The sequence below is a fragment of the Marinobacterium arenosum genome (assembly GCF_019795155.1).
Taxonomy (GTDB): domain Bacteria; phylum Pseudomonadota; class Gammaproteobacteria; order Pseudomonadales; family Balneatricaceae; genus Marinobacterium_C; species Marinobacterium_C arenosum.
This window is the reverse complement of sequence record NZ_JAILYN010000040.1, coordinates 1-43,276: the sequence shown is the minus strand read 5'-3', so window position 1 is coordinate 43,276 and position 43,276 is coordinate 1. Positions and strand designations below refer to the sequence as shown.

The 43,276-nt window shown below is 60.4% G+C and carries 39 protein-coding genes; 20 read left to right on the top strand and 19 right to left on the bottom strand.

Annotation, left to right across the window (positions count from 1 at the left end):
* Positions 1–246 precede the first annotated feature (246 nt).
* From K6T12_RS16330 to K6T12_RS16315, 4 genes are all read left to right on the top strand, one after another.
* On the top strand, positions 247–855 hold the full coding sequence (locus tag K6T12_RS16330; RefSeq protein ID WP_222223936.1) for a TetR/AcrR family transcriptional regulator: 609 nt from the start codon (positions 247–249) through the stop codon (positions 853–855).
* A 481-nt stretch (positions 856–1,336) separates the two neighbouring features.
* Positions 1,337–1,708 carry a cyclophilin-like fold protein gene (locus K6T12_RS16325; protein ID WP_222223935.1) on the top strand — a complete coding sequence of 124 codons (372 nt, stop codon included), beginning with the start codon at positions 1,337–1,339 and terminating at the stop codon, positions 1,706–1,708.
* 63 nt (positions 1,709–1,771) lie between these two features.
* Positions 1,772–2,074, top strand: coding sequence for a putative quinol monooxygenase (locus K6T12_RS16320; protein ID WP_222223934.1), 303 nt, complete (start codon positions 1,772–1,774; stop codon positions 2,072–2,074).
* 107 nt (positions 2,075–2,181) lie between these two features.
* The gene (locus K6T12_RS16315) at positions 2,182–2,604 is read left to right on the top strand and encodes a VOC family protein (RefSeq protein ID WP_222223933.1); all 423 of its coding nucleotides are present in this window, start codon (positions 2,182–2,184) and stop codon (positions 2,602–2,604) included.
* Positions 2,605–2,715: 111 nt separating this feature from the next.
* Here K6T12_RS16315 and K6T12_RS16310 read toward each other — a convergent pair whose 3' ends face one another.
* The 3 genes from K6T12_RS16310 to aceB all read right to left on the bottom strand — a co-directional run bounded on the left by K6T12_RS16310 (position 2,716) and on the right by aceB (position 7,094).
* Positions 2,716–4,647 carry a methyl-accepting chemotaxis protein gene (locus K6T12_RS16310; RefSeq protein ID WP_222223932.1) on the bottom strand — a complete coding sequence of 644 codons (1,932 nt, stop codon included), beginning with the start codon at positions 4,645–4,647 and terminating at the stop codon, positions 2,716–2,718.
* 184 nt (positions 4,648–4,831) lie between these two features.
* Positions 4,832–5,260: a GlcG/HbpS family heme-binding protein gene (locus K6T12_RS16305; RefSeq protein ID WP_222223931.1), complete on the bottom strand. Its 429-nt coding sequence runs from the start codon at positions 5,258–5,260 to the stop codon at positions 4,832–4,834.
* A 226-nt stretch (positions 5,261–5,486) separates the two neighbouring features.
* Entirely contained in the window at positions 5,487–7,094 is a 1,608-nt protein-coding gene (gene aceB, locus K6T12_RS16300; protein ID WP_222223930.1) for a malate synthase A, read from the bottom strand.
* Positions 7,095–7,421: 327 nt separating this feature from the next.
* Here aceB and gcl point away from each other — a divergent pair, with 327 nt between their 5' ends.
* The 7 genes from gcl (at position 7,422) to K6T12_RS16265 (ending at position 15,700) form a co-directional block, all read left to right on the top strand.
* Positions 7,422–9,197, top strand: a complete 1,776-nt coding sequence (gcl, locus tag K6T12_RS16295) for a glyoxylate carboligase (RefSeq protein WP_222223929.1) — start codon at positions 7,422–7,424, stop codon at positions 9,195–9,197.
* An 80-nt stretch (positions 9,198–9,277) separates the two neighbouring features.
* Positions 9,278–10,060: a hydroxypyruvate isomerase gene (hyi, locus tag K6T12_RS16290; RefSeq protein WP_222223928.1), complete on the top strand. Its 783-nt coding sequence runs from the start codon at positions 9,278–9,280 to the stop codon at positions 10,058–10,060.
* A gap of 9 nt (positions 10,061–10,069) precedes the next feature.
* Positions 10,070–10,999: a 2-hydroxy-3-oxopropionate reductase gene (locus K6T12_RS16285; RefSeq protein WP_390879091.1), complete on the top strand. Its 930-nt coding sequence runs from the start codon at positions 10,070–10,072 to the stop codon at positions 10,997–10,999.
* A gap of 213 nt (positions 11,000–11,212) precedes the next feature.
* On the top strand, positions 11,213–12,496 hold the full coding sequence (locus K6T12_RS16280) for a glycerate kinase type-2 family protein (protein ID WP_222223926.1): 1,284 nt from the start codon (positions 11,213–11,215) through the stop codon (positions 12,494–12,496).
* Positions 12,483–13,913 (top strand): pyruvate kinase, encoded by a 1,431-nt coding sequence (gene pyk / locus K6T12_RS16275; protein WP_222223925.1) that lies wholly within the window; start codon positions 12,483–12,485, stop codon positions 13,911–13,913. Before K6T12_RS16280 ends, pyk begins: the two co-directional genes overlap by 14 nt.
* A 46-nt stretch (positions 13,914–13,959) precedes the next feature.
* Positions 13,960–14,784 carry an HAD hydrolase-like protein gene (locus K6T12_RS16270; protein ID WP_222223924.1) on the top strand — a complete coding sequence of 275 codons (825 nt, stop codon included), beginning with the start codon at positions 13,960–13,962 and terminating at the stop codon, positions 14,782–14,784.
* Positions 14,774–15,700 carry an urea transporter gene (locus tag K6T12_RS16265; RefSeq protein WP_222223923.1) on the top strand — a complete coding sequence of 309 codons (927 nt, stop codon included), beginning with the start codon at positions 14,774–14,776 and terminating at the stop codon, positions 15,698–15,700. The genes K6T12_RS16270 and K6T12_RS16265 overlap by 11 nt, the downstream gene beginning before the upstream one ends.
* Positions 15,701–16,105: 405 nt before the next feature.
* Here K6T12_RS16265 and maiA read toward each other — a convergent pair whose 3' ends face one another.
* The 12 genes from maiA to K6T12_RS16205 form a co-directional block, all read right to left on the bottom strand.
* Positions 16,106–16,744 carry a maleylacetoacetate isomerase gene (maiA, locus tag K6T12_RS16260; protein ID WP_222223922.1) on the bottom strand — a complete coding sequence of 213 codons (639 nt, stop codon included), beginning with the start codon at positions 16,742–16,744 and terminating at the stop codon, positions 16,106–16,108.
* Positions 16,745–16,811: 67 nt separating this feature from the next.
* Complete coding sequence (fahA, locus tag K6T12_RS16255) at positions 16,812–18,128, bottom strand: fumarylacetoacetase (protein WP_222223921.1); 1,317 nt, start codon at positions 18,126–18,128, stop codon at positions 16,812–16,814.
* A gap of 353 nt (positions 18,129–18,481) precedes the next feature.
* Positions 18,482–18,685 (bottom strand): DUF2783 domain-containing protein, encoded by a 204-nt coding sequence (locus K6T12_RS16250; protein ID WP_222223920.1) that lies wholly within the window; start codon positions 18,683–18,685, stop codon positions 18,482–18,484.
* A 24-nt stretch (positions 18,686–18,709) separates the two neighbouring features.
* Positions 18,710–20,386: an FAD-dependent oxidoreductase gene (locus K6T12_RS16245; protein WP_222223919.1), complete on the bottom strand. Its 1,677-nt coding sequence runs from the start codon at positions 20,384–20,386 to the stop codon at positions 18,710–18,712.
* 269 nt (positions 20,387–20,655) lie between these two features.
* Positions 20,656–21,570: a LysR family transcriptional regulator gene (locus tag K6T12_RS16240; RefSeq protein ID WP_222223918.1), complete on the bottom strand. Its 915-nt coding sequence runs from the start codon at positions 21,568–21,570 to the stop codon at positions 20,656–20,658.
* 228 nt (positions 21,571–21,798) lie between these two features.
* The gene (locus tag K6T12_RS16235) at positions 21,799–22,761 is read right to left on the bottom strand and encodes an MBL fold metallo-hydrolase (protein WP_222223917.1); all 963 of its coding nucleotides are present in this window, start codon (positions 22,759–22,761) and stop codon (positions 21,799–21,801) included.
* Positions 22,762–23,028: 267 nt separating this feature from the next.
* Positions 23,029–23,514 (bottom strand): universal stress protein, encoded by a 486-nt coding sequence (locus K6T12_RS16230; RefSeq protein ID WP_222223916.1) that lies wholly within the window; start codon positions 23,512–23,514, stop codon positions 23,029–23,031.
* An 82-nt stretch (positions 23,515–23,596) separates the two neighbouring features.
* Positions 23,597–24,925, bottom strand: a complete 1,329-nt coding sequence (locus K6T12_RS16225; protein WP_222223915.1) for a TRAP transporter large permease — start codon at positions 24,923–24,925, stop codon at positions 23,597–23,599.
* Positions 24,926–24,955: 30 nt separating this feature from the next.
* Entirely contained in the window at positions 24,956–25,471 is a 516-nt protein-coding gene (locus K6T12_RS16220; RefSeq protein WP_222223914.1) for a TRAP transporter small permease, read from the bottom strand.
* A gap of 11 nt (positions 25,472–25,482) precedes the next feature.
* Positions 25,483–26,508 (bottom strand): TRAP transporter substrate-binding protein, encoded by a 1,026-nt coding sequence (locus K6T12_RS16215; RefSeq protein WP_222223913.1) that lies wholly within the window; start codon positions 26,506–26,508, stop codon positions 25,483–25,485.
* A 556-nt stretch (positions 26,509–27,064) separates the two neighbouring features.
* Positions 27,065–27,460 carry a hypothetical protein gene (locus tag K6T12_RS16210; RefSeq protein WP_222223912.1) on the bottom strand — a complete coding sequence of 132 codons (396 nt, stop codon included), beginning with the start codon at positions 27,458–27,460 and terminating at the stop codon, positions 27,065–27,067.
* 25 nt (positions 27,461–27,485) lie between these two features.
* Positions 27,486–28,268, bottom strand: coding sequence for a Phenylacetic acid catabolic protein (locus K6T12_RS16205; RefSeq protein WP_222223911.1), 783 nt, complete (start codon positions 28,266–28,268; stop codon positions 27,486–27,488).
* 295 nt (positions 28,269–28,563) lie between these two features.
* On the opposite strand from K6T12_RS16205, the gene paaX reads away from it, so the two are divergent.
* The 3 genes from paaX to K6T12_RS16190 all read left to right on the top strand — a co-directional run bounded on the left by paaX (position 28,564) and on the right by K6T12_RS16190 (position 31,585).
* The gene (gene paaX, locus K6T12_RS16200; RefSeq protein WP_222223910.1) at positions 28,564–29,484 is read left to right on the top strand and encodes a phenylacetic acid degradation operon negative regulatory protein PaaX; all 921 of its coding nucleotides are present in this window, start codon (positions 28,564–28,566) and stop codon (positions 29,482–29,484) included.
* A gap of 103 nt (positions 29,485–29,587) precedes the next feature.
* Positions 29,588–30,901, top strand: a complete 1,314-nt coding sequence (locus K6T12_RS16195) for an NAD(P)-binding protein (protein ID WP_222223909.1) — start codon at positions 29,588–29,590, stop codon at positions 30,899–30,901.
* A gap of 72 nt (positions 30,902–30,973) precedes the next feature.
* Positions 30,974–31,585, top strand: a complete 612-nt coding sequence (locus K6T12_RS16190; RefSeq protein WP_222223908.1) for a DUF2889 domain-containing protein — start codon at positions 30,974–30,976, stop codon at positions 31,583–31,585.
* A gap of 409 nt (positions 31,586–31,994) precedes the next feature.
* On the opposite strand, the gene paaY is transcribed toward K6T12_RS16190, so the two are convergent.
* The gene (paaY, locus tag K6T12_RS16185) at positions 31,995–32,615 is read right to left on the bottom strand and encodes a phenylacetic acid degradation protein PaaY (RefSeq protein ID WP_222223907.1); all 621 of its coding nucleotides are present in this window, start codon (positions 32,613–32,615) and stop codon (positions 31,995–31,997) included.
* A gap of 292 nt (positions 32,616–32,907) precedes the next feature.
* Complete coding sequence (locus K6T12_RS16180; RefSeq protein ID WP_222223906.1) at positions 32,908–33,357, bottom strand: flavodoxin domain-containing protein; 450 nt, start codon at positions 33,355–33,357, stop codon at positions 32,908–32,910.
* Between the two features lie 327 nt (positions 33,358–33,684).
* On the opposite strand from K6T12_RS16180, the gene K6T12_RS16175 reads away from it, so the two are divergent.
* The 3 genes from K6T12_RS16175 to K6T12_RS16165 all read left to right on the top strand — a co-directional run bounded on the left by K6T12_RS16175 (position 33,685) and on the right by K6T12_RS16165 (position 36,723).
* The gene (locus tag K6T12_RS16175; protein ID WP_222223905.1) at positions 33,685–34,455 is read left to right on the top strand and encodes a Phenylacetic acid catabolic protein; all 771 of its coding nucleotides are present in this window, start codon (positions 33,685–33,687) and stop codon (positions 34,453–34,455) included.
* A 413-nt stretch (positions 34,456–34,868) separates the two neighbouring features.
* Complete coding sequence (locus tag K6T12_RS16170; RefSeq protein ID WP_222223904.1) at positions 34,869–36,071, top strand: Bcr/CflA family multidrug efflux MFS transporter; 1,203 nt, start codon at positions 34,869–34,871, stop codon at positions 36,069–36,071.
* 106 nt (positions 36,072–36,177) lie between these two features.
* The gene (locus K6T12_RS16165) at positions 36,178–36,723 is read left to right on the top strand and encodes a hydrolase (protein ID WP_222223903.1); all 546 of its coding nucleotides are present in this window, start codon (positions 36,178–36,180) and stop codon (positions 36,721–36,723) included.
* A gap of 164 nt (positions 36,724–36,887) precedes the next feature.
* Here K6T12_RS16165 and K6T12_RS16160 read toward each other — a convergent pair whose 3' ends face one another.
* Positions 36,888–37,817: a LysR family transcriptional regulator gene (locus K6T12_RS16160; RefSeq protein ID WP_255611816.1), complete on the bottom strand. Its 930-nt coding sequence runs from the start codon at positions 37,815–37,817 to the stop codon at positions 36,888–36,890.
* Between the two features lie 146 nt (positions 37,818–37,963).
* Between K6T12_RS16160 and K6T12_RS16155 the strand changes: the two genes are divergently transcribed.
* The gene (locus K6T12_RS16155) at positions 37,964–38,665 is read left to right on the top strand and encodes a CoA transferase subunit A (protein WP_222223902.1); all 702 of its coding nucleotides are present in this window, start codon (positions 37,964–37,966) and stop codon (positions 38,663–38,665) included.
* Between the two features lie 100 nt (positions 38,666–38,765).
* Positions 38,766–39,440, top strand: coding sequence for a CoA transferase subunit B (locus K6T12_RS16150; RefSeq protein ID WP_222223901.1), 675 nt, complete (start codon positions 38,766–38,768; stop codon positions 39,438–39,440).
* Positions 39,441–39,787: 347 nt separating this feature from the next.
* Here K6T12_RS16150 and dsbD read toward each other — a convergent pair whose 3' ends face one another.
* A complete protein-coding gene (dsbD, locus tag K6T12_RS16145; protein WP_315853620.1) occupies positions 39,788–41,632 on the bottom strand; it encodes a protein-disulfide reductase DsbD in 1,845 nt (614 codons plus the stop codon).
* A 418-nt stretch (positions 41,633–42,050) separates the two neighbouring features.
* On the opposite strand from dsbD, the gene K6T12_RS16140 reads away from it, so the two are divergent.
* Entirely contained in the window at positions 42,051–43,118 is a 1,068-nt protein-coding gene (locus K6T12_RS16140; protein ID WP_222223900.1) for a 3-deoxy-7-phosphoheptulonate synthase, read from the top strand.
* The last annotated feature ends 158 nt before the right edge of the window (positions 43,119–43,276 follow it).

Here is a 43,276-nt window from a genome sequence, read left to right as displayed (position 1 = left end):
AGCCACTTTCGTGTTGCCGACAAGGCGAGAGCGGCGTTATCCCCGGGCATTAAAGAGCTGCCCATGCCGCTACCCCGTGAGAAAGAAAAATGCCAGTCAGTTGGCTTAACTGACTGGCATTAAGCATCCGCTGGCTTTTTTGTGTCCTGGCCAATAGGCTACGCCCTTGAGTACCTACAAAACGCAGTGATACTATTGCCGGCAATTTTTGACCCGCAGATCAGGTAATCAGGGAGTCCGGCAGGCATGGCCAGCATTCGCGAACGCAACCGTTCCATCATCCTTAAAGTGGCCAGCGAAGAGTTTGCCGAGAAAGGCTTTGCCGCAACCAAGATCATCGATATCGCCAACAAGGCCAAGCTGCCCAAGCCGAACGTCTACTACTACTTCAAGAGTAAAGAGAACCTCTATCGCTCGGTGCTGGAAAGCGTGGTCGAGCCGCTGCTCGAAGCGGCCGAACCCTTCGAGCACTATGACGACCCTGAAACCGCGCTGCGTCAGTATATTCGCGCCAAGATCACCATCTCCCAGAATCACCCCGATGCCTCCAAGGTATTCGCCAGCGAGATCATGCATGGCGCCCCCCATCTACCGCAGGACATCGTCGATCAGCTGAACAACCAGGCCCAGGAGTGCATTGCCCGCCTGGAACAGTGGATTGAGCGGGGCCTGATGGAACCGGTCAACCCACGCCACCTGCTGTTCACCATCTGGGCCTCCACCCAGACCTACGCCGACTTCGACTGGCAGATCACCTCGGTGACCGGCAAGGACAAGCTGGACCAGCAGGATTATGACGATGCCGCCGAACTGATCACCCGGCTGGTACTGGCCGGCTGCCTGCCCAGGCGCTGAAAGCGATAAGCAGTCAGCGGCAAGCAGCAAGCAGCAAGCAGCAAGCAGCTGATCGAATCTGAAAGACCGGTGCGATGTGTAGTGGTCTAATGTAAGGCTGATCCTGTCCGTCTAGGTCCGGCCGGCCAAGCGCCGGCGGGCGTTTTTAACCGCCTGCGGCGGTGGTGTCCCGGGTGACGCCCCATAAGAACGAGTCCTCCCCTTATCCCCCTCACTTATCCCTCACTTTCCCATCCCGAATAGGGTTCGAATTTTAATAACCAACAACCTGACTTTTAGGTCAAATAAATATTGACCCAAAAGTCAGCTCTTGCTGTAATGGAGGGGCTCTAACCGAAGTCTGCAGAACTAGATGATGGTCTTTGCAACTAGGTAAACCCTGCAATTCAGTTGGTATTTCGACCCCATCACCCGATGGGGTTTTTTTTAGCTCCTGCGGGGCTGAACAGAGATCCCGACCCCTTCAATCACGGAGAATTCCATGCAGAAAATCTCTATCGACGTCGACGGCATCACCCTCTCCGCCACCCTGGAAAACAACGGCACCGCCAACGCCATCGCCGAAGCCCTGCCGATCGAAGGACGGGCCAATGTCTGGGGCGAGGAGATCTATTTCGATATTCCGTTGCGGCTGGACAGTTCGGACGATGCGATCGAAGAGCTCGCCGTCGGCGAGCTGGCTTATTGGCCACCGGGTCGAGCCTTCTGCCTCTTTTTCGGCCCGACACCGGCCAGCACCTCGGAGGTGCCCCGCGCGGCCAGCCCGGTGAACCCGTTTGGCCGGATCGAGGGCGACGCCTCGGCACTTAAACGGGTACGCGATGGCGCCCGCATAACCATCCGAGCGCTCTAAACTCAGCCCCGACATACCAGGCTGAGTCCCCTAAGTCCCACACGCAAAAAAGATAACCAGGATATGTACTGCATTTTTATCAAAGTCGAACTCAAAGAGGGTGCCAAGGCGGAGTATCTGAAGATCATCAGCGAAAACGCTGCCGCGTCGGTACGTGACGAACCCGGCTGTCACCAGTTCGATGTACTGGAAGACCGCGAAGCGCCGAACCTGAACTACCTGTACGAACTCTATGAAAGCCCGGCGGCCCTGCAGACGCATAAGGAGACGGCCCACTACCTGAAAGACCGGCCTCGGATCAACGAGCTGATCGCCCGGCAGACGGTGCTGCGTGCCGATCTTGTCTCGGCCAACCCATCGCGTTAACGCCGCTTTCGCCGCGCTTTTCAGTTAATCCAAGCAGCCTCTGATCGCCCCCTGCAGCGCCGCTGCAAGGACTAAGACATTTATTAAAAAGATAAGGAGAGAGCCTGATGAACCGTCCCGAACGCACCTTGAACGGAATGCGCCATATCGCCTTCAAAGTACCGAACCTGGAAGCCTGCGAACGTTTCTACGTGGAACTGCTGGGCATGGCGGTACTGTTCCGCCCCCACGACGACCTGGTGTACCTGACACTGGGTAACGACAACCTGTCGCTGAGTCGGCAGACCGATATGACCGAGAGAGCCGACGGTGGCCTGCTGGACCACTTCGGCTTTGTGGTGGATTCCCGGGAGGAGCTGGACCAGTGGTACCGCTATCTGAAATCGAAAGATGTCCGGATGCTGCAACAACCGCATGACCATCGCGATGGCGCCCGCAGTTTCTACTGCCAGGATCCGGCCGGCAATGTCGTACAGCCGCTCTACCATCCGGCCCTGTCCGGCCAGCGCTTTACCCCTAGCACCGAGTGAGGCAATCAGCCCAACAACGCGCAACCGGCGACGGGCTCCGATGAGCCGGCCGCCGGTTAAAAGCACTTAATCGCCGAACTCTTAATATCCGAGTTCTTAGTAGCTGAGCTATTAATACCTGAACTGGGACATGGTGGCAGTCAACCGCTCCACCGAGTCCCGCAGGCTGCGACAGGCCGCCGAGGATTGACCGGCCGCCGCGACCGTGCGATCACCAGCGTCACTGATCTGATTGGCGCTGTCGGCCACCTCCTCCACCGCCAGCGACTGCTGACTGAGGTTCTCCGCCATCAGGTCGTTCTTCTCACTGATGGTATTGATCTCGACACGGATGGTTTCGAAGGCTTCGCCCGCGCCACCAGCCAGCTGCACCGAAGCCGTGGTATTCTTCAGCGCCTGTTCCATCGCCTCCATCGCATTGCTGGCGCCCTGCTGCAGCTGGTTGATGATCTGCTGAATCTGATTGGTCAGCTGATTGCTCTTCATCGCCAGACCTCGCACCTCGTCCGCTACCACGGCGAAACCGCGTCCCTGCTCACCCGCCCGGGCCGCTTCGATCGAGGCATTCAACGCCAGCAGGTTGGTGTTGTCGGACACCTCCCTGATCACCACCAGCAGGTTGCTGATCCCCTGAATATCCTGGTCGAGCTGCCTGATCACCGCATTGGCGTTGCCAATTGTCTGCGCCAGACAGTCGATCGACTGGCTGGCGTCGGTCAGCAGACCGACACCGGTCGTCGCCTGTTCCAGCACCGCAGTACTGGTCTGCGACGCCTCCTCCGCACCGCGCGCGATCTCCTGAATCGAGGCACGCATCTGCTCTATCGAGGACGCCATCTGCAGCACCCGCTGCTGCTGGGTGTTCACATCCTGAATAGTGGATTCAGCACCTTCGGTCACCTCCCGCAGGGTCACCTCCACCTGCCGGGTCACGCTATCGACCTCGCGGATCGAGCCCTGGATCTTGCCGACGAAACCGTTGAACCCCTCCGCCAGCTGTCCGAGCTCGTTGCGCTCCTTCACCTCCAACCGGCTGCGCAGATCGCCTTCTCCCTCGCCAATTTCGCGCAACAGCCCGGCCACGTGTCGAATCGGCGAGGAAACACTGCGGCTGATCCAGAACACCGGCAACAGCAGCAGCAGCGACAGGCAGAGCACGAACAGCAACACCTGCTGGAAAGTCCGCTCCAGTTCGGCCAACACGGCGGCTTTCGGCACACTGGCGACCAGAAACCAGCCAAGGCTGGGGATATAGCTGGATGCCAGGAACTGCCCGTTACCGGCCAATTCAGAGTCCTGCACAGTAAAATCACCATGGGCCAGCAGCTTGCCCGCCAGCTGCGATACGCCCTGCAAGTCGTGCAATGTCGCTTTGTTTACCAGCGCCGCATCGGGGTGTACCTTGATCAGGCCATCCTGGTTCACCAGGAACACCACCCCTGTGTCACCAATGCGATAGCTGTTGACCAGCTCGGCCACACTGGTCAGGTTGACGCCAACACCGGCCACGGCCAGGCTCCGCTGGCCGCGCTGCATGCGGTAGTTGACGAACGCCATCATCTTGCCGCTGCTCTCATCCACATCCAGCGCCAGCTCATAGTCCTTGCCACTGTTGAGAAAGTTGTAGAACCACTGGTCCCGCGGCCGGTCGGGACTGACGGTCTTCAAAAACCCCTGGTCGGTAAAATACTGCCCGCTGGCCGCCACCAGGAACGCCATATCCGCGCCCTGACTGGTCTTGACCTGCCGCAGCTGCTCGAGCAGCAGTTCCGGCTCGGCAATGCCCCGCTCGACCTCCCGCGCCAGCAAGGTATTCTGCGCGATGCTGCGACCGGCACTGAGGGTATCCATGATCTTCTGGTCGACGGTCACCGCTATACGCCCGAGCATACTGGGCAGCTCCTGCTCCACCAGCCGCTTCTCGGCGACCGAACTGGCCTGGTAGACCGCCAGCCCAGCCACGGCGCTAAGCGACAACAGCAGTGCCATGCCAAACAGTAGCGTCAGCTTTTTCTGAATCGATAACGCGCCCATAGACTTCATTGCATTCCCCCTCACCCACAGCAGATCGACGCCCGAACTGTCATATGACGGCCGTTGGCCAGATCAAAATTTTCCCTTCAGTCATCACTCCCGGGCATCCCTGCTCCGGGGGTTATATATAAAAGGGAGCCGACTGATCAGCTCCCTTTTTCCTTCCAAGTACTCTGCTCAACCAGGCATCCGGTCAAGCATCGCAGTACAGCCCGGCGCCGCGGATACCGGCAATGGCGCACAGCTCATCGATATCCGAGGTATCGCCGCTGATACCGACGGCCCCCACCACCTGGCGTTCGTTGTCGAGCACCAGCACCCCGCCGGGCACCGGCACCAGGTTGCCGTGGGCCAGGGTATTGAGCGCCGACACGAACGCCGGCCGCTGGGCGGCATCATCCGCCAGCGCGCGGGACGACTTGCCCATCGCCAGTGCGCCCCAGGCCTTGGCGGTGGCCACGTCGGGCCGCAGCATGCTGGAGCCATCCTGGCGCTGCAGCGAAACCAGCTTGCCGCCGGCATCCAGCACCGCCACCGTTAAAGGCGCAGCACCCAGCTCGCAGCCGTGGTCAAAGGCCTTGCGGGTAATTTCGATAGATTCGTTGAGTTTCAAAGCACCCATGAGGTCAACCTCCAGATTTCAAAAGGAAACTGTGATAAAAAAATCTCATTCTCCGCTGAGGCATCCCGGCTTCGGCCGGTGTTATCTGCTACTGCTTAAACGCTTCGCTGTGCCTGTTTACCGGCTGGCGGCCATGACTCCGGCATCCGACAGGTAAACGACTGCTAGTTGTTGTTATCGTTTTAAAAGGCCGGCTGGCGTGAGCGCAGGCCGGCCCGGGTTCCGGTTATTGCAGGTAGCGATAGCCGGGCAGCGTCAGGAACTCCACCAGCTCCTCGGCCACCGTGATCTGATCCAGAATCTGCTTCGCTTGTGCAAATCGTCCCTGACCGGCATGCAGTTCGCCCACCTCCCGCTGTACGGCGTCATACTCCTCATCCAGCAACTCACGGAACAATGCCGGGGTCATCTCGCGGCCGTCATCCAGCGCCACCCGGTTGCTGATCCACTGCCAGATGGCGGTGCGGGAGATCTCCGCCGTCGCGGCATCCTCCATCAGGCCGTAGATCGGCACGCAGCCCCTGCCGGAGATCCAGGCCTCGATATAGCGCAACGCAATGCGGATGTTTTTCCGCACGCCGGCTTCGCTGCGCTGCCCCTCGCAGGGGGTCAGCAGCATCGCGGCGTCGATCGGTTGATCCTGTTCGCGCAGCAGATCCAGCTGGTTGGCCCGCCCGGCCAGGTGGCGGTCGAACACCTCCATCGCGGTGCTCACCAGGCCGGGGTGCGCCACCCAGGTGCCGTCGTGGCCGTTCAGCGCTTCACGCTCCTTGTCTTCCTGAACCATGATCAGCACCTGCTCCATCTGCTGCGGATCTTTCGCCGGGATATAGGCGGCCATGCCGCCCATCGCCAGCGCGCCGCGCCGATGGGTGGTGCGGATCAGCAGACGGCTGTACGCATCGAGGAAAGGCTTGTCCATGGTCAGCGCCTGGCGATCCGGCAGGATGCGGTCGCCGTGGCTGCGCAGGGACTTGATGTAGCTGAAGATGTAATCCCAGCGGCCGCAGTTCATCGCCACGATATGTTCGCGCATCGCGTACAGGATCTCGTCCATCTGGAACACCGCCGGCAGCGTCTCGATCAGCACCGTCGCTTTGATGCTGCCGCGCGGCAGCTCGAAGCGATCTTCGGTAAAGCTGAACAGTTCGCTCCACCAGGCCGCCTCCTCCATCGACTGCAGCTTGGGCAGGTAATAGTAGATACCGCTGCCCTGGGCCAGGCGGGCCCGGTAGTTGTGGTAGAAGTACAGTCCGAAATCCATCAGGCAGCCGGGAATCGCCTGCCCGTCAAAGGTGATATGGCGCTCCGACAGATGCAGGCCGCGCGGTCGGCAGATCAGCACGGCGGGGTTGTCATTCAACCGGTAATGCTTGCCGTTGGCCGGGTTCACATAGTCGATGGTGCCGTTGTTGGCATCGCGTAGGTTGATCTGGCCCTGCACCATGTTCTGCCAGGTGGGTGCCGTGGCATCCTCGAAACAGCACATGAACACCCGGGCGCCGGAGTTGAGTCCGTTGATCACCATCTTGCGATCCACCGGGCCGGTAATCTCCACCCGGCGATCCTGCAGGTCCTGCGGAATGCCGGCGATCTTCCACTGCTTGTCGTCACGAATCCAGGCGGTATCCGGGCGAAAGTCCGGCAATGCGCCGCCATCGTATTCCGCCTGACGGAGCTGCCGCTGCTTCAACAACTGTTCCAGCCGCGGTGCGAACCGCGCCACCAGCTGCTCGACAAACGCCAGCGCGCCCGCACTCAGGATCTGATCAAACCCATCCTGCATTTCGCCATGAATGCAGAGTCTTTGCTCTAACTGCTCAGCCTTCTTCATCGTATTCAATACACCGTTCTTATATATCTACTCGCACATACAAATTGTATCCAAGCCGCCAGACACATCTGTTCATCCGGACATAACTCATCTTTGCATGTGAAAGAAATACTACCAGATTTCGCACATTTACAAGCCATTTTTGAATACAATCCAGAAATAATACACTACCAAAGTAGCATAAGGCGCTGAAAAGCCTCGCGAAAATCAACTTAAAAGTGTCAAAAAACGGACAAAAACAATTTCTTGACCCGAAAGTCATATTCCTCTTAGAATCACTGGACACATTCTTGTATACAATTATAAGTAACACGAGGTGCACTCAGAATGGCCAGAATGAAAGCGATAGAAGCAGCCGTCTTGGTGATGGCGCGAGAAGGCATAGACACCGCCTTCGGAATCCCGGGCGCAGCGATCAACCCGCTGTACGCCGCGCTGAAAAAGCACGGCGGTATCGATCACGTCCTGGCGCGCCATGTGGAAGGGGCTTCACATATGGCCGAGGGTTATACCCGGACCAACCCGGGCAACATCGGGGTCTGCATCGGCACCTCCGGTCCGGCCGGCACCGATATGGTGACCGGGCTCTACTCCGCCTCCGCGGACTCCATTCCAATTCTCTGCATTACCGGTCAGGCACCGCGTGCCCGTCTGCACAAAGAGGATTTCCAGGCCGTTGAGATCTCCAAAATCGCCGAGCCGGTGACCAAGTGGACCACCACCGTACTGGAGCCGGCCCAGGTGCCTTACGTGTTCCAGAAAGCATTCCACGTGATGCGCTCCGGCCGTCCGGGCCCGGTGCTGATCGACCTGCCGTTCGACGTCCAGATGGCCGAGATCGAGTTCGATATCGATGCTTACGAGCCGCTGAAGGTCGACAAGCCGACGGCCACCCGCAAGCAGGTCGAGAAAGCACTGACCATGCTGACCGAGGCGAAACGCCCGCTGCTGGTCGCCGGTGGCGGCATCATCAACGCCAACGCCAGCGACAAGCTGGTCGAGTTCGCAGAGATCCTCGGCATCCCGGTGATCCCGACGCTGATGGGCTGGGGCATCATCCCGGACAACCACCCGCAGATGGCCGGCATGGTAGGTCTGCAGACCTCCCACCGTTACGGTAACGCCACCATGCTGGAGTCCGACTTCGTACTGGGTATCGGTAACCGCTGGGCCAACCGCCACACCGGCTCCGTCGAGGTGTACACCGAGAACCGCAAGTTCGTCCATGTGGACATCGAACCGACCCAGATCGGCCGGGTATTCATGCCGGACTTCGGCATCGTCTCCGACGCCGGCGCCGCGCTGGAGCTGTTCGTTGAAGTCGCCCACGAGTGGAAAGCGGCCGGCAAGCTGAACAACCTCGATAACTGGCTGAAGCAGTGCCAGGAGCGCAAGCGCACCATGCTGCGCAAGACCCACTTCGACAATGCGCCGGTCAAGCCGCAGCGTGTCTACGAAGAGATGAACGAAGCGTTCGGCAAGGACACCTGCTACGTCAGCACCATCGGCCTGTCGCAGATCGCCGCCGCCCAGTTCCTGCACGTCTACAAGCCACGCCACTGGATCAACTGTGGCCAGGCCGGCCCGCTGGGCTGGACCGTGCCGGCGGCGCTGGGTGTGGTTAAGGCCGATCCGGAGCGCAACGTGGTGGCGCTGTCCGGCGACTACGACTTCCAGTTCATGATCGAGGAACTGGCGGTAGGCGCCCAGTTCAACCTGCCGTACATCCACGTGCTGGTGAACAACTCCTACCTGGGCCTGATCCGTCAGGCACAGCGCGGCTTCGACATCGATTACTGCGTACAGCTGTCGTTCGAGAACATCAATGCGCCAGAGCTCGGCAACTACGGTGTCGACCATATTGCGGTGGTCGAAGGTCTGGGCTGTAAGGCGCTGCGGGTGTTCAAGCCGGAGGATATCGGTCCGGCCTTCGCCCGCGCCAAGGAGCTGATGGCGGAACACCGCGTGCCGGTGGTGGTTGAGATCATCCTGGAGCGGGTCACCAACATCTCCATGGGTACCGAGATCAACAACATCACCGAGTTTGAAGACCTGGCGGAGCGCGACGAAGACGCCCCGACGGCGATCGCCCTGCTCGACTGAGTCCGGTAGCGGCAGCCCCAGACACGGGGTTGCCCCTTCCCCCAAGTAACGACAGCAACACAAAGAAACAAGGAGCCTTTATGCCTCGTTTAGCTGCAAACCTCTCAATGCTGTTTACCGAAGTCGACTTCCTCGACCGTTTCGCCGCCGCCGCACAGGCCGGCTTCAAAGGGGTCGAGTACCTGTTCCCGTACGATTTCGACGCCGAGCAGATCAAGCAGAAGCTGGCTGACAACGGTCTGGAGCAGGTGTTGTTCAACCTGCCGGCCGGTGACTGGGCCGCCGGCGAGCGCGGTATCGCCTGCCACCCGGATCGGGTCGAGGAGTTCCAGGCCGGTGTCGACCAGGCGATCGCCTACGCCCAAGTACTGGGCAACCGCCAGATCAACTGCCTGGCCGGTATCCAGCCCGAAGGCGTGACTGCCGAAGCGGTTGAAGCGACCTTCGTCGCCAACCTGAAGTTCGCCGCCGAAAAGCTGAAGCAGGCCGGCATCAAACTGGTGGTCGAGGCGATCAACACCCGCGACATTCCGGGCTTCTTCCTGAACAACACCAAGCAGGCCCTGGCGATTCGCGACGCGGTGGGCAGCGACAACCTGTATCTGCAGTACGACATCTACCACATGCAGATCATGGAAGGCGACCTGGCACCGACCATCCAGGCCAACCTGCAGGCGATCAACCATATCCAGCTGGCGGACAACCCGGGTCGTCACGAGCCGGGAACCGGCGAGATCAACTACCGGTTCCTGTTCGATTTCATCGACCAGCAGGGTTATCAGGGTTGGATCGGCTGCGAATACAAGCCGTCCACCACCACCGAAGCGGGCCTCGGCTGGCTGAAAACCCATAACCAGATCTGAGCACCAGCGATCAGATCCGAGCATCAAAAGTCCAAAGACCGGAGAATAAAAATGGCTAAAATTGGTTTTATCGGCACCGGCATCATGGGTAAACCCATGGCGGCGAACCTGCAGAATGCAGGTCACACCCTGTTCTTCTCAGAGCACTTCGAAAAAGCGCCGGCAGAGCTGCTCGGCGACAACGGCATCGCCCTGGCAAACCCGAAAGAGGTCGCCCAGGAAGCCGAAATCATCATCGTGATGGTACCGGACACCCCGCAGGTGGAAGACGTACTGTTCCGTGAAAACGGCGTGGCCGAGGGCGTTTCCAGCGGCAAGATCGTCATCGACATGAGCTCCATCTCACCGATCGCCACCAAGGGCTTCGCCGAGCGCATCAACGCCACCGGCGCCGAATACCTGGACGCTCCGGTATCCGGCGGTGAAGTGGGCGCCAAGGCGGCCTCCCTGAGCATCATGGTGGGCGGTCCCGACGCGGCCTTCGAGCGCGCCAAGCCGCTGTTCGAGGCGATGGGCAAGAACATCACCCTGGTCGGCGGTAACGGCGACGGCCAGACCGCCAAGGTGGCCAACCAGATCATCGTGGCGCTGAACATCCAGGCGGTGGCCGAAGCGCTGCTGTTCGCCTCCAAGGCGGGTGCCGATCCGGCCCGGGTACGCGAAGCGCTGATGGGTGGTTTCGCCTCTTCCAAGATCCTGGAAGTACACGGCGAGCGCATGGTGAAGGGCACCTTCGATCCGGGCTTCCGTATCTCGCTGCACCAGAAGGACCTGAACCTGGCGCTGAGCGGCGCCCGCGAACTGCAGCTGAGCCTGCCGAACACCTCCACCGCGCAGGAGCTGTTCAACAGCTGTGCCGCGCTGGGCGGTGCCAACTGGGATCACTCGGCACTGATCAAGGCGCTGGAGCATATGGCCAACCACTCGATCCGCGACTGATCGGGCGGTGGCGGGCACAGTTAACCGCTGTGCCGGTATCCGCAGAACCAAGCCGACCGGGGTTTTCCCCTCCCCGGTCGGCTTCGATCAGCGATCGATTTGATAGCGGGAATCAAACAAGACTTACACAAACGGGACTTCCAAAAACCGGCGCAACGCACCGGTTTTCGAAAGCCTCGATGTCCAAGACCGAGCAAGCCCTGGAGTAATGCGATGATTACAGACCCGAAAGCCTTCCTTAACGAGCTGTTTGAGACCGCCGTCAACGCGGCGCATCCCCGCCATGTGCTGGCCTCTCACCTGCCTGCCGACACCAGCGGCCGGGCGGTGGTCATCGGCGCCGGCAAAGCGGCCGCGGCGATGGCACAAGCGATCGAAAACACCTGGCAGGGGGAGATCAGCGGTCTGGTGGTCACCCGCTACGGCCACGGTGCCAACTGCCGCAAGATCGAAGTGGTGGAAGCCGCCCATCCGGTACCGGACGATGCCGGACTGGCGGTGGCTGGCCGGGTGATGGAGCTGGTCAGCGGGCTCAGCAAGGACGACCGGGTGATCTTCCTGTTGTCCGGCGGTGGTTCCGCCCTGCTGTCGTTGCCGGCACCCGGCATCAGCCTGCCGGACAAGCAACAGATCAACAAAGCGCTGCTCAAGTCCGGCGCCACCATCGGCGAGATGAACTGCGTGCGCAAGCACCTGTCGGCGATCAAGGGCGGCCGGCTGGCCAAGGCCTGCTTCCCCGCCACACTCTACACCTATGCCATCTCCGATGTGCCCGGCGATGAAGCCACGGTCATCGCCTCGGGACCGAGTGTGGCGGACCCTACCACCTCCGCCCAGGCGCTGGCGATTCTGGCGCGCTACGAGATCGACGTGGCGCCCCATATCCGCGCCTGGCTGGAGAGCCCGGAATCGGAAACCGTCAAAGCGGGCGACCCCTGCCTGGCCAACAGCCACTTCGCGCTGATCGCCACCCCGCAGCAGTCGCTGCAGGCGGCGCTGGACAAGTGCGAGTCGCGGGGCATTCCGGCGCTGGTACTGGGCGACCTGGAGGGCGAATCGCGCGAGGTCGCCAAGGTGCATGCCGGTATCGCCCGCCAGATCATCAACCATGGCCAGCCGATCCAGCCGCCCTGCGTAATCCTGTCCGGTGGTGAAACCACGGTGACCGTACGCGGTAACGGCCGTGGCGGCCGCAACGCCGAGTTCCTGCTCAGCCTGACGGAAAACCTGCGGGGCCAGCCGGGCGTCTACGCGCTGGCGGCGGACACCGACGGTATCGACGGTTCCGAAGACAATGCCGGTTGCATCATGACCCCGCAGAGTTACCGCGACGCCCTGGCTCAGGGGATCAACCCGACCGATATGCTGGACAACAACGACGGCTACGGCTTCTTTTCGGCGCTGGACAGCCTGATCGTGACCGGTCCGACCCGGACCAACGTGAACGACTTCCGTGCCATTCTCATCCTGGGAGATCAGCCCAATGACTCTGAATAGAAAAATAAAAAAAGTAAAAATCGTTGCCACCCTTGGCCCGGCCATCAACAGCCAGGACGATATCCGCCGCCTGGTGGAGAACGGTGCCAATGTGTTCCGCCTCAACTTCAGCCACGGCGAACATGCCGACCACGCCGAGCGCCTCAACTGGATCCGTGCGGTCGAGCAGGAGCTGAACACGCCGATCGGCGTGCTGATGGACCTGCAGGGGCCGAAACTGCGCGTCGGCCGTTTCGCCGACGGCCGGGTAGACCTGCAGAACGGCCAGCCCTTCACCCTCGACCTGAACAGCGAGCCGGGTGACAGTCAGCGGGTCAACCTGCCCCACCCGGAGATTATCGAGGCGCTCGAACCGGGCATGGACCTGCTGCTGGACGACGGCAAGCTGCGCCTGCGGGTACGGGAATGCACCAAGGCGTCGGTGGAAACCGAGGTAATCGTCGGTGGCGAGCTGTCCGACCGCAAAGGGGTCAACGTGCCTGAAGCGGTGCTGCAGCTGAGCCCGCTGACCGACAAGGATCGTCGCGACCTGGCCTTCGGCCTGGAGATCGGGGTCGACTGGGTGGCACTGTCGTTCGTCCAGCGGCCGGAAGATATCACCGAGGCGCAGCAATTGATCCAGGGCCGCGCCTTCCTGATGGCAAAGATCGAGAAACCCACCGCGGTGGAGTATCTGGACGAGATCGTGGCGCGCTCCGACGCCATCATGGTCGCCCGCGGCGACCTGGGGGTGGAGCTGCCGGCCGAGACCATTCCGTCGATCCAGAAGCGGATCATCGAAACCTGTCGCCAGCAGGGTAAGCCGGTGGTGGTCGCCACCCAGATGCTGGAATCGATGCGCAACTCGCCGGCACCGACCCGCGCCGAGGTTACCGACGTGGCCAATGCGGTTTACGAGGGCGCCGACGCGGTGATGCTGTCGGCGGAAACCGCCTCCGGCGACTATCCGCAGGAAGCGGTCAGCATGATGAGCAAGATCATCCACGAGGTGGAAGCCGACCCCAACTACCACGCCCGGCTGGATGTGAACCGGCCGCTGCCGGAGGCAACGGTGTCCGACGCGCTCTGCTGCGCGATCCGCCGCATCAGCCGGATTCTGCCGGTGGCGGTACTGGTCAACTACACCAATTCCGGCACCACCAGTCTGCGGGCGGCCCGCGAACGGCCGAAGGCCCCGATCCTGAGCCTGACCCCGAACCTGGTTACCGCCCGCCGGCTAAGCGTGGCCTGGGGTATCCACTCGGTGGTCGACGCCCGCTTCTCGGAAGACGGCCACCTGATCGACGCCGCCTTCGAGGCCGCCGGCCAACGCCAGATGGCCCAGCCGGGCGACACCCTGGTGATCACCGCCGGCGTGCCGTTCGGCAAACCCGGCACCACCAATATGGTGCGTATTGAGTCCTTTCCGCTGGCATAGTCAGGATACCTGGTGATACCTCCCTGACTGTTTTGAGGCTTTAAGCGTGCTTAAAGCCTCTTTTTTACCAGAAGACAGTGAGAAGTGGACAGTTGACGGCGGCACGGTGCGAGCCGCAGGGCGGGTGCACTTTGTTTATTTTATGGGAAGACCGGCATTGCAGAGATCAGATAACCCCCAAAGAACGGTGAACACCCTGGTGTTCGATCTGGACGGCACCCTGCTCGATACCCGGCAAGGGATCATGAACGCTTTCAGATATGCGCTGCAGCAGCTCGGCCACGCCGACAAAGCTCGAGAACTGCAGCCCGAATCCGTGATCGGCCCGTCACTCAGAGCCACCTTCGGTCAGCTGCTGTCGGCCAGCGACACAGAGGATCGCGTCGAAACAGCGGTCATAGAGTTTCGCCGCTACTACCTCGATCAGGGTATTTATCAGTATCAAGCCTACCCGCACATTAGTAACATATTGAGAACGCTTCGCCAGCGAGGCTATCGGCTGATACTGGCGACCGCCAAGCCGCAGGCGCAGGCTGAGCTGTTGCTGGCGCACAGTGGCCTGAAAGTGCATTTCCAAAACGTTTACGGTAGCCAACCCGATGGCCGTTTGAGCGATAAACGCCAACTGCTGTACAAGATCATAAAAAACCACCAGCTTGAGGCCCGTCACTGCTGGATGATCGGCGACCATCACCTGGATATCAGGGCCGGTCGTCACCACGGGATGAAGACCTTGGCCGTCAGCTGGGGCTTCGACCATTTTGAACCCCTGCGCCGCGCGGACAGTCATGAACTGATCCACCAGCCCGCCGCCCTGCTGCGGCTGTTTCCGGTGTCCGCCCAGGCATGGAGCAGATTCGTTGCACATTGATCGCCTAATTGTCGATAAAACAGCTGTCGATAAATTAGCCGCCGCAAGAAACTTCAGCGGCGCCCTGGTCCGCAGTTTCGGCCAGGTGATATTCACCGACAAACTCTCCGCCGGCCTGCTTTGCATCGTCGCCGTCGGCCTGGCCGCCCCTCACCTGCTGTTGGGCGCCATACTGGGCGCTGTCAGTAGCCTGCTGGCGGCCGCACTGCTGCGCTATGAGAAAGCGGACCTGTTCGCCGGGTTATACGGTTATAACGGCGTGCTGATCGGCCTGGCGGTACCAACGTTCTTCCAGCTATCCATTGGGCCCATACTGCTATTGGTTACGGCAGCCAGTTTGTCGTCGCCCTTGCTGCGACTGCTGATTCGCGGCCCGCTACCGCCCTATACCGCCCCGTTTATCCTGCTGAGCTGGTTACTGTTCGGCATTGCCGATTTTTATTCGATGGCACCAGCCGCAACAGCTGGCAACTACGACGTGCTGACTGTTCCCTGGCTCGACGCCGCCGCTAACGGTGTCGGCCAGGTGTTTTTCCTGGCCAATCCCTGGTCGGGACTCTGTCTTATGCTGGCACTGCTGATCAGCGGCCGCCAACTATTGCTCTGGTCGCTGGCCGCCTCGCTGAGCGGTTATTTTTTAGCACAGTCATTGGCGCTAGCTGATCCGGCGGTCATCGGACTCTATGGCTACAACCCGGTGCTGGCCGCACTGGCGCTGGCGATCCGCTTTCCCGGTAAACCGCTGCTGATTATCAGCGGTATTCTGCTGGCCCAGCTGCTGATGCTGCTGATACAGAACTGGTTGGCGGTGCCATTAACGGCACCCTTTGTGGTTGCCGCCTGGCTGTTTTTTTTGATTACCCAGCTGATCGAATCCCGCAGGCAATCATCCAGACAACAACTTGCCGGCGAGTAACCGTTTTTAAAACGGTGGCGGGTGGGCTCCGGCCGGGTAGCAATACTCCGACCAGTAACCCAGCAAGGATGGGACAAACGCCTGAAAGACGCTAGCGGGGCACTATAAAAACAAACAACCCAGCGACAAAGCGTAATGCTGACTACTTCAGGAACTGGGACCTTGACTGTAGGGTTGACTCGGTGTGCCCTTTGGGTATCAGTCGACCAGGACCCCGCAGGGCTCCATAACCGGCTACGGCGGTGGCGCACTGAAGTACGCCCTACAAGGTGTGACCACTCCGATAGCGGGCTTTGCTCCATTCGCAAGCGGGATTGCCTTAATAGAACAGCATTAGGCTACAAAGCTGGGTTGTTAATTACGCATATCCTCAACTACAAGGCTTGGATTCGCCCGTAATTCCGCTTACGCACCCGGCTGCAGATTCGGGTGTGCGTCGGCGAACGCCTTCAGCTCATTGCACGCCTCGTTGATACGCACGATGGTCGGGTAAGCGCTCAGATCGGTTTCAAAGCGGTTGGCGTTGAACACCTGTGGCACCAGGCAGACATCGGCCAGGGTCGGGGTATCGCCGTGACAGAATTTGCCGGTCTGATTGGACTCCGCCAGGCGCCGTTCCAGCCCCTTGAAGCCCTCATGGATCCAGTGACGGTACCACTCCAACTTCTGCTCTTCACTGGCCCCCAGCTCACCGACCAGATACTTCAGCACCCGCAGGTTGTCGACCGGGTGGATATCGCAGGCGATCAACTGCGCCAGGCCACGGATACGCGCCTTGTCGGCCGGCGTACCGGCAACCAATGGTGCCGTTTGCGGATAGGCGTCATCCAGGTACTCGCAGATCGCCAGCGACTGGTTGATCATCACGCCGTTGTCCTCGAACGCCGGCACCAGCCCCTGCGGATTGCGCGCCAGGTGTTCTTCACCACGGTGCTCGGCCTGCAGCAGATTGACCGGCACCTGCTCATAGGCCAGCCCTTTCAGGTTCAGGGCAATACGCACCCGGTAGGCCGCCGAGGAGCGGCAGTAATCGTACAGAATCATCGTTCACTCCTGTTCAAAACAGAGCGCCCCGCAATGCGGGGCGCGATAAGCCGCGTACGGGTGCGGATCAGCCCTTGGCCGGCAGTACCAGGCCTTTACACTCGCCGAAACCGATCCGGGCGGCACCCTCTTTCTGGCACCAGCCACGCAGGATCACCGCGTCACCATCGTCCAGGAAGGTGCGGGTTTCGCCATTAGCCAGCTCGATCGGCTGCTTGCCGCCGACGGTCAGTTCCAGCAGTGAACCGGCCTCTTCATGCTGCGGACCGGACTGGGTACCGCTACCGAAGAAGTCACCCGGCTGCAGGTTACAGCCGTTGACGGTATGGTGTGCCACCATCTGGCTGACGGTCCAGTAGGAGTGGCGGAAGCTGGACTCGGACAGCTTGGCCGGCTCGCTTCCGGCGTTGCGCATCTGCTCGGTTTCCAGCAGCACTTCCAGCTGGATATCGATGGCCCCTTCACTGCGGGTGGCAGCGGAATCCAGGTACGGCAGCGGCTGCGGATCGGCGGCGTCGCGGGTCCACTCGACACGGTACGGCGCCAGGGCTTCGGTGGTGACGATCCACGGCGATACGGTGGAGGCGAAGTTCTTGGCCAGGAACGGACCCAGCGGCTGGTATTCCCAGGCCTGGATATCGCGTGCCGACCAGTCGTTGAACAGGCAGAGGCCGAATACGTGATCGTCGGCGGCATCCAGCGCGATCGGCTCGCCCAGCTCATTGCCGGCGCCGATGTAGATACCGATCTCCAGCTCGTAGTCCAGTCGCTTGCAGGGGCCGAAGCTCGGCTCGCTGGCGTCCGGCGCCTTGGTCTGGCCCTGCGGACGACGGAATGCCTGGCCGGATACGTCGATCGAGGAGGAACGGCCGTGATAACCGATCGGTACCCATTTGTAGTTCGGCAGCAGCGGGTTGTCCGGACGGAACAGTTTGCCCACGCTGGTGGCGTGGTGCACCGAGGTGTAGAAATCGGTGTAGTCGCCGATCCGGCACGGCAGCTTGTATTCGGCATCGGCCTGGGCCACCAGGCAGGCGCTCAGTGCCGCCTCGGCATCGGCGCCGCTGCGCAGTGCGCGGGACAGTGCCAGACGCAGTGCCGACCAGGCTTCGCTGCCCATCGCCATGAAAGCATTGAGCTCATCAGCTGCGCAGGCTTCCAGCGCCTGCTGGGCCAGCCCGTTGAATACTCCGCTGTCTTTGGCAGCGGCGAGGTCGACGATCTGGTCACCGATGGCCACCCCACCGCGGAACGCCTCGTCGCTGCCCTGACGACGGAAAATCGCAAACGGCAGGTTCTGAATCGGGAAATCGGTCTGGGCGTCGTTGGCAGAGCTGACCCAGCTGGTCAGCGTCAGATCATGAGTCTCGTTCAATACAGGCATCGTGCCCTCCTTTGTAATAATTTTTTGCCGCACACCGCGTCACTCGGGTCCACGTCGACAGCGGCTGGCGGCCTGGATGCATTGTCCTGTCTGCTACCGGCTATTGCAACGCCGCCCAGCGCAACAATCCGCCGAACAGTTGCAACAACCCGCAACAACCTTTCTTAGTGCAGCCTGATAGACACAGGCGATTTCTTACTCGGCGCTGTTCCAGCCGATGCCGGATGGCTTCACCCTGTTCCACCCTGCTGCCATTTGGCAGTGGCTGTCGCCGAAACTATTGAAACTATAAAAACTATAGAAACGGCACAGGCCCACACTCAGGTGGGCCTGTCGTTTTTACCCCGTTGGCATCAATCGGCCGGGATATGCTCGCGAGCGATTCTCATCGCTTCGGACAGCACCTGCTGGTCACCGATATGGTTGCTCAGCAGCAGGATCAGCCGGGCGTTTACATCGGCAGTCTGCTCCGGGGTCAGGTCACGGTGCAGGTCGGTCAGCTCCTGGTAAAAATCGTCCGGGCGCGGCAGGTTCGGCTCAGTAATCAGTTTGCTCATTGGTCTGTTCTCTCTTGTTATCCGTTACTTGCCCATGGCCTTGTTCTGGGCCTCAACCACCGCCGCCTTGTCGAACTTACGCATGCGGGCGGTTACCATCTGATCGGGACGGGTCAGGTAGAAGGTGCCGGCGCGGGCATCCAGGCGGTCCTTGATCACGCCATACTTGTCGACCAGCAACTCGACGCCTTCCGGCAGCGCCAGGTCCATCTCATGGCTGGCGATCAGGAAAGTGTTGACCGGCACCGGCTGCTGGGCCAACTCCGCCAGTGCCGCCAGGGTCTCTTTATCCAGATCGGTACGGTTTTCGACAAACAGCACGCCGTTGAACCGGTTACCCAGGCAGGTCAGCAGGAAGTCGTCTTTGCCATCGCGCATGACCGGGCCGTCGGTGCAGGGCGCACCCGGCACCACCTTGCAGTCGAAGCGGTCGCGATCGGCAGTGTTGAGCGGCGACTCGGTCAGGAACGGCGGCACCGACAGACGACCACTGTTGACCAGCGGACGGGCAAAGGTATAGTCCTTGGCCAGTTTCAGCACCGCGTCACGGAAGGTGCGGCTGGCTTCGTTTTTCGGCGTGATGAAGTCGGTACTGCGGGTCGAGTTGAGGATGTTCTCGTCCGCCGCGAAGGTACGCTCTTCGGAGTAGCTGTCCAGCAGGCTGGCCGGCGCCTGGCCGTCCATCACCAGCTTCAGTTTCCAGGTCAGGTTGTCGGTATCCTCGATACCGGAGTTGGCACCCCGGGCACCGAACGGCGATACCTGGTGGGCCGCGTCACCGGCGAAGAAGATCCGGCCCTGACGGAACTCGTCCATCCGGCGGCAGGTGAAGGTGTAGACCGACGCCCACTCCAGCTCGAACTCGACATCCTGGCCGAGGAAGGCACGCACCCGCGGGATGATGTTTTCCGGCTTTTTCTCCTCTTCCGGATCGGCATCCCAACCCAGGTCGAAGTCGATTCGCCATACGTTGTCCGCCTGGCGGTGCAACAGCGTGGACTGGCCCTTGTGGAACGGCGGGTTGAACCAGAACCAGCGCTCCGGCGGGAATTTCTTCGGATCCATCACCACGTCGGCGATCAGGAAGCGGTCGTGGAAGATCTGGCCCTTGGATTCCAGGCCGCACATTTCGCGGGTCTTGGAGTTGGCACCATCACAGGCGATCACGTAGTCGGCCTTGATGGTATAGGGACCTTCCGGGGTCTCCACCGTCAGGGTGACCTCGTCGTCGCCCTGTTCGATTGCTACCAGCTTGTTCTTCCAGCGCAGGTCGGCCTTGTCCAGCTCGTTGATCCGGTCGACCATGTACTCTTCGAGGTAGTACTGCTGCAGGTTGATGAAGCCCGGACGACGGTGGTGCTCTTCCGGCAGCATGTTGAAGCTGTAGATCTGCTCGCTCTCGAAGAACACCTTGCCGACGTTCCAGGTCACACCCTTGTCGACCAGCCGCTGGCCAACGCCCAGCCGGTCGGAGATATCGAGGAACCGCTTGGCGTAGCAGACCGCGCGGGAGCCAACGGAAACGGTGTTGTTGTCATCCAGCACCACCACCGGCACATCATGGATGGCAAGGTCGATGGCCGCAGCCATCCCGATCGGGCCCGCACCGATCACAACCACCGGATGTTTCACCGGCTGTTGTGCATCCTGGTCCGCAGAGCGGACATAATCAAATTCTGGAAAAGTGTATGTGTTCAGCATCGCTTGGCACTCGTGTTCTTGTTATCGATTCAGTCAGTGGACAGCCTCAACGGGTTCTAAGATAAAGTATCTACGCTGATCGATAATCCAGCAGCGCCGAACAACATTATTTCTCGAAGAGAAAGAAAGCAGTCACGCCTTCTTGCTGGCTAAAACATACTTCTTCTTATATTTCAGCCAGTTAACCTCAAATATGTCGCCCAAAGCGGGTTAACACCTGGGCGCGACCCTACCGGCATTAACGAACGTATCGAAAAATTAACCTGCCTTCAGAGCCACAGGTCCCGCTTCATATTGCGCTCCAGCCAATCCTTGAAGAACTCCATGAAGTGGCTGACCTTGGGCGAGACGTACTTTCGGTCGGGATAAACGGCGAAGATCGACAGCCGTTCGGGCTGGTGGTCCGGAAATACCTGCACCAGGTCGCCGGAGGCGACAAAGCGGGCGATCACGAAATCGGCCAGGTTGCCGATACCGCGATGGGCCAGTACCGATTCGCGCACCACCAGGCTGTTGTTGGCCTTCATATCGCCTTCCACCTGCACAGTGCAGCGCTGACCGTTGCGCTCCAGGGTCCACTGGTTGGCATTGGCAGCATGCACGAACACCAGGCAGTTGTGGTGCTTCAGGTCCTCGGCACAGCTGGGCCAGCCGTTTTGTTCCAAATAGGTCGGCGTGGCGCAGATATACATAGGGATAGACGAGATTTCGCGGGCGATCAGGCTGGAATCGGGCAATTGAGGATCGGCGATGCGGATCGCCAGATCAAAGCCGTCGCGGATCAGATCGGGCGGACGGTCATCGAGGGTCACGTCCACCTGGATATCGGGAAACTGCTGCATGAACTCGGGAATCGCCTTGGACAGCTGAATCTGGCCGAAGGTCATGTTGCAGTTGATCCGCAGCACCCCGCGCGCCTGCCCCTGCAGCTGGGAAACCAGGTCCTCCGCCTGCTCCACGTCCGACAGGATGCGCACACACTTGTCGTAGTAGACCGCGCCAACCTCGGTGACACTGAGCCGTCGGGTGGTACGCTGCAGCAGACGGGCCCCAACATGCTTCTCCAGATGGGAGATCTGCTTGCTGACCGATGAACTGGAGATCCCCAGTTCGGTGGCCGCCAGCGAAAAACTCTTCAACTCGACCACCCGGACGAACACGCCCATCGCCGATAAAACATCCATAGCCACTCCGGTTGATTGTTGTCGTTGGTTCACCAGACCCGATAATGCGGACAACGCCGCCGGCCGGTCATATCGGTCGCTCTGCAGGCTGCCGCGTAACCGACGTCGGCATACATTTTCGCCAGGCCAGATAGCAAATTACCCGCCGGTCCTGCGACCGGCGGGTAATGGAAGTCAATGGCAGGCGGCCGCCAAGGCTTCAGACGGCCGCATGCGCAGGGTTCAGACTCAGTCCTGCAGCTGATCCCAAACCTCCTGGTCCCGCTCGGCGGTCCAGATACGCGGCCAGTCGACACCTTCGAACTCGTCCCACAGGCGCTGCACGTCGAACGGCAGGCAGTGCTCGAAGATCGGCCACATGCCGAACTTCGGCGCCAGGTGCTCGTGAGTCGCTTCGAACGCCTCCTTCAGCGTACCGCCACGCTTGTGTACTTCACCGACCTTCTCGATCATGCCGTTCAGGAAGCCACGGGTCTGCTCGATCGCCGCATCGACCTCCTCTCGGCCACGGGCGACCGCACCACGGCCGCCGACCAGCACTTCCGCCTCATAGGCCTTGACCTTGTCCAGGGTGTTGCTGGCCCAGTCGAAATGGAACGCATCGCCGGTGTAAAGCGCCGCTTCCGCCTCGACCAGATCGCCGGCGAACAGTACTTTCTGTTTCGGAATCCAGGCGCAGATATCGCCGGCAGTGTGGCCACGGCCGCAGTATTCCAGCACCAGGTTTCCACGATCACCGCCCAGCGGAATCTCCAGCCGGTCGTTGAACACGATGTCCGGATGGGTCAGTCCCGGAATACCGTCCGGTTCGCGGAACAGGCGCGGCATACGGCCATATTCGCTGGCCCAGTCCTGCATGCCCCGCTCTTCGATCAGGAACTTGGTCTTCTCATGGGCGATGATCGACTCGGCGTTGAACGCGGAGGCACCCAGCACCCGTACGGCGTGGTAGTGGGACAGCACCAGGTACTTGATCGGCTTGTCGGTGTGCTCGCGCAGTCTCTCCAGCCAGTCGCTGGCAGCTTTCGGCGTCGCACGGGCTTCGAAGGCGACGATAAAGTCCTCCCCTTCCACCGCACCGATGTTGGGGTCACCTTCCGCCGTCAGGGCATAGATACCATCACCCAGGATTTCCAGAGTTTCGGTTTTTACACCGAGGTCCGCCGAGGACGCAAAGGGCTTCTTCGCCATGTTGTTTTCCTATAATTACTAGATTCTGATTATGTCCGCAGAGACAGCATAGAGGGGTAAGGACGCACTGCGCGGCTGGCAGCTGGTGGTTACCGGTAACGCCAATACCCGGGTAACACCAAGATACCGAATCCATCCGACCGGATAACCCGCCTCAGACGAACAACATTATTTCCATAATAGAAGCAAAAAACTGGTTATTCATGCCATATACGGGCCAATAGCTGCTGGACACCCATCAAAAAGCACACGGCAACGACCCCGGCGTTATTTCAACGGCACGATCAGCACCGGCCGTTTCGACTGATGCATCACCTTGTTGGCAGTCGAGCCCAGCAGGAACTGGCCCATCGCGGTATGGGTGCGAGTCCCCATGACGATCACGTCGGCGTCGATCTCCTCGGCCACTTTCAGGATTACCCGGTCGGCAACCCCTTCTTCCACCCGGGCGACGATCTGGTCCTCGCGCATCTTTTCACCGTCATCCAGCTCGCTCTCACAGAAGCGGTCTATCCGCTCCATCAGCTTCTTACGCAGGTTATCGACGCTGGCATCGTGCAGCTCGTGCAGCGATTCGTCGTTCATCATCGTCTTGACGATACTCTGCGCCGTGGCGCTGAGCGGCTCAATCACGTGCAGAAAGGTGACCTCGGCATCGTAATGGCCGGCCAGGCTGACAGCGGCACGAAAGGCCGGCCGCGAGCCCTGCTCGATATCCGAGGCATACAGTATCTTGTTAACGTCAGGCAGCATGATCAGACTCCTTCGCCGACCTGAAGACGGTCGGCAGAGCGGAAAAAACAAAGAGCCCGTCGCGGGCTCTTTTAAAAGGTTGTTATCGGTACAGCAGTTCCGGCAGGATCAGCGAGATCGGTGCGATCAGCGTAATCAGCAGCAGCCGGACGATATCCGCGCACCAGAACGGGGTCACCCCCTTGAAAATGGTCGATGCCTTGATATCCCTGAGCACCGCGCTGAGCACGAACACGTTCATACCCACCGGCGGGGTGATCAGGCTGATCTCGGTCACCACCACCACCACGATGCCGAACCAAACCAGGTCGAAGCCCAGGCTCTGCACCAGCGGGAAGAAGATCGGCACCGTCAGCAGCATCATCGACAGGCTCTCGAACACCATCCCCAGCACGATGTAGATCAGCAGGATCGCGAAGATCACCATCATCGGCGACACATTCAGGCCGGTGACGAACTCCAATAGATCTGCCGGCAGCCCTGCACGGTTGATGAAGTTGGAGAAGATCAGCGCGCCGATCAACACCGAGAACAGCATCGCCGAGGTACGGGCGGTGTCGGTCAGAATGTCGAACAGGCTACTGAAGGTCAGCGTCTTACGCGACAGTGCAATCACGAAGGCACCGCCGGCCCCGATACCGGCCGCTTCGGTCGGCGTGAAGATCCCCAGGTAGATACCGCCCATCACCACAGTGAACAGGATCAGTACCCCCCAGACGCCTCTCAGCGCCTGCATACGCTCCGGCCAGTCCAGCTTCTCGCCGCAGGGACCGGCTTCCGGGTTACGCCAGACCACGTAGCGCACCGCCGCCAGGTACAGCAGGATGCCGAGGAACCCAGGGATAAAGCCGGCTGCAAACAGTTCACGGATACTGGTTTCGGTCAGAAGGCCGTAGATCACCAGGATCACGCTGGGCGGGATCAGGATCCCCAGAGTACCGCCGGCGGCGATCGAAGCGGTAGCCAGCGAATCGGCATAGCCGTATTTACGCATCGGCGGCATCGCCACCTTGGCCATGGTGGCCGAGGTCGCCAGGCTGGAACCGCAGATCGCCGAGAAGCCACCGCAGGCGACCACCGTGGCCATCGACAGGCCGCCTTTGCGGTGGCCGAGAAATGCATTGGATGCCCGGTAAAGCTCGTGGGACAGCCCGGATTTGGTGACCAGGTTGCCCATCAGGATGAACAGCGGAATCACCGACAGGCCATACTCCTGCGCGGTGTCCACCACCCGCTTGGCGGCCATCGACAGTGGGCCGGTCCAGCGAAAGTCGCCAATATTGTCAAAAGTCAGCCCCATGGTCGCGGCAAAACCGAAGAAACCGACGATCCCCATGGAAAATGCGATCGGGATCCGTACCACCACGATCAGGATTAGCAGAATCCCAAAGCCGATCAACGCAGTTGTCATACTGAAAATACCTGTAGCGTTGTTATCGTTTTAATCGTCAGACGCGAACAGCAGCCGGTAGACGCCATAGGTGATCATGGCGCCGGCCGTGATCCAGCTCATCACCGCGATGTACTGAACCACCAGGCCAACCGGAATCAGCAGGTATTCGGTGACCTCTTCACGGCGCAACGAACGCTCCGCAAGTTCATAGATGCGCACGGCCAGAAAATAGAGCGACGTGGAGATCAGGAATGCCGACAGCAGCCCGAGCACTTTCAGCATCGTGCTGCCCAACATGCGATCGAGCACGTCGACCACCACATGACCACCGCGCCAGGTGATGACCGGCATCTCGGCAAAGATCAGAATCGCGATGCCGATCTCGGTCAATTCGGTCGTGCCATCGACCGAGTTATCGAAGAAGTAACGGCCGATTACGTCTGCACAGGTCAGCAACATCAGCAGGAACAGGGTTACCGCAGCCACCAACTCCAGAGAAAAGGCCAGCCACTTGACCGGCCCCTTCTCTTCGTAGTGCGCTGTCAGCCAGGCACTAAACGCCATACGGAGACTCCTTACTCACCGTAGTTGCGTGCGATGGAGCGCAGCTCTTCCAGAGCCGCTTTCGCATCGACGCCACGGTCGGCAACGCTCTCGATCCAGGCGTCATCCATGCCTTTGGCCACTTCACGGAACTCTTTCGCGATCGGATCGTTCTCGCCAACCATCATGACGTTAACGCCCGCTTCCTTGGCGGCCTCGTAACCGGCCTTGTCACCCTCGTCCCAGGCACGACCGGCCAGGGCAGACAGTTTCTCGCCGGAGACGCTCATCACCGCCTGGCGGTCTTTCTCGCTCAGGCTGTCCAGGAAGTCCGGGTTGATGAAGATCGAGAAGCTACCCAGGTACATGCCGCCCGGCAGTGCGACCACGTTGCGGGCCACCTCGTTCAGGCGCAGGGTCTTCTGCTCGCCCATCGGGATGAACACGCCATCGATCACCCCCTGCTGCATCATCTCGTAGACCTTCGGTGCCGGCGCACCCACTGCAGTGACGTGCAGCCGCTCGCCGATCACACCCTGGACACCGCCGCCCAGGCGGATTTTCTTGCCGTTCAGATCTGCCAGCGAGTTGATCGGCTGGGCCATGTGGATCTGGCCCGGACCGTGGGTGAACAGCGCCGCCAGCACCAGGCCGTCGTGCTCGTTGGCCTTGGCGAAGTACTTTTCGTTGACCCGCCAGTGCGCCACCGATGCCGCTTCGGCGTCAGCGCCCAGCAGCGGCTGCTCAACCGCCTGGGTCAGCTTGAAACGACCCGGAACATAACCGTGGAAACTCCAGCTGGCATCCACCACCCCATCTTCGACCAGCTCGAACATGGTCTTCGGGTGGCCCATGCCGTATTCGATCTCCAGCTTGACGCGGCCCTCGGTCGCTTCCTCGATCCATTTACCCCAGGTCGGGAAGACCACCGCGTTCTGCGGGTGGGTCGGCGGCAGCCAGCTGGCAACGCGCATGACGCTATCCGCCATCGCACCAGCAGACAGGGTCAACCCCAGGGATACAGCGGCAGCGGTTTTCAGGAAGGTTCTTCTTATCATTGGTTTCTTCTCCTGGCTTGTAGGACACGCGCAATCCACGCGGACATCTGTTGTTATCTGTTGTTTTTATGGTGTCGGTGGGCCATCCCGCCGGCGGCGGTCCGCACCCTCGATCTGCCTTCCGGGCAGACCTTAACTCAACTCGTGCTACAAAACAGCTAATGCTTTGGTCGTTATTTGTATCAATTCATGATGATCTTGCACAAGAACAAATCGCAATAGCCATAAATTGATCAAGGTCAAACCATAGCGTATTTGCCTGGGCGAATAACTGCAGGATGCATCACAAGATTATTTCCCATTTGGAAAAGGTAGACCATCGACAGCATTCTGCACTGTTTTTAGTTAACATCTTAATGACAATACAGAAAGTCAACTGCCATCCAGCTTCAATCGCCGAACGGCCGCTCCACGGAGCACAAGAACAGTAACGACGGTCCAACCTGACAGCTGGCAATCATCTGTTTAAGGGAAAGGATTGGCCTGACAGGCTGATAAAAAAGGCTGACGCTCCGAGGCCGGCAACGGCAAGCCTCGGAGCAAAACTGTCAGCAGATCACCAGTAGATGCCTCGCAGCACGCTGGCGACCTTCTCACGCGCTTCGCCGAAATGGTTCACGCTGTCTTCATAGGCATCACGCGCCAGGGTATAGCGCTCCACCTGTTCGGTATCGATACCTTTATAGAGATCGGCCTGGATCATGCGACACTCTTCAAAGAACCGGTCGGCGATCAGGCGGCGACGCATGTAGATTTTGGCCGCTTCCTGCTGGGAAAGCGTCAGGTCGGCATAATCAGGCACATCAGGGAACTCCGCTGACGCGAAGTCCCCCTTCAGCAGCGCCCACATACCCGACCAATCCTCTTCGGCCCCGCCAAAAGGCTCGTAACCGAACTTGGCAAGCACACTGGCATTGGCTTCGACCAGCTTATCCGGAGATGGAACGATCATAGTGGGTACTCCTTTATCTATATAGTTACTCTACGCCGTAACCGATACGCATATCGTAGTCCGCTTCAACGCCCTGCGGCAGTTCGAAGCCGATATCGCCCAGACGGTCTTCCAGCAGCTCCAGGTATTCAGCCTGCAGCTCTTCCGGTGTTTTCACCTTCAGGCCGTATTCATGGTAGACATCGAACATCTCGGACTTCTTGTCGCCCTTGGACGGACGACCGTAAAAGCCCAGCCCCATCTGCATGAATTTCGGAATACGCTGCTGCATGAATTCACGGGTCTTTTCGCCACCGAACTCGATGCAACGCTTGGACGCCCAGACACCGAATGCCAGGTGACCGTGCTCTTCCTTGTGGATACGTACGTTTACGCGTGCCCACGGCAGGTAGGAACACTCGCGGTACTGCCCCAGGAAGGCCACCGCCGCCGGCGTTACCACGGTGGAGAACAGTGCCACGTCTTCCCAGCACTCGAAGAACGCAGACCAGTTTTCCTTACGGAAACCGTTGATCACGTTTACTTTCTTCGGATCCGGGTTTTCCGGGTTGGAAGCCAGCTCGTGCAGACGGGCGTCAACGTCCACATCCAGATCGCGCAGCAGGTTCCAGATGTAGTAACCGTGACCCATCTCTTCCATTACTTTCTTGGACAGGCGGTAAGCTTCTTCCGGACGCGGCGCGAAACGATGGTTTTCTGCAACTCGCTGAGCACCGGCGTACTCGGAGTCAGCCTGGAAAGTCATCAGGTTGATCAGACACTCTTTGTAGTGTTCTGGCAGCTTGTCACCTTTGTCGTAGGTCTTCATAAACCGTTATCTCCGATCTAAGTTCGAGAAATCGCACTATTTATTAAGGCAAACCTAATTAGCGCCGCTCTCCCAATCCTGCGCTTTATGTGACACAAAATTCGACGCCGAGATCAAAATTAGTGTATCATTCCTTCCATGTCAACTGTTTGGTGGTAGCGCTCGGCAATCAACGCCCAGCCCGGCCAAGTTGCCGGTATAGTCGATTGTCCGTAGAATTCGCGCTACTTGCGGACCTCTCCGACGGTACGGTCCGATGTGCGAGTCCCATCAACACCAACGTGTTACAGTTTTAATGACCAGACTCCGTTGTATAGAAGAGCTCGTCGAAGAGTTCCAGGCACAACGCCCAATTCGTGGCGGCTCACTGATCATCACCATCTACGGTGATGCGATCTCGCCGCGCGGCGGCACCGTCTGGCTCGGCAGCCTGATAAAACTGCTTGAACCGCTGGGCCTCAACCAGCGACTGGTAAGGACCTCGATATTCCGGCTGACCAAGGAGGGCTGGCTGACCTCGACCCAGGTGGGCCGGCGCAGCTATTACAGCCTGACCGATACCGGCCGGCGCCGGTTCGAGAGCGCCTTCAAGCGGATCTATGCCGAGCTCTACCCGGAGTGGGACGGCCAGTGGGATATGGTGATTACCACCCAGCTCGACAACGAGCTGCGCAAGGTGGTCAAGAAAGAACTGGAATGGCAGGGCTTCGGCAATATCGCGCCGGGGGTGATGGCTCACCCGATGGCCGACATGCAGGAGGTCAACAACACCCTGCAGGATCTCTGCGTGACCGGCGACACCATCCATATGAAGTCGCAACTGGTCGGCAGCCAGACCTCGACGCCGCTGAAGCAGCTGGTACACGAGTGCTGGAACCTGCAGCAGCTGGCGGAAGACTATCAGGCCTTCCTGGACCAGTTCCGGCCGATTCTGCGGGCGGTGGAAAGCACCGACGCGCTGGCCCCTGAACAGTGTTTCCAGCTGCGCACGCTGCTGATCCATCACTATCGCCGAGTGCTGCTGCGCGATCCGCTGCTACCGGAAAAACTGTTGCCGGCCGACTGGGCCGGTACCTCCGCCCGAATCCTGTGCCGGAATATCTACCGGCTGATTCAGGCCCGGGCGGAGCAACACCTGACGCAAACCCAGGAGACCGCGGACGGCGCCCTGCCGGAACCGGCTCCCCGTTTTTACAAGCGCTTTGGTGGGCTGTAATCCCATGGTCGCGACGCTGCTCCCCGCCGCTGCCATGCACCGCACCGAACGACAATAACAACGCACCGCTGCGCCGGTGCAGGCAACGTCTGGAGACCTAGAGATGATCAATATCGCAATTGTGGGCAGTGGCCCGTCCGGCTGCTACATCGCCGATATGCTGTCCAAGAAAGTGGCCGATGCCCAGGTTGACATCTTTGATCGCCTGCCGACTCCGTTCGGCCTGGTTCGCGCCGGCGTGGCGCCCGACCATCAGGGCACCAAGAACATCGTGCGCCAGTTCGAGCGAACCTTCGAACGCGACAATGTACGCTTCGTCGGCAACGTCAACATCGGCCAGGACCTCAGCTACGAGGAGTTGAAGGCCAGCTATGACGTGGTCGCCCTGACCATCGGCGCGCTCTGCGACCGCAAACTCGGCATTCCCGGCGAAGAGTTGACCGGCGTGTACGGCTCCGGCGAGTTCGTCGCCTGGTACAACGGCCACCCGGACAAGGCCGACCTGGCTCCGAATTTGAACAGCCGCGGCATCGCCATCATCGGCAACGGCAACGTGGCGCTGGATATCGCCCGCGTACTGGCCAAGTCCTCCGCCGAGATGGATAGCTCCGATATCACCGCCGCCGCCCAGCAGTCGATCGCGGCTTCACCGGTTCAGGATATCTACCTGATCGGTCGACGCGGCCCGCTGGAAGCCAGCTTCACCAATGCCGAGCTGAGCGAGTTCGGCGAACTGGAGCGCTGCGTGGCACTGGTCGATCCGGCCCAACTGCCGGACAGCCTGCCGGAGGGGCTGGACCCGAAAGCTGCCCGCACCATCGAGAAGAACCTCGACACCCTGCGCAGCTATACCAGCAACGATGCCGACAGCAAGCCGGTCCGCCTGCACCTGATGTTCTGCGCTTCGCCGCTGGAGATCCTCGGCGACAACGGCAAGGTCAGCAGCCTGCGGCTGGAGAAGAACCAGGTGGTCGACGGCCGTGCCCAGCCGACCGGCGAAACCTTCGAGCTGGAGGTTCAGACCGTGATTCCGGCGATCGGCTACCGCAGCGAAGCGATCGACGGCATGCCGTTCGACCAGCAGCGCGGCATCATCCAGAACCAGGACGGCGTCGTCGAACCGGGCGTCTACACCGCCGGCTGGTGCAAGCGCGGCCCGCAGGGGGTCATCCCGGCCAACCGCAGCGACTCGATGGCGGTGGCCAAGCAGATCATCGCCGACCTGGAAGCCAACCCGCCGGCCGGCGAGCGTGGCGGCTATGGCACCATCGACAGCCTGCTGCAGCAGCGCGGCGTCAAACAGGTCTCGTTCGAGCAATGGCAGGTGATCAACCAGGCCGAAGTGGCGCGCGCCGAGAACGGCAAGCCACGCGAGAAGTTCAACCGTATCGACGAGATGCTGGCGCTGCTCGATTAAGCCGCAGGCCCGTATCTACCATCACAGGGCCGCATCGCGGCCCTGTTCAGTTTCAGGAGAATTGTTCGTTCCATGCCCCTTTCCACTCCGCAACCGCGCAGCCTGCAGCACACCCGCCAGGTTCGCTGCGAAGGCTTCCAGCGCACCGATGGCCTGTGGGATATCGAAGGCCACCTGACCGATACCAAGAGCTTTGCGATGGAGTGCAAAGAACGTAACGACGGCATTATCCCGGTAGGCGAGCCGCTACACGGCATGTCGATCCGGATCACCGTCGATCTGGATTTGAATATCCTCGACGTCGAAGCGGCGATGGATTACACCCCGTTCAGGATCTGCCCGCAGATCACCGAGACTTATAAACAGCTGATCGGCCTGCAGATCGCGCCCGGCTTCACCAAGAAGGTGCGTCAGCTGTTCGGCGGCATCAACGGCTGTACCCACCTGCTGGAACTGCTCGGCCCGGTGGCGACGACCGCCTACCAGGCCACTCATCAGGCCCGCGAACAGCAGGAAAACTGGGCCGACGGTGACCAGCGCCCGCCGATGCTGGACAGCTGTCACACCATGGCCAGCGACGGCCCGGTCGTACGCGAACACTGGCCGCACTTTTACGAGGGGGATAACGCCGAGCTGATCCCGCTGGTGAGAGCAACCCCGGAAAATGAAAGAGCCGCTTGCTAAGGAACCTGTGAACAAGTCCCTTGGGCCTCTGGCTTTCGGAGCGACCAGAGATCAAGGCAACGATTACAGGCGTACTGGTTGTCCGGCGAAAATCGTTAACGCAGAGCTCTGGTCGCTCCACAAGCCCCGGAGGGCGGGCTCTAGAACGGCCATCTGCTTTGTCAGGCAGCTTGGAAAGACGCGTCATTCCGCTGCGCTGCCTTTCGCGCATCTGGCCGTTCTAGAGCCTGCAGAGAACATAAGGGACTTATTCACAGGTTCCCTGAGCGGCTCTTGTTTGATTCTTCACGGATTAGAGCCGGTTAGTGAAGCTTCAAGTGCCAAGCGAGAGGCTACTCGGTAGGGTGGGCACGTCGTCTGTGCCCACCCTACGAGACTCTTTTTAATCCCGTATCTTTTCGAACCGGCCTTATTTGGCCTGCTCCTGCTCTTTCACCTTGTAGAGCGGAATCACCTCATCGGCATCGATCTGCAACCGCTTGCGGTCCGGCTCTACCGCGGTCAGCGGCTCCACTTTCTCCATGGTGGTCAGGCTGCGTACCGCCAGATCCTGATACTGGCGGGTGCCGGCCGACTTCCAGGCAACATCGGTGTCGCTCAGCTCGCGGATCACCTTGGCCGGCGAACCGGCCACCAGCGTGCGGGCCGGGATCTCCGCCTTGGCCTTGACGAACGCCATCGCCGCGACGATGGCCGATTCGCCAACCACCGCGCCGTCCATCACCACCGCGTTCATGCCCACCAGTGCGTTACGCTTGATGGTGCAGCCGTGCAGCACCGCGCCATGACCGATATGACCGTCCTCCTCGACCACCGTGTCGGTACCCGGGAAGCCGTGCATCACGCAGGTATCCTGCAGGTTGGCCCCCTCCTTCAGAACCAGCCGGCCGAAATCGCCGCGCAGGCAGGCCGCCGGCCCCACATAGCAGCGCGGCCCGACAATCACATCGCCGATCAGCACGGCGGTCGGATGGACAAAGGCGGTCGGATCGACCACCGGGGTAATCCCGTCGATGGCATAGACATTCATCAAGCAACTCCTTACAACGACGGAACCCAGTCCCGCCCTTCTCAATAGATAGGTATTTTCCCTAATTTACCCTAATCATCTCGACAAACCCACCACCAACCGGACGATGCCAATACGGCTTTGACGAGGGAGCCTGACGGTATGAAGCTATCGGTGATAGATTTCAGCTGACGTGCCTGGCGAAGACTCGGCCATTGGACAGCTGAAAAGACCGAAAACTGCAAAGAACATAAAAAAGGCTGCCCCTAGTGTGCGGGCAGCCTTCTGCGTTACGAGCGAGTGCCTGTGGCGATCAGAGCTGGGTTATCCAACCCTTGACCCACTCGCGAGCATCCTCATCCGGCAACGGCTGGGTGCAGGCATCCACTTCGAAGCGCTCGCCGATCCGTACCGCGCCCAGGCCGGCCAGCAGTGCATCGACATCCTTACCCGCCTGGCAGAAAGTCTGGTGGTAGGTCTGATCACCCAGCGCCACAACGCCGTAACGGATATGCGACAGGTTCGGCTGCTGTTCCTGCAGTGCTTCGCACAGCGGAATGATATTGTCCGGCAGCTCACCATCGCCGTGGGTCGAACAACTGACGATCACCACATCGCGATTGGCAAAATCGATCTCATCCAGATCCGGCTCCTCATGCAGCACCACCTCGTGCTCCATCCCCTCCAGCACCTCCTGCAGCGCATCGGCCACCATCTGTGCATTGCCGGATTCGGTGCCGACCAGAATTGCGATATCAGTCATTCATTTCCCGCCTTTATTCAATCTTGCATGACCCGCCGCGCAACACCGCCCCTGACGTAACGGTTCGCCCGACGGGCAAATATCAGTACAGCGGCAACGATACAACAAAGAAAGCGATACGAAAAGATCACAATCAAAACTTTATCTTGTATCTCTTTGTGCATTTGGGTTAGTCTGATCGACATCGGCACGACCGGCTATCAGCAATCGCCGCCCAATCCGCGCATACCTCCAGTATAAGCGCGGAGATCTGAAAGTTCGGCGAATACGCCCGGTTGCTCGTAGACTGATGGACAGGGTTTTCATTTTCGAGATATGGGGCCAGTTATGACAATGGACGATAAGACACTGATTGAGCGCGTCGCCAAGGGCGAGCGGATCGAACGCGGCGAGGAACTGCCCGCCGGCTACCGCTCCGAGCTGATGCGCCTGATGGTGGTATTCACCGATTCCGAGCTGGCCGGCGCGGCCGGTTTTGCCGAACAGATCAATCAGGGCCCCGGGCTGCGCGAACGCCAGGTGGCCGCCCAGATCGTGGCCGACAAGTTCGACCACGCCGAGAAAGTATTGGACCTGCTGCAGGATTTTGGCGTCGACCCTAGCCTGTATGTGGCCTCCCACTGCTGGTCGGCCCGATTGAGCCGCGCGCTGGATCTGGGCAACCGCCGTATCGGCGGTGACAAGCGGCTGAACGTGTTCCACTACCCGCTGGAAGGCTGGACCGATTCGCTGGTGATGAACACCCTGATGGGCAGTGCCTCCAATATCCAGCTGAAAGAGCTGCGCCAGTGCTCCTATGCACCGCTGGCAGAACTGATGCAGCAGATCGCCCAAGGCGAAGCCCGTCACGCCGAGCTGGGTGAACGCGGCCTGGCCGCTACCATCGAGCGCGACGGCACCAGCGCCGCCCAGGCGGCAGTCGAATACTGGTATCCACGGGTCGCCGCCAGCTTCGGTCGCGCCGACTCCGAACACAACGACCGTTTCCGCCGCTACGGGCTGCTGAAGCACACCAATGAATACCGCCTGGCCCAGTGGCAAGGCCAGGTGGACGACATGTTGACCCGGCTGGGCCTGAGCCCGGTCGAACAGCCCTGAGCCCAATTCAAAAGCTCTGAGCCCAGTTGAAAAGCCTTGAGCCAGCCAAACCGGCCCTGAGGTTGAACGGAATATCCTGAGCTGTTGATCCGGCCCCTTTGAGCCTTTGGGTTAAAGGAGCCCGAGCACGATGGCCGGCACCTGCTGCCGGCAGTTCCACTGTCGAGCCCCGGCCCCGGCCGGTACTCGACAGGTACTATGCCCTTGCACTGCAGGCCGTTCGGCCTGCTTTTTTAATTCCAGAGCCACGCGCGTGCCATCGACGGCAAGCCGACTTTTTCCCGGACCGCTGCACAGCATGCACGATTCGCCAAAAGTGGCCCGGCCGCAATCTGCTATAGTGCGCCTTCCCAATCAAGGCGCGAGCACAACCCTTGGCGCGCCGGTACCAGGTTTCGATCACGGATAGTCACATGCCGCAAGCCAACCAGTCCCTTGTCTGGATCCTGGCGACGGTGGTCGCCCTCGGCCCGCTGTCGACCGATATGTACCTGCCCACGCTGCCTCAGCTGGGGGAGGCGCTTGATGCGCCGGTCGAGCAGGTTCAGCTCACATTGTCGATATTCTTCGCCGGCTTCGCGTTGTCCCAGCTGGTCTATGGCCCGCTGGCCGACCGCTTCGGCCGCAAGCCGATTCTGCTCGGCGGGTTGGTGCTGTTCTCGCTGGCAACCGTTGGTTGCGCACTGGCCGACAGTATCGAGTCCCTGATCGGTTTTCGCTTCCTGCAGGCGCTTGGTGCCTGCAGCGGTCCGGTGCTGGGCCGCACCATCGTTCGCGACCTGTACGGACCGCAACGCTCGGCCCAGGTGCTGTCGATGATGGGCACCATCATGGCGCTGGCCCCGGCGATAGCGCCAATCCTTGGCGGTTTCCTGGCGCTCTGGTACGACTGGCAGTCGACCTTCGTCTTCCTGGCCGGCTACGGCATGCTGGCTCTGCTACTGATCGCCCGCCAGGTGCCGGAAAGCCTGCCCGCCGACCGGGTTGGCAGTATCCACCCCGCCGGTATCTTGCGTAACTACGGCGCGCTGCTCCGCCACCGCCAGTATCTGGGCTATACACTGAGCTGCAGCTTCATCTTCTCCGGCCTGTTCTCGTTCCTGTCCGGCTCCTCGTTCGTATTGATCGACTACTTCGAGGTGGCACAGCAGCACTACGGGCTCTATTTCGCCATCGTGGTTATCGGCTACATGTCCGGCACCCAGATCGCCCAACGGATCGGCCCCCGCTACGGTATCGACCGGATGCTGGCCTTCGCCTCGCTGCTGGCTACCCTGGCCGGTCTGGCGATGGCGATTCCCGCCTGGCTGGGAATCCACCATCTCAACTGGCTGATCGGCTGCCAGTTCCTGTTCATGGCCGGCGTCGGCATCCTGATGCCCCAGGCGATGGCCGGCGCGCTGGCGCCGTTCGGCCATATCGCCGGCACCGCCTCGGCACTGCTCGGCTTCCTGCAATCGACCATCGCCGCCGCTGTCGGCCTGGTGGTCGGCCACCTGCACAGCGGTACGCCGACCACCATGGTCACCACCATTGCGGCGATGGGATTGTGCGCCCTGCTGAGTTACCAGCTACTGGTGCCGGAACGTCCACAACGCCAGGGAACTGCGGCCTGACCAAGCCCGGGGGTGACGGTTATACTGTGGCCAGAGCGGCGCTGCAGCCGTACCGGCCCCGCGCGTCGGGGCCCTGAACCCTATAACGACATCCAAGGAAAAGACGATGCTGATCCACCCCGACAAATCCTGCCTGCTGGTGGTCGATATCCAGGAGAAGCTGGCACCGAAGATCCACGACAGCGAACAGCTGATCGCCAACGCCAAATGGCTGATCGAGATCGCCAATCGGCTGCGGGTGCCGGTGCTGACATCCGAACAGTATCCGCAGGGGCTCGGCCACACCGTCGCCGAGCTGCGGCCGCTGCTGCCGGCCGTTGGCATCATGGAGAAGACCCACTTCTCCTGCATGTCGGAGCCGGCCTGCAATGCGAAGATCAACCAGCTGCGCCCGGACCAGCTGGTGGTGATCGGCAGCGAAGCTCACGTCTGCGTACTGCAGACCGCGATCCAGCTGAAACAGCAGGCCCGTGAGGTATACGTGGTGGAAGATGCGGTCGGCTCGCGCAACCCGACCGACAAGGCCGCCGCGCTGGCCCGGATGCGCCAGCTGGGCATCCATGTGGTGACCCGCGAGATGGTCGCATTTGAGTGGCTGCAGAAAGCCGGCACCGAACAGTTCCGCCAGATCAGCCGGGAATTCCTGCGCTAAGAGCCCCGTCCCTTTGGGTTGTGCCGCAAAAAGCGCCATACGGCGTTGCTCGACGCTCATTTAGAGCAACTAAACGTCGCATCTCGCGCCTTGCCTGGCGCGTTTTGCGGCGACAACGCAATTGGCAAAAGATCGTGAACAGGCTCTAAGCAATGGGCAGGGCGTCAGACGACGCCCACCGCCTGCCCCTCCCGGGCGATCAATTCCTGCAGCGACATGTCGCGCAGTACCTGCACCATCGCCTGGGCCGCCATCGACAGCGGATAGCGGCGCCGGGTAATCACTCCGACCTGGCGCGAGATTTCAGGCTCCACCAGCGTTCGGCAGTGCGCCCCCATCTCCCGCATCTGACGGATACAGAGCGACGGCACCGCCCCCACGCCCAAGCCGGTAGCGGCCATCCGGCCGATGGTCGCCAGCTGGTGGGTTTCGAACTCCACCGCCAGCGAGATCCCCTGCTCCTCCAACTGCTGCTCGATCAGCAGACGCAGGTTGGATGGCCGCTGCAGGGCGATGAAGTCCCCCTCCAGCAACTGCCGCCAGCTGATACTGTCGTGCTGCAACAATGGATGTTCCACCGGCAGGACCGCCACCAGCCGATCCTGAAACAATGGTTCGAACAGCAGGTCTTCCGACTCGCCGGGATCGAAGCTGACCCCTACCTCGACCCGGCCATTGCGCACCATCTCCACCACATCCTCGGCCAGCACATCGTGTACGGTGACGTTGATCTGCGGATATTTTTCCCGGTACCGCAGCATCGCCAGCGGCAGCTGGTTCAGCGCGAACGACGGCATCGCCGCGATCGCCACCTTGCCTCTTCGCAGTGCAAAACGGTTGTGCACCTCCTCCAGGGCGTTATCCCAGTCGGCCAGCAGACGTTGCGCGGTGGGCAGGAACGCCTCCCCTTCCGGGCTCAGCGACAGCGTGCGGGTGGTGCGCACCAGCAGGTTACCGCCGATCTCCTCCTCCAGGTTCTTGATGGCGATACTGAGCGCCGGCTGCGACAGATGGACCGCCGCGCAGGCCTCGGTAAAGCTCTGTGTTTTCGCAACCGCAACAAAAGCACGCAGCTGTTTGACGGTTATATTCATTTAATTTCCAAATAAGTTATTCAAATCTTTTTATTAGCTAAATATAAAACAGTGTAGGAGACTTGGGAAACTGCACGTTATCTATGACAACAACAAAATTGAATGCGGCGCTCAGTGACTGAAAGGCCGCATGGAGGAGTGTTGCAATGTCGGGTTTTGACAAAGTTGTAAACAGCTACGAAGAAGCGCTGGCCGGACTGGAAGATGGCATGACCATCATCGCCGGCGGTTTCGGCCTCTGCGGGATTCCGGAGAACCTGATCGCCCAGATCAAGCGCCTGGGCAGCAAGAACCTGACCGTGGTTTCCAACAACTGCGGCGTCGACGATTTCGGCCTCGGCATCCTGCTGGTCGATAAGCAGATCAAGAAGATGATCTCCTCCTACGTCGGCGAGAACGCACTGTTCGAACAGCAGCTGCTGGCCGGCGAGCTGGAAGTGGAACTGACCCCGCAGGGCACCCTGGCCGAGAAGATGCGCGCCGGCGGCGCCGGTATCCCGGCGTTCTACACCGCCACCGGTTACGGTACGCCGGTTGCCGACGGCAAGGAAGTGCGCGAATTCAACGGTCGCAACTATATCCTCGAAGAGTCGATCACCGGCGACTTCGCCATCGTCAAAGGCTGGAAAGCCGACCGCTATGGCAACGTCGTCTACCGCGACACCGCCCAGAACTTCAACCCGATGGCCGCCACTGCCGGCAAGATTACCGTGGTGGAAGTGGAAGAGATCGTCGAGCCGGGCGAGCTGAAGCCGTCCGAGATCCACACCCCGGGCATCTACGTCGACCGCCTGATCCAGGGCACGTTCGAAAAGCGTATCGAGCAGCGTACCGTACGCAAGGGTTAAGCGCCGCTCAACAGAATGGCAGGCCCTATACCTGCCCGCACTGAAACCAGATATCAGCCGGGACGGCACGGCCGGCCCGCAGAGATTAGAGGGAACAAAGATGGCACTCTCTCGTGAACAGATGGCAATGCGCGTTGCGCGCGAACTGAAAGATGGCTACTACGTGAACCTGGGCATCGGCATCCCGACCCTGGTCGCCAACTACGTGCCGGAGGGGATGGAAGTGATGCTGCAGTCCGAAAACGGCCTGCTGGGCATGGGCACCTTCCCGACCGAAGACGAAGTCGACGCCGATATGATCAACGCCGGCAAGCAGACCGTGACCGCGGTAACCGGCGCCTCGATCTTCTCCTCCGCCGAGTCCTTCGCGATGATCCGCGGCGGCCACGTCGACCTGACCGTGCTGGGCGCCTTCGAGGTCGACCAGCAGGGCAACATCGCCTCCTGGATGATCCCGGGCAAACTGATCAAGGGGATGGGTGGTGCCATGGACCTGGTGGCCGGTGCCGACAACATCATCGTCACCATGACCCACGCCTCCAAGCACGGTGAGTCCAAGCTGCTGGAAGAATGCAGCCTGCCGCTGACCGGCGCCGGCTGCATCAAGAAGGTACTGACCGACCTGGCCTACCTGGAGATCGAGGATGGCGCCTTCATCCTGAAAGAACGCGCGCCGGGTGTCTCCGTCGAGGAGATCGTCGCCAAGACCGCCGGCAAGCTGATCGTGCCGGATCACGTGCCGGAGATGGAGTTCGAGCCGGTCATCCCGGTTTAAACTCCGCAAAAACCGCTTTTTAGACAGGCAAATCCGTTGTCGTCCTGAAAACTCTGCCTGATGCCGGCGAAGATGCTCCGCCGGCGATGGCCAGAGATTGTGAACCCCGCCCCGTGCGGGGTTATTTTTTATTCGCTTTCAGTTAACAGTGTTGAGTCAACAGTCGAATGGCCAATGCCATCGGTACTGAGCGCGCATAACCGGATGGGAGGCGCACTCCGCGTGGTCCGGCGGTCCGGCGGTCCGGCGGTCCGGCGGTCCGGCGGTCCGGCGGTCCGGCGATCGTTTTGAACCCAAAAAACAGCTCGCGGCTACACCCCCTGTTCGAAAGCGGGACTTCACAACGTTCAGCTATCCAACTGCCCCAGATGGCGTACGAAATCATCCGGACCGATCACCCCGATCAGCATCATATGATCACGCTGGCGCCCCTGGCGGTCGTAGAACACCAGCGCCGGCGGGCCGATCACCCCGTAGCGTCGGCTCAGCACCTTGGCGTCATCATCATTGGCGGTGACATCCACCCGGATTAGCATAAACGTATCCAGCGATTGCATCACCGAGCTGTCCTTGAAGGTGAACTCCTCCAGTTCGACACAGGAGATGCACCAGTCAGCATAGAAATCGAGCATCACCGGCTGGCCGTTCTGTTGCGCCTGCGCCAGCAAGCGGTCCAGTTCCGCCTCGGTGGTAACGGTATTGAACGGCAATGCCGGCCGCTCAACGGCACTACCGGCCAGGCCCTGCAAAGGCCGCAGGAAGCTCTGGCTGCCGGACAGCACGCCCACCGACAACGCCCCACCGTAGACCAGCAGGATTACACCCAACCCTTTCCACAGCTTGCGCCAGCCGGAAGCATTCTCCGGCAACCGATCCAGCGCCGACATATAAACCGCCGTTACCAGCAGCAGGGCCGCTGCCAACAGCATGCTCAGCTCGGTCGGCACCACCCGGTCCAGCATCCAGATCGCCATGGCCAGCAACATCACCCCGAAAGCCGCCTTGACGCCCGCCATCCATGGGCCGGCCTTGGGCAGCAACTTGCCGGCCGATACGCCCAGCAGCAGCAGTGGAACCCCCATCCCCAGACTCAGGCTGAACAACGCCGCGCCACCGAGTAGCGGATCGCCGGTCTGGCCGATATAGATCAGCGCGCCGGCCAACGGCGCTGCCATGCAGGGACCGACGATCAGCGCCGACAGCAAACCCATGATCGCGACACCCAGCAGGGAGCCCCCTTTCTGGCCGCTTGTCAGGTGGCTAAGCCGGCTCTGCCAAAGACTGGGCAGCTGCAATTCGTAAAAGCCGAACATCGCCAGTGCCAGCACCACGAACAAGCCACTGAACAGGCCGATAATCCAGGGGTTCTGGAATGCCGCCTGCAGGTTGGCACCAAACAGTCCCGCCGCCACGCCGGCCAGGGTGTAGGTGACCGAGACCGACAGCACGTAGACCAACGACAGGCCGAAGGCCCGGCCGGTGGTTATCTTATGGCCCTGCCCGGCGATGATACTGGACAGGATCGGAATCATCGGGAATACGCAGGGGGTAAAGGCGAGCCCCAATCCGGCCAGCAGGAACGCGCCCAGCGTCAACAGGAAACTGCCCTGGCCGATCATCGCCGCGAACCGGTCCTGCTCCGGCTGCTGCGGAGCTTCGGTTACGGCAGGAGCCACCGGGGCGGCCGGTTCAGCCAGCGGCGCTGGCAGGGAAGCTGCCACCGGCACCTGGCTGAGCGGCACCACCTGGGTCACCGGCGGGTAGCAGATACCACCCTCCCAGCAACCCTGGTAGGAGACTTCGACACTGCCGTCGACCGGTTCACCGGTGGTGCTGACGAACTGCAGATCGATCTGGCCGGTGTGTTTGTAGACCCAGACTCGCCCGAACAGCGGATCATCTTTCTGCTGGGCCGGCGCATTCACCCGGCCATGCAGGGCGATACCATCGGACGGCACCAGCTTGACCCGGTCCCGATACAGGTAGTAGTCGTCGGTGACCTTCCAGAACAGCATCAACTGGCCGTTTTCCGACTCCTGCGGCTGGAAGACGAACGCCTGCTCTACCGGCAACGGCCCGTCTGCACCACCCAGTGGGTTGCTATCGAACAAACCGGCACGGGCCAGCGGCACAGCTAGCCAACTGGTCAGCAACAGGCTCAGCAGAATATGAAAAGACAACTTGCGAAACACGGCTCTTCCCTTATTGGACCGACAACGTAAGAACTTTGGACTGGCTCTAAGACAGCGGCCGGGCCGACAAGTTCGCCACCGCCAAGCTGTGCGTCATTGTACCACCGGCAACAGACCAGGGCTCGACCTAAGCCTTTCAGCCACTTACGAAGGCCACAGAGAATGTGGTACAACAGAACGGTCGTAAGACAAGACGCGACTGTATGCATAAAGCGGAGTCCGAACAGGCCGTTGAAAAACGTTGGCGAGGCAGTCAACACAAGGCACTCGCCAGAGCGGCGAAGCACATAATCGGCGAAACGAGGGAGTTTATGGCTTATAAATGACCGACTTGAGCCAATTTTTAACGCAGTGTTGACAACGCAGGTAGTTTTTCAACAGTCTGTCAAGCCCGCGCCGTACCAGGAAAAAACTAGTCATGACCGATAACCGTGTAGAAAACCTTAATATCGAATCCAATACGCCGCTGATCTCACCGGAAGAGCTCAAGCGTGAAATGCCGCTCAGCGAGGCGGCGGCCGCCTCCGTAATGGAAGGCCGCAATGTGATTCGCAATATTCTCGACCGCAAAGATAAGCGCCTGTTCATCGTAGTGGGCCCCTGCTCGATCCATGATCCGGAAGCCGCGCTCGAGTATGGCCGCAAGCTCAAAGCCCTGCAGGAAAAGGTCAAGGATTCTCTCTATCTGGTCATGCGCGTCTATTTTGAGAAACCTCGCACCACCGTGGGCTGGAAAGGCCTGATCAACGACCCTCATCTGGATGACTCTTTCGAAATTGAAGAGGGTCTGCATATCGCCCGTAAGCTGCTGCTGGACCTGGCCGAGATGGGCCTGCCGCTGGCCACCGAGGCACTGGATCCGATCAGCCCGCAGTACTTGCAGGACCTGATCTCCTGGTCGGCGATCGGCGCCCGTACCACCGAATCCCAGACCCACCGCGAGATGTCCTCCGGCCTGTCCTGCGCGGTCGGCTTCAAGAACGGCACCGACGGCAGTCTGGATGTCGCCATCAACGCTCTGGAATCGGTCAGCCACCCGCACCGATTCCTCGGTATCAACGGCGACGGCCAGGTGTCCATCGTGCACACCAAGGGTAACCAGTACGGCCACGTGGTACTGCGTGGCGGTGGCGGCAAGCCGAACTACGACTCCGTCAGTGTGGCACTGGCCGAGCAGGCTCTGGACAAGGCCAAGCTGCTGGCCAACATCATGGTCGACTGCAGCCACGCCAACTCCAACAAGGATCCGGCGCTGCAACCGCTGGTTGCCGACAACGTTGCCAACCAGATCCTGGAAGGCAACCGCTCGATCACCAGCCTGATGATCGAGAGCAATCTGGGCTGGGGCAACCAGAAGGTGCCGGCAGATCTGTCGGAACTGCAGTACGGCGTCTCCATCACCGACGCCTGCATCGACTGGGAGGCCACCGACAAGTGCCTGACCGGCATGCATGAAAAACTGAAGGATGTGCTGCCGAACCGTTAAGCAGCGGTTCAAGCGTTGAAAAGCCGGCAATCGCCTAATGCCAGTCAGTTAAGCCAACTGACTGGCATTTTCTTGTTTCTTCGCTGCTTGTTAGGAAATTTCTACGTTAGCCATAAGCTTGCCGCTGGCACCCCTGTCTACGCCGACTCTGAGCGTCC

What these genes read in the sequence shown, in the direction of transcription:
- K6T12_RS16220 (WP_222223914.1), bottom strand. Translation starts at nt 25,471, where the DNA reads ATGGCGTTTAGTGCCTGGCTGACAGCGCACTACGAAGAGAAGGGGCCG.
- pyk (WP_222223925.1), top strand. Translation starts at nt 12,483, where the DNA reads ATGACTCTGAATAGAAAAATAAAAAAAGTAAAAATCGTTGCCACCCTT.
- K6T12_RS16330 (WP_222223936.1), top strand. Translation starts at nt 247, where the DNA reads ATGGCCAGCATTCGCGAACGCAACCGTTCCATCATCCTTAAAGTGGCC.
- hyi (WP_222223928.1), top strand. Translation starts at nt 9,278, where the DNA reads ATGCCTCGTTTAGCTGCAAACCTCTCAATGCTGTTTACCGAAGTCGAC.
- K6T12_RS16170 (WP_222223904.1), top strand. Translation starts at nt 34,869, where the DNA reads ATGCCGCAAGCCAACCAGTCCCTTGTCTGGATCCTGGCGACGGTGGTC.
- aceB (WP_222223930.1), bottom strand. Translation starts at nt 7,094, where the DNA reads ATGAAGAAGGCTGAGCAGTTAGAGCAAAGACTCTGCATTCATGGCGAA.
- paaY (WP_222223907.1), bottom strand. Translation starts at nt 32,615, where the DNA reads ATGAATGTCTATGCCATCGACGGGATTACCCCGGTGGTCGATCCGACC.
- K6T12_RS16310 (WP_222223932.1), bottom strand. Translation starts at nt 4,647, where the DNA reads ATGAAGTCTATGGGCGCGTTATCGATTCAGAAAAAGCTGACGCTACTG.
- K6T12_RS16320 (WP_222223934.1), top strand. Translation starts at nt 1,772, where the DNA reads ATGTACTGCATTTTTATCAAAGTCGAACTCAAAGAGGGTGCCAAGGCG.
- K6T12_RS16315 (WP_222223933.1), top strand. Translation starts at nt 2,182, where the DNA reads ATGAACCGTCCCGAACGCACCTTGAACGGAATGCGCCATATCGCCTTC.
- K6T12_RS16150 (WP_222223901.1), top strand. Translation starts at nt 38,766, where the DNA reads ATGGCACTCTCTCGTGAACAGATGGCAATGCGCGTTGCGCGCGAACTG.
- K6T12_RS16245 (WP_222223919.1), bottom strand. Translation starts at nt 20,386, where the DNA reads ATGCTGAACACATACACTTTTCCAGAATTTGATTATGTCCGCTCTGCG.
- fahA (WP_222223921.1), bottom strand. Translation starts at nt 18,128, where the DNA reads ATGCCTGTATTGAACGAGACTCATGATCTGACGCTGACCAGCTGGGTC.
- K6T12_RS16180 (WP_222223906.1), bottom strand. Translation starts at nt 33,357, where the DNA reads ATGACTGATATCGCAATTCTGGTCGGCACCGAATCCGGCAATGCACAG.
- K6T12_RS16305 (WP_222223931.1), bottom strand. Translation starts at nt 5,260, where the DNA reads ATGGGTGCTTTGAAACTCAACGAATCTATCGAAATTACCCGCAAGGCC.
- paaX (WP_222223910.1), top strand. Translation starts at nt 28,564, where the DNA reads ATGACCAGACTCCGTTGTATAGAAGAGCTCGTCGAAGAGTTCCAGGCA.
- K6T12_RS16190 (WP_222223908.1), top strand. Translation starts at nt 30,974, where the DNA reads ATGCCCCTTTCCACTCCGCAACCGCGCAGCCTGCAGCACACCCGCCAG.
- K6T12_RS16210 (WP_222223912.1), bottom strand. Translation starts at nt 27,460, where the DNA reads ATGATCGTTCCATCTCCGGATAAGCTGGTCGAAGCCAATGCCAGTGTG.
- K6T12_RS16230 (WP_222223916.1), bottom strand. Translation starts at nt 23,514, where the DNA reads ATGCTGCCTGACGTTAACAAGATACTGTATGCCTCGGATATCGAGCAG.
- K6T12_RS16160 (WP_255611816.1), bottom strand. Translation starts at nt 37,817, where the DNA reads ATGAATATAACCGTCAAACAGCTGCGTGCTTTTGTTGCGGTTGCGAAA.
- K6T12_RS16175 (WP_222223905.1), top strand. Translation starts at nt 33,685, where the DNA reads ATGACAATGGACGATAAGACACTGATTGAGCGCGTCGCCAAGGGCGAG.
- K6T12_RS16325 (WP_222223935.1), top strand. Translation starts at nt 1,337, where the DNA reads ATGCAGAAAATCTCTATCGACGTCGACGGCATCACCCTCTCCGCCACC.
- K6T12_RS16215 (WP_222223913.1), bottom strand. Translation starts at nt 26,508, where the DNA reads ATGATAAGAAGAACCTTCCTGAAAACCGCTGCCGCTGTATCCCTGGGG.
- K6T12_RS16225 (WP_222223915.1), bottom strand. Translation starts at nt 24,925, where the DNA reads ATGACAACTGCGTTGATCGGCTTTGGGATTCTGCTAATCCTGATCGTG.
- K6T12_RS16205 (WP_222223911.1), bottom strand. Translation starts at nt 28,268, where the DNA reads ATGAAGACCTACGACAAAGGTGACAAGCTGCCAGAACACTACAAAGAG.
- maiA (WP_222223922.1), bottom strand. Translation starts at nt 16,744, where the DNA reads ATGATTCTGTACGATTACTGCCGCTCCTCGGCGGCCTACCGGGTGCGT.
- K6T12_RS16240 (WP_222223918.1), bottom strand. Translation starts at nt 21,570, where the DNA reads ATGGATGTTTTATCGGCGATGGGCGTGTTCGTCCGGGTGGTCGAGTTG.
- K6T12_RS16250 (WP_222223920.1), bottom strand. Translation starts at nt 18,685, where the DNA reads ATGAGCAAACTGATTACTGAGCCGAACCTGCCGCGCCCGGACGATTTT.
- K6T12_RS16235 (WP_222223917.1), bottom strand. Translation starts at nt 22,761, where the DNA reads ATGGCGAAGAAGCCCTTTGCGTCCTCGGCGGACCTCGGTGTAAAAACC.
- K6T12_RS16280 (WP_222223926.1), top strand. Translation starts at nt 11,213, where the DNA reads ATGATTACAGACCCGAAAGCCTTCCTTAACGAGCTGTTTGAGACCGCC.
- K6T12_RS16165 (WP_222223903.1), top strand. Translation starts at nt 36,178, where the DNA reads ATGCTGATCCACCCCGACAAATCCTGCCTGCTGGTGGTCGATATCCAG.
- gcl (WP_222223929.1), top strand. Translation starts at nt 7,422, where the DNA reads ATGGCCAGAATGAAAGCGATAGAAGCAGCCGTCTTGGTGATGGCGCGA.
- K6T12_RS16155 (WP_222223902.1), top strand. Translation starts at nt 37,964, where the DNA reads ATGTCGGGTTTTGACAAAGTTGTAAACAGCTACGAAGAAGCGCTGGCC.
- K6T12_RS16140 (WP_222223900.1), top strand. Translation starts at nt 42,051, where the DNA reads ATGACCGATAACCGTGTAGAAAACCTTAATATCGAATCCAATACGCCG.
- K6T12_RS16195 (WP_222223909.1), top strand. Translation starts at nt 29,588, where the DNA reads ATGATCAATATCGCAATTGTGGGCAGTGGCCCGTCCGGCTGCTACATC.